Origin of the sequence: Bacillus sp. 7_6_55CFAA_CT2 (assembly GCF_000238655.1) — a bacterium.
Lineage (GTDB): Bacteria > Bacillota > Bacilli > Bacillales > Bacillaceae_G > Bacillus_A > Bacillus_A cereus.
Genome location: NZ_JH414709.1, coordinates 336,160 through 379,053, shown reverse-complemented (window position 1 = coordinate 379,053; position 42,894 = coordinate 336,160). Strand labels below are relative to the sequence as shown.

Sequence of the window (42,894 nt, the reverse complement as noted above, 5' to 3'; positions counted from 1 at the left end):
AGCTTACTATAAGCTGAATCCTTTTTTATTACTTATGTAATTGTGATGCGATAACTTCCTGTGTATGCTTCGTTAATTCTTTAATATCCATATTCGCATAATCTTCAGGTGTAATCGGCTTAGAAATTGTTACTGTTGCATGAGCTGGCTTCATACGATTTCCATTCGCTTCAAACATCTTATATGTACCATCTAACGTTACAGGTAAAATTGCTACACCTGACTTTACTGCAAGGTGGAAACTACCAGCCTTAAACTCTCCAACTTCGCCGCCCTTACTTCTCGTTCCTTCTGGGAAAATTACGATAGAATGTCCATTCTTTAATAGTTCGATTCCGTCTTTAATTGCTTTAAGAGATTGACGACGATCGCTACGATCCATAAATACACAATTCATAAGTTCCATCCAAGTTGGTACAACTGGGAACTTTTTAATCTCTGCTTTTGACACGAATCCAATTGGTTTATTTAAGTAACCTAGTAAAACAGGGATATCCATATTACTTTGGTGATTACTTACAACTAGTACCGGCTTGTCTTTCGGAACATTTTCAAGCCCTTTCACTTCTACTGTCCCTCCAGCTACACGTACCATTTTCTTACCAAACCAATTTGTCGTTTTGTACACAGCATTATCTTTTTCTTTTGGCGCCATCTTATTTACTTGTCTTTTAAGACGCCACATTCTCGGTGTAATCGCAATTACAATTAAAATTAAATAAAAGATTTTAAAAAACGTTTGAATCATACAGAACCCCCACCTATTATCATTCCGACCTTCATTATACTAGACAAACGAAGGAAAAAGAAGAAAAAAGTCCAAACAGCAAGTGTTTGGACTTTTTAAGCATTCTATATTAGAAACGTTTTGCTAATTCACGAGCATTAGCAATTGCTGCTTCTTTAATTTCTTGTGCTTTTTCAGGGTTTGCATTCATACCTTCAACTGCGATATATTCAGTATCATTTACACCGACAAATCCTAATACAGTCTTTAAGTGATTGCGACCGAAGTCTACAGCTGCGTATGCTCCTTCAGAATATACGCCACCTGTTGCTTGAATGTGAAGTGCTTTTTTACCTTCTAATAAGCCGACTGGACCATTTTCAGTATATTTGAATGTTTTACCTGCGATTGCTACGTTATCTAAGTATGCTTTTACTACTGGTGGATAGCTAAAGTTCCACATTGGAGTTACGAATACATAACGATCTGCATTCATAAATGTTTCTAAGTTTGTGTTCATTGCTGCTACTTTTTGTTGTTGAACTTCAGTTAAAGCTTCAAAGCCTTCACCTGCTGCAAATTTACCCCAAGCAGCAAATACATCTGCATCAATTGCTGGTACTGTAGTGTTGAATAAATCAATTGTTACAACTTCGTCTTGTGGATGTTCGTTTTTATAAGCTTCGATGAAAGCTTCCCCTACTGCCATTCCGAAAGAACCTTCTGCTGAATTTGGATTTGCTGTAATAAATAGTACTTTTGTCATTGTATTCTCTCCCTTTTTTCTCTTTATCTTTAATTCAAGATTTGTTTTTTAAAAGTTAATAACTTACCTTATGTAAGTATAATACAAAAAGTTTTAATCAATGTCAATAAAAAATAGCTACTTTTTTTTCGTAAGTTAATGATTTACTTTGTTTCCTTAAAATTTAGTATACAGATATTAAGAATTCTTTCGTATAAAAAGGCTACCTCTACAACTTATAGAGATAGCCTTCTATTACATATTATTTTTGAAATACATGTTTTACTTTTTCAGCTGGAATATTACTCCCGCCTCTACCTTTTACATCTTCAATCATCATTGTAATGACCATATCTGGTGAATTTAAATCAAATGCAGCGAACCAACCTAGTTCTTTTCCTTCGGCCTCTTTTGATACTTTTAATTCCGCTGTACCTGTTTTTCCAGCAAGAGTCATACCATCAATTTTAGCAATTTTCCCTGTACCATCTGGATCATTAATTACTTTCGTCATTGCAGTTTTTAATATATCCTGATTTCCTTTAGAAATTACATTTTCTTTCCAAGCTTTTGGTTGTTTATCTGTTTTAATAATATACGGTGACGGAATCGTTCCATCATTTACAATCGGCGCATACGTTAAAGCTAAATGAAGAGGAGTCATTAATACTTGTCCTTGTCCATATCCCGTATCTGCCATTTGAATTTCATTTTTAATGCCGTCATTTGCAATTTTAGAAGCAGGGAATCCATATTCAATTGGTAGTTTCTCATCGAATCCGAATTTTTTCGCTTCACTCATAAACTTGTCTTTTCCGATTTTTAAAGCTTCTTGTGCGAAGTAAATATTATCCGAGTATTTCATCGCCTTATCAAAATCAATCGGATTTGCATCTTTCACACGCGTTACATAGTAATTACCCCAAGAAGAATCTTTTGTCCATTTTAATCCTTCAATTTTCAACTCTTCTTTTGGATCAATCGTTTTCGTTTCAAGACCAATTGCAGCTGTAATAGGTTTAAATACAGAACCTGGTACCGACAATTGTGTAAAGCGATTTGTCATTGGTTTTTTCGGATCATTATTCCAAGCTTCGCGTTGTGCCTTCGATGTCCCTCGTGCAATTATATTAGGATCATATGCTGGACTACTTACTAGTGCAATTGTTTCTCCACTTTTCGGATTAATTGCTGCACTTGAACCAGCTTCGCCCTTCATTTCATTATACGTTTTTTCTTGAACAACACTATCAATAGTTAAAGTTACATTTTCTCCATCAACAGCATCTGTTTTTGCTAAATTTTTAATTTCTTTTCCTTGCGCATCTTCTACAAAGACACGGCCACCTTTTTTACCGCGTAACTTTTCCTCTAATACTTGCTCTAAACCAGCTTTACCAACTGGGTCATCAGCTTGATAGCCTTTCTTTTGTAGCGTTTTTAAATCTTCAGCATTTACCTTTCCAATATAACCAGTCAGATGAGCTGCCGCTTCTCCTAACGGATATGTACGAACATTTACAGGTTTTGTTGAAACACCTGGTAAATCAATGTACGTATTTTGTGTTGCCCCTTCAGGCAAAATTCCAATTGGTACGAGATACCCTGGTTTTACCCATTTAGCAGCTAATTTTTGATCAATTTCTTCTACAGACATATTTAATAACTTCGCTACTGTTTCTTTCGTTTGCGGAGCAGTATCGCCTAACTTTTCAGGAATCAATCCGATTTCAGAAGCTTTCCCATTCGTTGCAAGACCTTTTCCATTACGATCGTATATTTCACCACGTTTTGGCTGTGTTGTCTGCATACGCACTTTACTATCTTTCGTCATGCCAGGGAAAATAAAATCAGGAGTCCAATCTATTTTCCAAGATTCTTTATCTCCATCTTTTTCTTTCACCATTTTTGCTTCATGACCAAATGTGATTTTACCACCAACTGTATCCATGCTTACTTTAAAAGGAACAGGACCTTCATCTTTTTTATCTTCTTTTACTTCCCCTGTTTCTACCTTTAAGTCTTTCACTTCGATACCAGAATAAATTTTTTCATATTTCTCAGTAAACTCTTTCTTTGAAATATCTTTTTTTGCATTTTTTGATAGTTGATCATACATATCTGCAAATTTTTGTTTATTCCACGCTTTTACATATGTATCAAACGCTTCTTGTGGTTTTTCTTCTTTACCACATCCAACTAACATGAATGTTAAGCAAAGAAAAAGAATCCCCCCATATCTTTCTCAATCGATTCTCCTCCTCTTTCTATATTAGTGCTTTTGAAAATTTTAGCATTTTGACATGCTACCTATCATTATAGCACTATCGAATCTCATCTATAAACTTATATTGGTGAATACAAATAAAAAGATTGATGTGAATTCTCACATCAATCTTTTTTTTTTATTATTGTTGCTTCTCATATACATGGTAATAATACGTATACGGGTTTTTTTCATCCGTTAAACCTTTTTCTACAAAAATCTCTTTCCAATTTGTCATATCCATTTCTGGGAAGAATGTATCTCCTTCAAATGCATAATGGATTTTTGTTATATATAACTTGTCTACATAAGGTAAAAAGAGATCGTAAATTTGCGCTCCGCCAAAAATAAAAATCTCTTCTTCATTTTTACATAGTTCAAATACTTCTTCTACAGAATGAACAACTTCACAGCCTTCAACATGATACCCTTCATTACGAGTTACAATAATATTACGTCTTCCAGGCAGTGGTCTACCAATCGCTTCATAGTTCTTTCTTCCCATAATAAGCGGGTGGCCCATCGTTGTTTTCTTCACGTATTGTAATTCACTCGGTAAACGCCAAGGTAAATTATTATCTTTACCAATTACTCTATTTTCGTCCATCGCGACCATAAATGAAACAATCATTTTTTCATCTCCTCTACAATTATACTGCAACCGGTGCTTTAATTGCTGGATGCGGATCGTATCCTTCAATCTTTAAATCTTCCATTTCAAAATCAAACACAGATTTCACATCTGGATTTAATGTAAGTTTCGGGAATGGACGTGGTTCACGTGCCAATTGCTTTTCTACTTGTTCAAAATGATTTGTATAAATGTGTGCATCTCCAATTGTATGAACAAATTCTCCTACTTCAAGACCACATTCATGTGCAATTAAATGTGTTAGTAGTGAATAACTTGCGATGTTAAATGGAATTCCAAGGAATATGTCACCACTTCTTTGATATAGCTGACAAGAAAGTTTTCCGTCCGCTACATAAAATTGGAATAATGTATGACAAGGCGGTAATGCCATACTCGGTACGTCTTCAGGATTCCAAGCAGAAACGATTAAACGACGTGAGTCTGGTGTTTTTTTAATCATTTCAATTACATCTTTTAATTGATCAAGTGTCTCACCAGCTGTCGTTTTCCAAGCACGCCATTGTTTACCGTAAACGTCTCCTAAATAACCATATTTATTTGAGAACTCATCATCTTCTAAAACGTTCTTTTTAAACAATTCCATTTGCTCATCGTACTGTACTTTAAATTCTTCATCTTGTTGTGAGCGAAGACCAAAATCAGTCATGTCAGGACCAGTATACTCATCACTTTCTACCCAGCTCTTAAACGCCCATTCATTCCAAATGTTATTATTATGCTGCAATAAATAGCGAATATTTGTATCACCTTTCATAAACCAAAGTAGTTCACTTGCTACAAGGCGAAATGGTACTCTTTTTGTCGTTAATAAAGGAAATCCTTTGCTCAAATCAAAACGCATTTGATATCCAAATACAGATACCGTTCCTGTCCCTGTACGATCTTCTTTCTTCGTACCATGTTCCATTACATGGCGGCATAAATTTAAGTATTCATTTTCAGCATGTTTCATATGTAGGAAAACCTTCTTTCAATCGTATATGGAATTTATCATAACATGAAAAATGGTAAATTTAATAATCTTAATTAATAAAATTTCTTGCGCTAATTCTTACAAAATTATTAACTTTCCATATTTTAAAAGGTTTTCATTTTCTATTACCGAAAGTATAGTGCGGTAGATCAAAATTTATATTTGGAGGTTAGAAATATGTCTAAAATTGAAACACCTGTTATGACTTCTTTACAAACCACGGTTGAAAAAATGATGAAGGATTTAAATGTTCCTGGTGTTGCTGTCGCTGTTATAAAAGACGGTGAAGTTATTCTTTCAGAAGGTTTCGGCTATCGTAATATAGAAACAAAAGAGGCTGTTACACCGAATACTCGATTCGCAATCGGTTCCTCAACGAAAGCGTTTGGTACACTTTCATTAAGCTTGTTAGCACAGCAAAAAAAGTTTAATTGGGATGCTCCTGTCCCGTCTTATATACCTAACTTTACTTTATCTGAACTACTTGCTAGCTCACAAGTTACAGGACGGGATTTAGCTTCTCATCGAACTGGAGTGAGTCGTCATGAGGCTCTTTGGTACAGTTCTTCCTTATCTCGAAAAGATCTCGTTGAAAAAATAAAACATTTACCACTTGATGCACCGTTCCGGACTGCATTTCTATATAACAACTTAATGTATGCAACAATTAGCTACATTGTTGAAAACATTACAAATCAAACGTGGGAGCAATACACTACAGAACATATTTTAGAACCTTTAAATATGAGACATACAAACTTCTCTGTTAACGATTCACAAACTACAGATGATTACGCTTTACCTTACATTGAAAATGACGGTGAAATAAAAGCAGTTCCATTCCGTAACATCGATACAGTTGGCGCTGCTGGGTGTATTAATTCCACAATTGAAGATATGGCAAATTGGGTACTTCTCCACTTAAATGAAGGAAAATTTGGAGATCATGAATTAATCTCCTCTGAATTATTACAACAAATGTATACACCACACAATTCAATTCCAGACCAACCGGTTTTATCACTCCCTGAATCTCCATTAAATAGTTACGGTCTTGGTTGGTTTATTAGCGCTTATCGTGGTAAAAAAGTGATTCATCATGGCGGTAATATCGATGGATTTTCAGCGCTTGTTTCATTCATACCAACAGAAAACATAGGCCTTGTCATTTTAACGAATGCTGGAGGAACATTACTTCCTACTTATCTCGCTAATCAAATTTATGACGAACTACTTGAATTAGAATCCATTGATTGGCATAAACGTGCTGTAGAAGATACTAAAAAAATGAAGGAAATGATGAAAGAAGCAACTGAATCCCTCCCTGAACAAATTAAAGGGACTACACCTTCGCACAAGTTAGAGGATTATACTGGTACTTTTGAACATCCTGCATACGGAACATTACAAGTATACAAACGAGATGATTCGTTATATGTACAATTTATGGAAATGGATATTCAATTAGGGCATCATCATTACGACATCTTCTCCACAAAAGTTGACTTATTCCAAATGAAAATGAGCTTATTATTCGCTTATGAAATGAATGTAAGTGGTGAATTCCCATCCCTTCAGTTACATGTACCAGCTACATTAAGTACTCAGCCGCTTACATTTAAGAAAATTAAATAAGTATTTTGATGGTAAAAAATAAAGGTAGGTGCGAATCACACCTACCTTTTCTATGTCATATCAATCTTATCTGGTTGAAACCAAATTGGCTTCGATAACTCAAAGTTATTATGATCCTCTAAAACTATAGTAAGACGCTCTAACATATCATCTAACATATGCGGCGCTGCTAGTAATGTCCAGACAACTGAGGAGAAAACTGTCATGCCAACGTACACCGCATATAAATTCCAGAACTCCTCTGGTATTCTCCCATTAAAATATCCTTCTATTTGTCCGATTGAATACGGAATACTAATATCCCTTGCAAACAGTGCAATTTTTACGAAATCATGAATTGGGTCGCCCCAGTCGTAGCCATTAAAATCAACAACACCTACATATTTTCCATCCCGTACAATTATATTTTCTAAGTGAAAATCATCGTGTTGAAATCGATTCGGGCGGTTCTTTAAATATATTTCATTTTCTTCAATAAACTTTATGATTTTATCATCATTTTTTATGTTTATTCCGCATGTTTTGTATACCTCTACATATTTACTATATTTTTTCATAGCTCTTTCATACCATGGAAGTATATTATTAGGAGCTTCATATGTATGCATTTTTGCTAAATCTTTTCCTGCCTCTATACCAATATCATATTGTTCTTTTGGTGAATACGTAGGCAATAGCTTCTTCGCATCTTCCCCTTCTAAATATGAAAAAATACTATAGCATACACCTTCTTCTTCCAATATACCTATTTCAATTGGCCTTTGTGCCTGTACGTTACGTTTTACCATTTCATTTAAAATTTGAAACTCTATTTTCTTTCTTTCATACTCTTTTATATCGCCTGTCCGAAATAAATATTTTTCATTATTTGCATTCGTAATTATATATTTCTTATCAGGCGAAAAACCTTTAGAAATTTCTTCAATATTCGCTGCATCTTTTACTATTTGTATATTGCTTTGCCGTGCTGTAATTATCTTCATATCTATTCCCCTTACATTTCTGCATTTGGTGTATAGGCAACTTCTACAATAAATCCATTCGGATCGTAAAAATCAATCGTATAGTAACCTTCCGAATAATGATTCATTTCAATTGGACCACGTATTACCTTCACTTTCGTACTAGAAAGAAAATCTGCTACTTCATCAACTACTTCTCTATGAATAGCTTGATAACAAATATGTCTAGGCCCTAACGTCCTTACAATTTCCTCATCTACTTCTTTAAAGTATATTTCACTTTCTCCTGTGCTATATGCTACTTCATTTAACTTTCTCCACCCAATTATGGAAAACAACTTATTATAAAAAGAAATGGACTCCTCTAAATTTGCTACCCAAAATTCAATATGATGAATGCCTGCTCGCAGTGTATTCATATTAAGAATACGCTCCTTGTACTACTTGCACAATTTCCATCGGCTTATGAACCATGTAATCTGGTGCATCTTTTTTCACTGTTTCAATAACATCATATCCCCAAGATACCCAAATTACGTTCACTCCAGCCTTTTTACACGCTGCTACGTCTCGCTGTTCATCACCGACATATAACATATCTTTCTCTGTTATCTTTTTCGATTTTAAAAATCTTTTTATCATCTTGTCTTTACCGAACAAATTTTTAGAACAATACACTTCTTGTATATTTTCTATATCATTCTTTTGTAAAAACGCCCGAATATGCTCTTCTGAGTTCGATGATATGACTGCAATTCCGTAGCCTTTTTTATGTAGTTCATCTAATACTTCCTTCATCCCATGGAACAAAATAAGATCTTTTATAGCAGGTTGATACAATTTATAAAACTCCAGCGCTAATATCGGTAGTTTATACAGTGGTACATCGAGTTGTTTACATCTCTCCGCCATCGTTAACTTGCGTAAATACTCAATTTCTTCTTCTCTTACCGTTTTATATCCGTGCTTTTCAGCAATTTGATTATACATTGGTACAAATATATTTTGTGAATCTACTAATGTGCCATCAAAGTCAAAAACAATATATTTTTGCATTCCCATACTCCCTTTGCTTCTTTTTTCTAAACCTATGTTATTCAACAACATGGTTGTCTGTCCCTTCTATAAAAATAAAAAAGAACAAGATTTTCTTGTTCTTTTTAAGAAAGCCATTTCGGCGGTACATTCGTATTCCAATAAATATTTCCTAACTCATGATGTCCTGAGTATCCATCATCAAAACGATGATAATGGAAATTAAAATAATAACCATCTTGCGGTGGATGATCTCTTCTTACATGGAAACGCAATAAATCATTTCCTGATTTCGTATCGTAGACATGAAAAATCTTTTCATTATTCCCACCAGCTGGTTTTTGAGAAATCGCTAATGATTGTAGTGAATCTTCTGGTACATCACTAGCAAGCTCAGCAATTGCCTCTTCAATCTTTGGTAATATTACATCTTTAAATTCATCTTCAATTACTGGACCAATTTTAGTACCAAACTTTTGCATCGACTGCTTCTCTGCTTCTTGCATCGCATAAGTAATAAAAGTATCGGTGGTTAACCTGTCATTCGTTTCTTCATATGTATAGGACGTACTCTCCAAACTTTGTTGCCCAGCTGTGCTCGTAGGCTTGTCCGCAGCTTTGGCATTATCAAGCAATATGGAAGGAGGCGTCACTAAACCAAATGTAAATACGGTAATTAATGCGACTAAGGTTTTTCTAAACCAATTTGGCATTTATGTTCCCTCCCCTTTCACTCATTATTTTTTATATAACGGTGGTTTCTTCTATTATACAAAATGATTGTAATTTTTGCACTTTACAATTTTGTTAACGTTCACATATTTTTCACTTGAATATGAAATTGTAAGATTTCATACAATATTAATACCACGATATTGAGGAGGCACTTGAATGACTTTAGACGTCATGTATTCCGCCGCAAGCATACTCGTTTTAGTATATTTTATTTATCAATGTGTTACAGACTAGAAAAAGAGCCGTCAATGGCTCTTTTTTAATGGTAGAAATACAATCCATACAATTAATAAAATAAAAACAATGCCACTGATCACAGCTGGCAATAAATAAAACTGTGAAAGTATAACTATTACAATCAAGGAAAAGAATAACATATAACTATCTATATATCATTATAAAATATTTATTTTCATAGCAGGAAAAAACATTTTTTAACAGAATATTAAATGTTTGATTACATTTTATTGGAGTGGATAATATGTCTTTTCAAATTCGTGAAGCAACGATAGATGATATAGACGCACTTTGTTCTTTAACGAAAGAATTAAAAGGTTCCTCTATTTCCTATGAAGATATGAACAACCGATTACAATTCGTACAAATGAGTCCGTTTGATTTTTTATATGTTTACGAGGAAGAAGAAGCTATATTTGGATTACTTGGATTTCGTATACGTGAAAATTTAGAAGATGTAACACGTTATGGAGAGATTTCAATTATTAGCGTTGATTCTAACATACGACGGAAAGGCATTGGACAAGTGTTGATGGATTATGCCGAGCAATTAGCAAAGAAACATAATTGCATTGGCACATGGCTAGTTAGTGGAACAAAAAGAGTAGAAGCTCATCCTTTTTACAAAAAATTAGGATATGAAGTAAATGGCTACCGATTTGTAAAACATTTTTAAACTACTTATAAATTGAAGGGACTATAACTATGACAAACATTAAAGCAATTTTCATTGATCGTGACGGTACAATTGGTGGTGACACTACAATACATTATCCAGGATCTTTTTCATTATTTCCATTCACAAAAACATCCTTGCAAAAACTAAAAGCTAAAAATATAAAAATTTTCTCTTTCACAAATCAACCTGGTATCGCAGATGGAATTGCAACTGTAGCCGATTTTGTACAAGAATTAGAAGGCTTCGGTTTTGATGATATTTATGTATGTCCTCATAAACACGGTGATGGTTGTGAATGCCGTAAACCAAGTACAGGCATGCTGCTTAAAGCAGCAAAAAAACATGGACTTAATTTAACACAATGTGCTGTAGTTGGTGATCGCTGGACTGATATTGTTGCAGGAGCAAAAGTAAATGCGACTACGATTCTAGTCCGAACAGGCGCTGGGTATGATGCTTTGCATACGTACCGAGACAAATGGGCACATATTGAACCAAACTACATTGCAGATAACTTTGAAGATGCAACGAACTGGGTTTTAAATCAACTATAATACAAATGAAGTTTTTGATTCACTCGAAATAATTTAAAACATAGTTTAAATAGCCTTTTTGGCAAATAATTGTCTTCCACAAAACGGATCACCTCAAAAGGTAGCAAGTTCCCTTTTGATACGCAAACATTGCAATTCAAATTATATTTTTTATTAGTAACAGCAATTAACGTAAAGAAGGAATAGCTTAGTGGCTATCCCTTCTTTATTGACTTCTATTATTTACATTTGTTATTTGTTTTTATTGAGTATTCTCATCGTTTTTATACTCCAAAACATCCCCTGGCTGACACTCCAAAGCTTTACATATCGCTTCTAATGTTGAAAAACGAACCGCTTTTGCTTTCCCATTTTTCAAAATAGAAAGATTCGCCATCGTAATTCCAACCTTCTCCGAAAGCTCCGTTACACTCATTTTTCGTTTTGCTAACATGACGTCAATATTAATAATGATTGTCATATCCGCCACCTCAGACCGTCAAATCATTTTCTGATTTTATGTTAATTGCCTCTTGTAGAAGTCGTTGGAGGATAGCAGCAAAAACGGCGATAACGAGCGAAGCAAAAACGATAATGAGTCCCACTAGCCCAATAGGAGGGTCCATTTTTTTCGCTATAAAATGAAAAAGTGGCAAACTTAATACATACAAACCACTGATTGTAATTGCACAGCGCTTTATATTCTTTAACGCCTTTACTGATAATTCCGAGAACGCTGTGTTCTCATCAATGTACTGTAAAAGATTGAAAGCCTGATAAAGAGCAACGTAAAAAGGCACAGCTGCTCCGTACATCACAATGAAAACAAGATATTTCATCGGAGCAATATTAGGATACAAATTTGCTGCGAAATTCGCCATTTCCGGCACTAAAAATATGCATAAAGCAAGTACTGAAATTCCAGCAAGAAAAATAATTACTTTTAAGAACGTTGTTGAACTTCGTTTAAGATTCATTTACAATACCTCACTTATTTAATGGCAACATAATTTTATCACAACATTTATTGTTTAACAATAAATAAATATCGTTTTATTTTCGTCATATTTTTTAATTTAAGCAAAAATAAAAAAGAATTTCTCATTACAAAGAAATTCTTTTTCTTGAAAATGTCTCTTTCAACTTAATTTTTTAAAACGTTAATTCGTAATGGAAATAACGATTATCTCTCAAATAACCATTTTCAGCGTATAATCGTTGTGCTGATAAATTATCAATCTCCGTTTGCAGCTTTACACCTTTTGCTCCATTTTCTAATGCGTATTCTTTAGCAGCTTCTAATAATTTTTTACCTGTTCCGGCTCCACGCTTCGCCGCTTGTACAAATAAATCATTTAAAATCCATAATTCTTTCATTGAAATAGAAGAAAATGATGGATATAGTTGCGTGAACCCAATATATTCGCCGTCTTCAACTGCTACGAAAATAACAGACTCTTTTTTCTCAATTCTATTTCGTAAAAATACTTTTGCCCCTTCTAAATCAGAATCTTGCCTATAAAACATGCGATAGTTATTAAAAACTGATGCTAGTCCATCTAAATCTGCAATTGTTGCCTCATATATTCTCATTTTACTCCATTCCCCTTCCAATACTGTCTCATTATATCCGTTGCCCATTTAGGCTGGTGTATTTCTTCTGTCGGCATAAACTCTTTCATTATTGGTTTTATATCCAATATAGGAGTGCCATCAATAGCATCTAATCCCTCAACAATAATTGATTTACCTTCTCTTTTGATCACCTTTACAATTGTTACACCTATGCGATTTGGGCGATTTTTCCCGCGCTGTGCAAAAATACCTACTTCAGGATAATCCTTATTATTTCTAGGATGTCTAGCAAAATACTGAATTTGCTCGTCAGTTACTTTATGAAAATAAAAAACAACTTCAATATGAGAAAAATCTTCAACCCCTTGTATACTCTCTTCTGCATACATTTCAGTTAAAGTTATACGAGATCTTACTTCTCCCCACTCATCATCTTTTATTTCCTTTCTTTCATTATGTACAAATGCGATTGGTTGAACTGAAAACATACGCATTCCCCCTTAAATGTAACCACTTACATTATAAAATATTTTCTGAATGTTTTCCAGATATACGAATAAAGTTTACATAATATAATTATACTCTATCTAGAGCTACCTTGACTGCTTCAATTGCATGTATATGAGTTGTATCAAATATCGGGACAGATACGTTTTCTTGCTTTATTAATAACCCTATTTCTGTACAACCTAATATGATTCCCTGTGCTCCTTTTTGCACTAACTCTTCGATGACTCTTTTATAATATTCTCTAGATTGAGATACTATTTTTCCTAAACATAATTCTGTATATATTACTTTATTTATTTCTTTTCTATTTTTTTCTGATGGTACTATTACTTTTATATCATGCTCTTCAATACGTGACTTATAGAAATCTTGCTCCATTGTATATTTAGTTCCAAGCAGACCAACCTTTTGAATGTCTTTTCTTTTAATTTCTTTTGCAGTTGCATCAGCAATATGTAAGACTGGAATATCAATTTTGGCCTTTATTTTTCCAACTACCTTATGCATTGTATTTGTACAAATGATTATAAAGTCTGCTCCTCCCTTTTGTAATGAATATGCCGCATTCCCTAGAATTTCTCCAGCACCATCCCAATCTCCGCTAGACTGACATCGTTCAATCTCTTCAAAATCCACACTATTAATCAAACATTTTGCTGAATGTAGCCCTCCTAATCTCTCTTTTATTTCTTCATTAATAATTCGATAATATTCAGAAGTTGATTCCCAACTCATACCACCTATAAGACCTATCGTTTTCATATAAACACCTACCTAAACTTTTTTTATAAAACTAATAACAACGTTTTATTATGTATATTATACACAATAAAACAAGACTTTAAGTTTGGAATATAAAGTCTTGTTTTAACGTAATAATATAGAATAATTGTACTTTCATTTCCAAGGAAATTTTTATAGAATATTCTGAAATTAATAATCTGATATTTTTATAAATTCTTTATACTTATAATTAAAACACTCTCGATACAACTCTTTGATTTCATCATATGATGGAACACGTGGGTTATTAGCTGGGCTACCACTTTCAATTGCATCTGATGCCATTTTAGAGATAGCATTTTCAAATTCAATTTCATCGATACCGTATTCTTTTAAATTTGGAATACGAAGATCATAGCAAAGCTTTTTTATTTCCCCAATCGTATAGTCTGCTACTTCCTCATCAGAATTCGAATACAAATCCTTATTTAAGTTACGTCCAATTTTTGCTAACCTTTTCACTGCACTTGTTTTTGTAAACTCTAACACTGTAGGTAATAGTATGGCATTTGATATTCCATGCGGTACATGAAATAATGCTCCCACTGGCCTTGACATTCCATGAACTAATGTAACTGATGCATTCGAAAATGCAATTCCAGCTTGTAAGGAAGCAATCATCATCGCTTCTCTTGCCTCCATATTATGTCCATCTTCATATGCTATACGTAAATATTTCATAATACTTTCAATAGCTGAAAGAGCAAGTACATCTGTAAGTGGTTGTGAAAATTTAGAAATATAAGCTTCAATCGCATGACATAACGCATCTATTCCTGTTGCTGCCGTAATTTGTGGTGGTAACGAACTTGTCAAAACTGGATCTATAATTGCTACTTTCGGTATAAAACTAGGATGCTTCATCATCATTTTTACATCTGTTTTTTTATTCGTAATTACTGCTACACTTGTAACTTCCGAACCAGTACCAGAAGTTGTTGGAATTGCAATAAGTGGTAGTGGATTGTTTTCTATTTCAATATCCTTTTGGACATAATCCTCAACTTCTCCACCATTTGTATATAAAACCGCTACCGCTTTCGCAGCATCAATACAACTTCCACCACCAATACCGATAATAAAATCGCACTTTTCCTCTTTACAAAGAGATAACGCTTCTAATACGTGTATATTTGTAGGCTCAGCATCCACTTTATTATATGTGCTAACAGTAATACCTTTCTTATTTAGTTGTTGTATACACTTTTCAACATATCCTAATTTCTCCATAATTGTATCAGTAACTATAAAAGCTTTTTTCCCTAACTTTTTTGATTGTTCTCCCAGTTTTTCAAGCGAATTTCTTCCATATAATACCGACTTTGGCATACGAAACTCAGAAACCTCTTGCAAGTCCCCCACCCCTTCTTATCCTAATTAATATTTTATAATATAAATTATCGATTTGATGAATCTTTACGATTCAAATTTTTTAATAGAGTCCTGTTAAAGTATAGAATGCGATAACTAAAAATACAGCAACCGTTTTCAAAATTGTAATAGCAAATATATCTTTATATGACTGTTTATGTGTTAATCCTGTTACTGTAAGAATAGTAATAATAGCCCCGTTATGTGGTAGTGTATCCATTCCTCCTGATGCCATTGATACGATACGGTGCATAACTTCTAATGGAATATCAAATTGATTGGCCGCTGCAATAAATTTATCTCCCATTGCGCTTAATACTATTCCCATTCCTCCTGATGCCGAGCCTGTAATTCCAGCTAAAATATTCGTCGTTACTGCACCATTCACTAACGGATTTGTGAAAGTAGCAGAGATGCCATCTCTCATAATTGCGAAGCCTGGAAGTGCTGCAATGACACCACCGAATCCAAACTCAGCTCCTGTATTCATCGTTGCAAGTAGCGCTCCACCAATACTTGTATTCAATCCAGCTTGGAAACCTGTTACTACTCGCTTCCAATATAATAATAACGTTGTTAAGATCCCTATAATAAGTGCCAATTCTACAGACCAAATTCCTACCACTGCACTTAATTCTACTTTTCCAAATGCTTTCATACCAATTGCAGAAAAATCAAAACCGCTTGGATACCACTTTGGTATCATAATAGTAAACACTTTATTCATTACACCTACTAAAATAAGTGGTATAAATGCAATAAGTTGTTGTGCTCTTGTGATTTCAATGTTATTAATTAATGGCATATTTTTTTGTTCTACTTGCAAAGATGCTGCCATTTCAGTATTTCCATCATTAAAACCAAAATATCCTTCACCTGCTGCTTTTGCCTTCTTACGTCTACTCTCTAAATATAGTAAACCTAATGTAAGAACAAAAATTGCTCCTACAATCCCAAGTATCGGTGCAGCATAAATATCCGTTTTAAAAAATGTTGTAGGTATTACATTTTGAATTTGTGGTGATCCAGGTAGCGCATCCATTGTAAACGTTACTGCTCCAAGAACAATCGTTCCAGGGATTAAACGCTTTGGAATATTAGCTTGTCGAAACAACTTAGCTGCGAACGGATAAACAGCAAACACTACTACATACACACTAACACCACTATACGTTAAAATAGCCCCCATTAATACAATCGCTAATATAGTACGTTTTTCACCAACTAACTCAATAATTGTTTTTGCGATAGAATCTGCAATTCCTGACATTTCCACTACTTTTCCAAATATTGCTCCTAATAAAAACACAGGAAAATATAATTTTATAAATCCAACCATTTTCTCCATAAAGATATTAGAAAAGAAAGGTAATACATAACTAGGTTCTGTCAAAAATACTGCAAATAATGCAAATATCGGCGCGAATAAAATAACAGAAAAACCTCTGTATGCTACGAACATAAGTAAACTTAGTGCTAATAATATAATAACTAACTCCAATTTTACCCCTCCATTAAACAGAATATTCTAAATTTTATTGATAAATTTCTACTAAACTTTTAATTCTGACATCCCTCCTCTTATTCATACAAATTTTTATGCTAAAAATGTCTAATTATAATTATTCGATTACATATGAAAAATCCCTTTAAACAGAAACGAATTCATCGTCATACGTTATAAAGGGATTGCTAGAATCTATATTTACTGCTGTATTAAATTTTTCTCTACACAAAAATGATACAGTTCTTCAACATCTTTCACTATGTAGGTCGCACTAACTTCAGTCAGTTCTTTTTCACAGCCATAGCCATATAAAACACCAATTGAAGCAATTCCATTCTGATTCGCACCTATTATATCGTGCTTTCTATCACCAATCATTATCATTTCTTCTTTATTTAGTTCTTCATGTGTTTGTAAAATATGAGCAATTATTTCTTCTTTTTTTATTCTCGTACCATCTAAATTACTTCCAATGATGTCTTCGAAATAATTCGTTAATTGAAAATGCTCTATAACTTGTTTCGCAAATACAGTGGGCTTTGAAGTTGCTACGAATATGCGATTCCCTGAACTTTTTAATTGTTGCAAGAGCTTCAGAATCCCCTCGTATACATTATTTTCAAACAATCCACGCTGCTTTAAATACTCACGGAAGTAAAAAACAGCACGTTCAACCTCTCCTTCACTCATATTATATCTCTCTATGAATGATTGCTGAATAGGAGGACCTATAAATGAATCTAACTCACTTATATGTACTTCTTCAATTCCTACTTTTTTTAATGCATATAAAACCGAGTTTACAATCCCTTCTTTCGGATCCGTTAAAGTTCCATCTAAATCAAATAGAAATGTTTTATACATGCTTCATTCCTCCACTTAATTTGCTGTATAAATAAGTGCTAACATCTCTTCCACTTCTCCCTATTATACTATTATTATCTATTTTTTCGAAAAATCAATTTCCATATGTCACATACTTTCAGTTACAAAATACGATAGATATGATACAGTAAAAAAGTTACAATTATTTTAATAGAAACTGGTGAAACAAATGTCAATTACGTTAATTTTTATAATGGCTTTCACAATTGTGATCCACGCAGTTGAAACAAGCTCTTATAGTATTCGATTAGCTGGAGTACGTTTAAAAAAGATTGCGGTTGCCTTGTCTGTTGTAGGAATGGTGTTACTTATTTCAAGAACATCAAACTTACTACAAGCCTTTTTAATCGGTGGTATTGTCGATGAAGCAAAACTAGATTCTTCTATTAATTTAGAGCATATTATACGACTCGTACTATTATCGGCTTCTATCGGTACATTAATCGCGATCATTCTTTATCCAACTTTGACAAAATTATTTGGATATGTCATTCAAAACTTTGAAACAGACGGTTCTTTCATTCGAATGATGAAAACGAATAACATTCAAAAATTAAAGTACACAAAAAAATATGTCCGTTTTCCAAAGTTAGAAATGATTCATAGACTGCGTATCGGTGGTATTCCAAAGCGTATTATGCTTATTAACATGTTTGCTACTGCTATTTATACAGCAGGGGTACTTTCAGCCCTTTACGCTTCTTTTTTAAATCCAGATTATGCAACAAATGCAAGTACAGCTTCTGGCCTTGTAAATGGTTTCGCCACTATTTTATTAACTGTATTACTCGATCCACGCATTGCTCTTTTAACAGAACGTGCTCTACAATCAGAAAGCGGTGCTGAATCTATGAGTAAAATGTATGGTTGGCTAATGATTTCTAGACTTCTCGGCACATTATTAGCACAACTGCTATTTGTACCAGGTGCTTACTGGATTTTATGGATTATTGAACTGATGCATTAATTTACTAGAAAGGTGAATTTATCAATGAAGATCAAAACAGAGAAAGATATAATTCGCTTAATAGAAAACGACGAATGGATGATGAATGTATTACAAATGGCAAAATCACTAGAGCTACCTGATTGGTGGATTTGTGCCGGATTTGTTCGTTCTAAAATTTGGGATACTTTACATGACTATGAAGCGAAAACGGCTATGCCTGATGTTGATGTGATTTATTATGATAGTCTACATCAAGATGAGATATACGAACAATCATTAGAAACGAAATTAATGAATATTGATGCTACTATCCCTTGGTCTGTAAAAAATCAAGCTCGTATGCATGTAGTGAATAATATGCCACCATATTCTTCTTCTGTTAATGCTATTTCTAAATTCCCTGAAACAGCAACGGCTTTAGGAGTTACACTTGATGAACTAAACAACGTTATCTTAACAGCCCCATGGGGTATTGAAGATGTCCTTTCCTTACAAGTGAAACCAACAGCTCATTTTCTTGAATCGAAAGAACGATTACATATGTACAAAAACAGAGTTATAAAAAAGAATTGGCAAAGTAAGTGGCCTAACATCACAATCACATATCCAGAAATTTAGAAAGGGTGCCTCTCATTTATAGAAGCACCCTTTTCTTCATTTCAAAAAATGTATGACTGTTTCTGCAAATCTATCTGCTTCCTCATAATGAGGTGAATGACCGCTCTCTTCAAATACGATATACTTGCCGTTTCGGGCATCTTTATTAAATGTTTTAATTTGTTCTTCACACGTTACTACATCATGTTTTCCTACTATTAATAACATTAGATTTTGTACATCTTTTATTTTTGATAATAATGATGTATGACATGCTCCCTCTAATTTTAATCTATCAAAGTGAATTTTGGAGCGATTTGAAAATATTTCCCACTCTTCATCACTGTATAAACTCTCATCTGTCCTATCTTCCTTATTATTGTAAATCTCCATTCTTTTTTCTTCTAATTCAGCGCTTAATCTTATATAAGCTTCTAACAACTCTTCTGAACTAGCCTTGCTAGATGAATAAGCAAAGCACTCTTCTGCTACTTCTTCTTTTCCATACTTTTTTAATAAATGCCCTGTCTTTTGTAACAAAGCCCTACTTGTTAATGCAAAATCAAAAGTTGGTCCTTCAAATATTATTTTCTCTATTGAACTTGGATATATCGACGCATAAAGCAATGCTACATATCCACCGAAAGAGTGTCCAATTATAGACCACTTCTCAATTTGTAATACTTTTTTTAATTCCTCACAGTCTTCAATCAAATCATTTAATCCAAAAGCTTCGTCTTCAGTAATTTCTTCTGAGCGACAAACACCTCTTTGATCTATCATAATTACATATAGAGAATCTTTTAAACGTTCCGATTGATGAAATGAAAAATCATAACAACTTTCTCCTGGTCCACCATGCAAGTATAAGACTGGCTTATTTTTAGGATTTCCATGTGTTTCAACGTATAGCTTTTTCCCTCTAATATTCATATATTTCCCTGCTTCTATCAAATTTTTCTTTATGATCATCACCCCTTTTTTTACTGAGTATTATAACATTTAATGTTAAATAATCCCTATTACATTTAAGAAGACTATAATTATTGCAAGTGGTGCTACAAATCGAAGTAAAAATGCCCAATAAGTAAATACTTTCTTTCCATAATTTCCACCTACAAAAAACTCTGCTTCTAGTACCTTCTTCTCCATTTTGAATGAAACGAAAATACTAATAAATAGTGCTCCAAGTGGCATTAATATATTACTAGATAAGAAGTCTACTGCATCAAAAATATTCTTTCCGAAAATCGTAATATCACTCCATACTCCAAATGATAACGCTGATGGTATACCTACCAAGAAAATGCCGAAACCGATCAGCCATGATAATTTCGTTCTCTTTTCTTGTTCACCATTTGCTAATGCTGAAACAACAGTTTCTAGTAGAGAAAATGCTGATGTTAATGTCGCAAATGTAAATAGTGCAAGAAATACTGTTAAGAAAAATCCACCGAATGGGATTTGACTAAATACAGATGGTAATACGATAAATAGTAATCCAGGTCCTTCTGTTGGCTCCATTCCTAATGAAAATACGGCTGGAAAAATAGCAAGACCTGCAAATAATGAAACAAATAAATTTAATCCAACAATTGTTATTGCTGATTTTGGTAAACTTTCTTTTTTATTTAAATAGGAACTATACGTAACCATAATTGAAATCCCGATACTAATTGCAAAGAATGATTGCCCCATTGCGAACAAAATACTTTCCGAAGTAATCTTTGAGAAATCTGGTTGTAAGAAAAACTTCACACCTTTCATTGCATCATCAAGTGTTAACGAACGAATAATAAGAGCGACAAATAAAACGAACAATGCTGGCAACATATATTTACTTGCTTTTTCAATTCCGTTTTGTACACCCTTTGATACAACCCATATCGTAATGAACATAAAAGCGAAATGTCCCATAATAGCCCAAGCAGGATTCCCAATTGTTTCAGTAAATAATGTACCGTAATTTTGTCCTGGAGTAATCAGTTGTCCAGTTATTCCTCTGAATAAATAAATTAATACCCATCCACCTACAACACTATAAAACGAAAGTAGTATAAAACAAGTTCCAACACCAAGGCGTCCAATCCAATGCCATCCTGTATTTGGTGCGATGCTTTTAAATGCTCCAACTGCTTGTTTCTGCGTACTGCGTCCAATCATAAATTCAGCTATAAGTAGCGGTAGTCCAATTAAAACAGTAAATAATATAAATATTAAAAAGAACGCTCCTCCCCCACTCTTCCCAGCGATATAAGGGAACTTCCATATCGCACCAAGTCCAATTGCTGATCCGGCTGCCGCCATTATAAAACCTAATTTCGAAGTCCATTGCTCCGTCTGTTTCATCTCATTTTCCTCCTAATTAAATCTTTTTATATAAATAAATAAATTTTATAAACCTATTCAAATAAACCCTCCATTTCTTCTTCCATATAATAAAAAAATGGCCTAGCATCTCTATATAAAGAGACGCTAAGCCATTTACTTAACGCGGTACCACCCTTATTGATTCCATTATGAATCCACCTTAGTAGTAATCGTTTGATTACAAACCTAATATCGAAGGTTAACCGTTAAGATTTACTAAGAATGTAATTCCGTTCCACCTTACTGCTCCTAGGCGAGTTCAGGATGTCATTTGACTATGTCACACCAACCCATAGCTCTCTGTACAAATACATGACCTTACTACTCCTATTCAACACATTTTAATATTTAGAATATATTTTCTTTTGAAATTAATATGAAGTATATCTGTTATATTTGTAACTGTCAAGGGTATATTGATTTTTTTGTCGAAATGGTTCATATTTCAACTGACTTTTACTAAGCTTATTAGAAAAAGAAAGAGTCTATATTTTCACCTTTTTAAACGAACTATAAAAAAAGAATCTTCGCGATAATCGCGAAGATTCTTTTTACGGTATGAGACGAGTACAATCTCTCGGAAAAGCACTCACCTCTCGTACATTTGTTAATTCTAAAAGTTTATATACAACCCTTTCTAACCCAATTCCGAAACCTCCATGTGGTGGACAACCATATCGAAATGTATTTAAATAAGATTGAAATTTATCTGGGTGTAATCCTTTTTCTTTAAACGAAGCGAGTAACATTTCATAATTATGAATTCGCTGTGCCCCTGACGTTATTTCTAATCCTTTATATAATAAGTCGAATGAATCAGTAATAGCTGGATTCTCTTTATTCGGCATCGTATACATCGGTCTCGCTTTTTTCGGATAATGCGTAATAAAAACAAATTCACTATTATATATTTCCTTCACATATTTCCCTAGTAACTTTTCACCTTCTGTATCTAAATCCCCTACAGGAGATTCTTTACGATACTTACTTTTCAAAATTTCTTGTGCTTCTAACAATGTAATTTTAGGTATTTCAGTAATAACAGGTACTTCTATTTGTAATAGTTGTAGTTCTATTTCACATTTTTTCGCTACTTGTTGAAACATATATCGTAAAACATCCGTTTCTAGTTGCATCACTTCATAAAAATCATGAATAAAACCAAGCTCTACGTCTAACGATATATATTCATTCAAATGACGGGAAGAATTATGATGTTCCGCTCTATATACAGGTGCAATTTCAAAAACTCGTTCTAACCCACCTGCCACCATCATTTGCTTATAGAACTGTGGTGATTGTGCTAAATAAGCTTCTTTTTGGAAGTATGGAAGCTTAAAAACATTTGCTCCTCCTTCTGCCCCTTGCGAAACAATTTTCGGCGTAAATATTCGTGTGAAATCGTTCTCTATAAGAAATTCACTAAAGCTTTGAACGAGTGTAGATTTCACTTTAAAAATTGCTGCGGTTCGCTCATGCCTTAATGATATTACTCGCTCATTAAGTAGTTGATCTAAGCCAACTTGTAACTTCTTTTTATTTATTTCAAATGGAAGTGGCTCTGCACCGTTTATTACTTTCACTTCATGAGCAAGTACTTCAACACCCAATTCTGTTTTCGATGTCTCGACTATTTCACCAATTACGTGGACGACACTTTCTACATCAACTTTATATCCAGCCAATTCATTTTCTAATACACATTGAATTACTCCTGTTCTGTCTCGTAATAATAAAAAACTAACATTTCCAAGATGTCGAATCTTTTTTACCCATCCTTGAAGTAATACAACCTTTCCACTTTGCTTTGTACATTTTTTTGTGAGTGAACGCTTCATTATTGAATCCATTATTTTTCCCTCCAGTAATTTTATATTTATTTACGTTATTGTTGTCATCGTCATCATCCACGGTCACTCACCCCCTTTCAAAGAATACAAAAATCCGCCCCTATAAATAGGGACGGATTTTTTCCGCGGTACCACCCAAATTGTCATACTGACCATCTTAGCCCTGATAACGGTAGGTACCGTTTGCTTTTACTAATAATCACGTTCAAAGCAACACTCACAGGTGTCTTTCCATCATGCGGTATCGCAACCTTCCCAGCAACTGGCTGCTCTCTGTAGACCTTTGCACCATGTACTTTTCCTGATCATCACTTTTTATATTTACAGAGTATTCTAACTCCTTACCTTATAAAACGCAAGCTTTTTTTGAAACATTCTGGTTTTATAACTCCTAACTTCTTCTAAAGTGTGAAAAGTTAATTTTGTAATACATATTCTTATGTATTACATCCAAAATTACACCTTTAATATTTTCCAATTTTTACATAAAAACTAATTCATTTACGCATATTAATAAAAATTTTAAAGCGAGGTGTGTATATGCAAAAAGCAATTAGTTTCTTTCTCCTTTTGTTTTGCTTAATTGTAGTAAATGAAACGTATGCCTATTCACCAAAATCTTTACCAATCTCTCAAAACTCTGATCAATGGCAAGTGAATATTGATAAACCGAAAAAAACAAACAAGAATATGCTTCAAGCTAAAAAAGATGAATTTCAAACATATCATTTTTCAGTAAAGAATGTCGGGAATAGTGAAGTATATAATGTAAACGTCGAAGTATTCCGCAACGAACCAAATAAGAAAACGAAATATGAACTCTTTTCCCTAAAGGAAAGTCGTTTGGCAAGTGGAAAAACTGGATTTGAACACGCTAATTTACCCATTGCTACAAAAGCAGATGAAGTTGATGTTATTATTACATGGCAAGAACACCCATTCCGATCGATGCGAAATGGTCAAAAAGTTGAATCTAGAAAATTTAAAGAGCATTTTGTTTTTAAAGAAGCTAAAAAGTAAATGGGATACGGATATATTCACACTATCATTGATATAGCTTTATTTACTAGTACCAGTTCGTAAGCAAATTAAAAAGTCGTGGCTTATAAATGCCACGACTTTTTATATTAATTCGTACTAATACCTCTCGCTGCCCAAATGCGATCGATATCAGCAGCATGTTGTCCGCCATATAAAAGAGCATCCGCTTGCTTAATCGCTTTTGCTCCATCACTGAATTTAGAGTTTGGTGTTAATGACCAGTGCGATTGTAAAATAATTTTCGTTGCTACATCACGTCCAAATGCTTGTGCCATTTCATATTGGCCTTGTGCCCAAATTTCCCCATCATCATGTACCTCATTTGTAATATCTTTCGGATACACTTTATTCGTATCTAATCGGCGTAAGCACGTCGGATCTGAACTAGAATAAGCAGTCGCATCCCATTCTCCAACACATGCTTTACCATATCCAGTAGTCGATACTGCATCTTCATATGTAGCACCTAAGAAGTCGCCAAATCCTTCTCCCATCGCTCCACCTTCTGCTGAACTACCAAAGCCAGGAACTTGGTTATCTTGAATCGAATGCCCATACTCATGTGCGATAATACCAGCATCTTCTGCATCATCAACACCGCCAGTACCGAAAGTTAAAGCTTTTGTTGATGGAGAATAGAATGAGTTATCATCAGTTGTACCATTAACATTCACTTTTATCGAACGGTTATTAATATTTTTAAAACCTAGACTTTGAATGTAACGTTGCAATGTATCAATATGATAATATGACATTACATCTTCAAAGCTATCATTTGCACGTGTATAGTTGAATTGTAAGTTTGTAGATTTTGTTTTCGCTTTTGAAGAAATCGTTACATATTCTCCAATTAAAAATCCTGTTCCATCTAAACCTTTTAACGTAACAGTTTTTAATTGGTTCGTTAGAGCTGTTGAATCTGCATCGTTATTATCTTTTAAGCCTACTTTACTACCGCTAGATACGACTGGGTTAGGTAAAAATACTTTTCCTGACCCTTCAGCTTTTCGGTTTATATCAACCTTTTTAATTAACTTTCCATTTTCTGCATCAATAAATGTTTCCCATGCACCAAATGGATTATTAGAATGGACTACAACTTTATATACTGGACGAGCAATTCCTTCTTCAACAATATATCCGAACTCTTTATCTGTAGGAGCCCATAAATTTTGCTCACTTGCTTCTCCAACATACGCCATTGATTTTTGTATTGCATCTTTTTCACTAATTTTTGTCGTTACTTCCTTCACACCTGTAACAGGCTGATAATCAGAAACAGCGAGTACTCCCTTTCCCTCTCCGTTAAGCGTAACTGTTATTTGTTTTGAAAATACAGGTGCACCATTAACAACTTGTTGGAACCTAACATATGAAGCTACTGATGTTTCTGTTGTAGAAATATATTGCAAGTCTGAAAGATCTGTTTTCAATCCATACTGCGCAGCATTTTCTTTTAAATATTCAGTTGCTTTTTTCTGTGGCGAATAAGCTTCTAACTTTACTTGCTGTTGTTTTTCCAATGCCGAAACCGTAGAAATCGTCCCCATTACTAACGGCACGGTCATTGCCATTGCCACCATTTTTTTATTAAACATAGAACCACTCCCCCTAATAAAGTAGCTCAACCTTATCCCATTACCACTAGGCAATCATTCCCCGCAAAACGGATGGATAAAAATTGAATCTACGAGTAATTCTCTATGAACACTTCTATTACCTTTCCATTTAGGGTAAGTGAAATTTTCTCAATATTTATGTATGAATTGAACACAATACTGTAGAAATATATTTCTACGGTATTGTGTTCGGTACGCTATGAAAAAAGACAATTGCTAGTGGTCCTATCGAATGTATAGTCAAATAAATTCTAATCATACAAAAAAGGAAGTTGGAATCATTCCAACTTCCTTTTTTCTTTAATTAGCTGCACTTAATTTAATTCTAAGTTTTGTTTCACCTAAAGAAAGTTCATCGTCTTCGTTCGTTAAGTGACCAAATGTAAATTGTTTAACGAGTAAGTTTTCTTCCAATAAATCTTTATGGTTCGTTAACGTTCGCTGTAGTTCTTCTTCTGTATCAAGAATAATATCGACTCGTAAATTAACTGGTAAATTCAACTGTTTACGATATTCTTGAACCGCACGAATGAATTCACGCGCTACTCCTTCTTGTAACAATTCTTCCGTTACATTCGTATCTAACATAACCGTATATTGTCCGTTAGTTGTATTAGAGAATCCTGATTTTGCAACTTTCTCAACTAACACATCTTCAGCAGTTACAACTACTTCTTCTCCTGGTGTTGCTTCGTAAACTGCTCTTCCTGTTAATACAAAGTTTTGCACTTCTTCTTGTGATAATTGTTTTAGCCAACCATTCACTGCATTCACATTTTTACCGAACTTCGGCCCCGCTGTTTTAAAATTAAGCTTCAATTGATATGATGTGTATTTTGTTTCATCGAGTTCAACATGGAACGCTTTTACATTTAACTCATCCATAACGATATCACGATAAGATTCCCAATCCATATCATTCTCGTTATGCTCAAGTAATACAAGTTCTGCTAGCGGCTGTTTTACTTTTAAAGAATGCTGATTACGGTTACTTCTTCCAAGTTCAACAACTTGTAAAACAGCATCCATTTCCGCTTCTAATTTCGGCTGAAGTAGTGATTCATTTACAACTGGATAATCGGCTAAATGAACGCTGCTTCCTTCTAAATTCAGATGAATGTCTTCCGCGACAAATGGTGTAAATGGTGCAATTAATTTACTAATTGTTACAAGTACTTCATGAAGTGTCTCATACGCAGCTGCTTTCTCAGCGTTCATACCAGATTCCCAGAAACGATTACGTGAGCGTCTTACATACCAGTTACTCACTTCATCTACAAGTGTTGCAATTTCACGAGCTGCATTCGTAAATTGATAATCATCAAGTCCAGTTCTCACTTTTTTCGTTGTACTATGCAACCTTGATAATACCCATTCGTCTAATTTTGTAAGCTTTACATCATACGTTTCCTTCGGATTATACTCATCTAAATTTGCATATAAAACGTAGAAGCTATACACATTGACTAATGTATCTACAAATTTAGATTTCGCTTCCAGTACTGTTCTTTCAGAAAAACGCTTCGCATTCCACGGGGCACTATCAACAAGTAAAGCCCATCTTAGCGCATCTGCACCAAACTTATCTACTAAATCAACTGGGTCTAGTGCATTTCCTTTGCTTTTAGACATTTTCTGCCCTTCTTCATCTAAAACATGCCCTAGTGATAACACTCGTTTATACGGTACTTTTCCTGTATATAGTGCTGATACTGCTAATAAACTATAAAACCAGCCGCGTGTTTGATCAATTCCTTCTGCAATAACATCCGCTGGAAACTGCTCTTCAAATAACTCTTTATTTTCAAATGGGTAATGATATTGTGCAAATGGCATAGAACCACTATCAAACCAAACATCAATTACTTCTGGTGTACGATTCATTGTGCCTCCGCATTTCTCGCAGCAGACTTGCACTTCATCTACATACGGCTTATGCAATTCCAAATCTTCCGGTGTTTCTTTCGTACTATGCTTTCTTAATTCGGCAATGCTCTTCGGTGCGAACTGATGATTACAACTTTCACATTCCCACACGTTTAATGGTGTTCCCCAATATCTATTTCGGCTAATATTCCAGTCCACCATATTTTCTAAAAACTTACCAAAACGTCCATGTTTCATATGATCCGGATACCAAGTAACAGAATCATTATTTTGTAAAAATGTATCTTTAATTGCAGTTGTTCGGATTAACCAACTTTCTCCTGCATAATAAAGTAGTGGTGAATCACAACGCCAGCAATGCGGATAGCTATGTTCATATTTTTCTTTATGATACAGTAAACCTTCCTTCGCTAAATAACGAACGATATCCACGTCACAATCTTTTACAAATCTCCCTTTCAAAAATGGTACCGCTTCTGTATACTCACCTTTTTCATCTACAACGTGCAAGAATGACAATCCTTCACTTTGAACGACTCTATAATCGTCCTCTCCATATGCTGGAGCAATATGAACAAGTCCTGTACCACTATCTCCCGTTACAAAATCTGCTGCAATAACGCGGTAACCATTTGTAACTTCTTTCATCGGAAATGGCGCTGTATAAGATGTGTTTAATAATTCTTCGCCTTTATGAACAGATAATACTTCATAGTTCTCTTTTAATACTTCTTGTACACGTTCTTTCGCAACAATGTATACATGACTTTCTTGTTTTGCTTTAACGTATTCCATATTTGGATGGACAGCAAGCGCAACGTTTGCTGGAAGTGTCCAAGGTGTTGTGGTCCAACCTAAGAAATACTCATTTTCACTATCTTTCACTTTAAACTTCACAGTTGCACTTAAATCTTTTACTGTTTTATACCCTTGTGCAACCTCATGTGAGCTCAATGAGGTTTGGCAGCTTGGGCAGTATGGTGAAACTCTATGTCCTTTATATAACAATCCTTTTTCATGGATTGTCCCCAAAATATGCCATACACTTTCGATATATGGATTCTTTAAAGTTACATATGGATTATCCATATCTACCCAATAACCAATACTTTCAGTGAATTCACGCCACTGCTTCTCATATGTGAAAACACTCTCTTTACACTTTAGAATAAATGGTTCAATGCCATATTCTTCGATCTCATGTTTACCAGAAATACCAAGTTGCTTCTCAACGCCTAATTCTACAGGTAAACCATGTGTATCCCATCCCGCTTTTCTTAACACTTTATAACCAGCCATCGTTTTATATCTTGCTACTAAGTCTTTAATTGTTCGTCCAAGTGCATGACCTACATGCGGTAGTCCGTTCGCCGTTGGTGGTCCTTCATAAAATACGAAAGACTGTGCGCCTTCTCGATTCTGAATTGATTGTTCGAAAATATTTTGTTCGTTCCACTGTTTGCGAATTCGCATTTCTCTTCCTACAGCTGATTCTTTTACATCTACTTTTTCCATATACAATCACTCCTTTGAATATTTTAAAGCACACAAAAAACCCGTCCCTATAAAGTAGGGACGGGTTTACCCGCGATACCACCCTAATTCTATTAGCTTTTTCACTAATAGCACTTAGCAACGTACTATCATACGTGTTCTTTGTAACGGTAGACATCCGTCCGGGCTTACTTACTTTCAGCCTCAGCTCCTCGGAGATGATTTTCAAATAACGTCTGCACACCGGCTTTCAGCAATATACCGGCTCTCTGGAGAACAGCTCACTATTTTACTCTTTCTCGTCTTCAGATTTGTATACTTTGTTAAAAGTTATTTTATGCCATTTAGCAACTAATTGTCAACTAATTCAAAATATATCCTTATCTTTTTCCCCTATTCTTATACAATTACTTTTCAAATTCTCGCAATGCTGCTAAATTTTCATCATCCTCAATAAGTTCAACAAAGAATCCCGAGTCATCCTCACGAAGGACAATTTCAAGCTCTTCCTTCGCCTCTTCATTTCTATTTAACTGTGCTAAATAACAAGCACGATCATATCTTGCTAACAAATCACTCGCGTCAATTATTAATACTTCATTTGTTATTTTTTCCGCCTTTATCGTTTGGCCGACACCATGATATGAAGATGCTAAAGAAAGAAGAATTGCTGTTTCATTTGGATGATGTACAGAAGCATTTTCTAATACATGAATTGCCTCTTCAAACCTTTCTTGACTTTGATATATTTCTCCTAAAGCAAGAAATGCTCTACTTACAAACGGTGTTTGCTCTGTTAATTGTAAGATAATCTTTTCTGCTTTTCTTTCTTCCCCTGCTTTAAAGAATACTTGTGCTTGCAGAAGAAGAGTATCATAATCATCTGGTAGTTCTCGAACCATTTGTTTCGTTAATTCCAAAGCATCTCTTAACATATCTTCTTCCTCGCACTCAACGAAAAGATTTACAAGTTGCTTCGCTACGTCATAATCCCATTTATTTTCTAGTGACGTGTGCAGAATCTCTATTGCTTCTTTATTCATCTCTACATTCTCATAAAATAGCGCAAATCGCTGTGCTGCCATACTATTTTTCGGATTTAACTTTAAAGAGATTTCATATAAATCAATTATCATAGTAACCATTGAAATTTCTTTCGCACGATTTTTCATACGATAAAAAGCTCTCGTAATGATAGATCGTTTCGGCTGTTCATGCAGCTGGCGTTCAATCCATATTTCCGTAACCGCAGCTGCAGCATACATGAATGCTGCACTTCTTTCTGCTTTTTTCACCTTTAATGTATGAAGAAAATCTCGTATGTTAGACAATTTTTTATGTTGCTCTACTGCTTTTACATAAACATCAAATATACGTTCATTATCAAAATCTTTTTGTATTACTTTCATTGCAACTTCAAGTGCTTTTACTATTTCTTTTTTTCACTAATACTTTTGCATAATGATATAGTACTTCTATATGCTCACCATCTAATTGTAGCGCGTATTCAATCTGTGCTTGTTCTTTATCTGTTTCATTCATCGCTCCATACACATATGCAATCGCATCTAAACGCCATATTTCAGGTACTTCGTCCGCTAATTGTTCTAGTTCAATCAGCAATTCTTCCTGAAGGTTCATTTCTACTGAAAGCTGTGCCAAATATTCCATATTAATATGCAACGGCTCTTCTTTCATCGCCTGAACCATATGACTTTGTTCTTTAGAACGGTTTTCTTCTTTTTCGTATATTTCCGCAAGCTGTAAATGTACACCTACGAAATTCCCATCAAGCTCTAAACATGTTTCATACGCCTGCTTTGCTTCCGTCAATTGCCCTAATGCCATAAGTGTTTCGCCAATTCGGTAATACGGTAATGCCGTTTCCATTTGTTCTATCGCCTTATTATATCTTTTCATCGCTTGGCCGTACTGTCCAATAGATTCATATAAAATACCTGCATAACAACCGTACTCACTTACTTCATTTCTTTCTTTGTGTAACGTTCTTAAAAATGCTATACCTCGTTGTACAAATTCCGTTCCTTTAATTCGATTCACATATTCATCTAACGCACTTGCTACATTATAATCACTTTTCTTTATACCATTTTCTAACTTAGATAGCGCTACTTTAAATCCTTCTTCATTTCCACCAAGTTCAATTTCAGCATCCCATAAAACCATTCCTGCATTCATGAGGAAATCTTGGCTCTTTTCAATTTGCTTCTCAAGACCAAGAATATATTCTTTTGCTTCCTTATATTGTTCTCTTGCCATATAAACTTGTGTAAGTCCGAAGTGAGAATAAACATCCTCATCATTTTCTTCTAAAGCACGCTTATACAATACTTCTGCTTCTTCCAAGCTATCATTTTGAAAATGATAGTCACCTAATTTTACGTAAAGAGGTGCTTTATCATCACAATTCTCAATACCGTTTAATAAAATTTCTTTCGCACTTTCCTCATCCTTCAAATCAGATTCGTATATTTCCGAAAGTTTCGTATAAATGTAATGTGCATTACTATCCAAATGAATCGCTACTTTAAGCCCTTTTATTGCTAAATATAATTTCCCTAGTTGATGTGCACATCTCGCTCGTTCATACCATACATGCGCTTCATATTTATACTCTTTTAACAAGTCATTAAAGATTTCATATGCTTCTTCATATCTTTCTAAATCTATTAATATTAAACCGTGATTTGTTAAAGTGAACCTTTCAGGACTACGCTCTAACGCAACTTGAGAGTATTGCAATGCTTTTTCAGATTGATCAATATACATATAGGATAAAGCGAGAAAACTCCAAGCAATAGGCTGATCTGCGTCTAATTGTAACGATGAACGAAAGCTTGAAATCGCTTCTAGATAACTTTCCTGTTCAAACGCATATCTTCCGTTTATTAAATGATATAAAGCACGATTATTTTTCTTCTCAACGCTTGTCAGCATTTGCTCCGCTTTCTCTACTTCTTGAAGACGAATAAAACACTGTGCACCATGCAATTTAACAAAGTCCGAGTTCGGAAACTTTTCCATTAACTTATCGATACAATATAAAATAAATTCTTTATCTACTTCAACATCTAAGTGCTTTATCGTATATAACCACGTATTTGGATTATCACTCGTTTCTTTTAAAAATTGTACTAAGTTACTAATTCCCTCTTTGTCATGTTCATCTAAATGATCCGTAAGAGAAAAAATAGATTTAAAGTAACGATTTTCTTCTTCACTTAGAAACGCTAGTTGCTCCTTCTTTTCTTTCGGAACAAACGTGATTGCTAAACAGCCTGTATAACGATATTTTTCTTGTACTTTACTATATTCCACAAGAACTGGCTCTATAAAGTTTGGATCTTGAACATAGAAAGCTTGCAATGTATCATCATATCCAGATAGAACTTGTACGTGTGAAGCATGCTCAATATCTATACTTAATAAAACAGGAATTCCTTCGTCAATCAGTCTCTTATAATTCTCTTCATTCCCTTTAAAATAACGATATTCATAACCTAATTCTTCTAAATAAGAAACAGAATCTGAAAACTTCGATCCTGTCATATCAAAAATAAACTCTGCTATTTCATCTTGTGTACGTTTCTCTCCCCATATACGCAACATCATCTCTAAGCTTGTCGGAACACAATAATTATCCTTTTGTACAATAGGAACTATCGGCAAGTGCACCTTTTTTCCATCCGGATTTTTTTCTAAATTATGATATAAAGATTCTTTTAAACTCTTTTCTTCTTTTAATAGTTTTTGTAAATCTGCAAATTTATTCATTTTGTACAGTGCTTCTGCACGTAAATGTACAAAGTAAGTATTATAGGCATGATATGGCAGCTGAGTATTTATGTTATCTATTACCGCTAACATCTCTTCATATTGCTCTAAATCTAATAAATACTTTATCTTCTCAAAATGAAAATATGGTACTTGTGGGAATTTTACAATCGCATCATCGATTAACTGTATCGCGCGTTTTTGTTCTCCTTTATTCGCATACAATTGTGATAATAAATAGGTAGATAACTCTTCACAATCTTCATGCTGCATGCCAGCAATAAATTGTTCTTCCGCTTTCTCCCATTCACCTGTATGCATATAAACGTAGCCCCATTTATCAAACACTGCGCGCGCACTGTACTCCTCTGCTTTTTGCATATACATTAACGCTTCTTCGTTTCGTTTCATTTCTAAAAGACATCGTACTAACGTAAAATATGTTTTCGCTAAAAAATCTGCATCTATTTCTTCTTTACTTAACTCTTCTAAAGAAGATTTTAACAACTGCTCTGCTTCAAGAATTTTCCGCTCATCAATTAACTCATCACAATATAAAGAGAGCGTTCTCATATTTGGGAATTTTTTATAAGCGTAACGAATGAGGAATGAACTGTATTGGTGCATAAGCCCTTCATCAGTAAGGCGAATTAATATATCGAACTCCTTATGCGAAGGAATATTGGCAAGCCAATTCTTCACATAGGATAAAGTATTCGTTTCTTTTATATATGCAATTTCATTATTTATTTCCTGTAATCCATCTACAAATCTCTTGTCTTTTAAACAAGTTTCTAACTGCTTAAAATCTAGCATGCATTCACCTCGAATTTATATTTAAACTGCTACTTGCTTAGATTTTACACACCATATAGTATGTATTCAACTAAAATCTCTTATAATAGATGTTATTAATTAATATTATTCAAATTTATAACAAAATATAGTAAAAATGATTGTTTTTCTCCGTATTTTGTTTAATTATATGGAATAACGTAACATGCGGTTTTAATCTTGTAGAAGCTGAAATTAGTACATAAAATTATATCGGCGATAATTCAAATATATCAGCGATTCTTTCATTTTATCGGCGATTTTCAAATTATATCGACCGATTCTTAACATATATCAGCGATTATATGTCGAATATCGACTTATCGACATTAAACGACAAGCCTTATACATCATACCTTTTAACAAACTATGTCACCAAATGTAATTTTCATATTGGGAGCGTATACAAAAGAAGAATACACATGAAATATTTTAAAAAATCGTAGTTCAGCTTCATATTGAGCTAGCGCATTATCATATGTTAATCCTCTGGCTATTAAACGTTCTACAAATTGTTGCTTATCACCCGGATCACCTGCAATCCCCTCTTCTTTTAATGATTGATACAAATCGTTTTTATCATTGTGATGCATATTTGAATCTAAAAAGTTCACTTTATCGCTTACTCTACATTCAATATTTTTCACACCTAATTCACTTAAATATATCGGTATTTTCATGCCTATATTGCCATCTTTACCATTTCTTTGCGTATCACTTTCAAATAATTTCTGCAAAACACCTAGCTGAATAAATTCCGATTGTTTCTCCCCATCTAGTAAATAAGAAGCCATATTAGAAATCCAATGTGGTTCAAAACAGATTATTTTCCCGCCTCCTTTTATATACAAAACTAAAGTTCTCTATATAATAGCCGTATTCCTACACTTTTCTTAAAATTTCAAAGCAAAAAAGCTAGTGTATTTTTAATAATACACTAGCTTTTTATTTGGAAGAAAAATTTAACAAGTACAATCACAATCAAAACAATCCGTACAGTCTAAATCATCACAATCTGCTTTTCTCTTTCTTTTGTTTCTCTTAAGATAATAATACAGTAGCCCAAACAATAGTATACAAATAACAAAAGCTATTATTGCTTCTGTATACTTATTTTGAATCATAAAACCAATTCCACTTCCACCTGAAATAAAAATTAGAATTAAGTAAATCCAGAACATCTATGTAAATACCTCCATTACTATATATCTTAAGATAATATCCATATAACACTAGAGGAAATGAATAATCCCATACCATTACCGCTTAATACACCAGTAGTTATTCTTAGCAAATTTGAGCTACTTCTCCATTTCCACTTTTGGGTGAACCCATCGATAAGTAACGGAATTTGAGCGAAAAATGATAGTATGATTGCCAAAAGAAATGAAGGTGTCATATAAAAATAAATTGGAAACATTAAAATACCAATAAGCATGCCTGTACAACGCGCACATAAAGGTATGTACTTTTGTAGTTTAAAAAAACTCCTATCTAATCTTCTATGACAAGGAATTTGTAAAATAAAAGTTCGAATCAATATGAATCACCCTCTCTAAAAAGATTTTAATTGATTTTGCAAAAAAAATATATATCCAATAAAAAAACAAACCAGGTTTATACTAGACCCAGTTTGTCAGTTTACTACTATGTTACATCTCCTCAGGTGCCTCCACCCCAAGTAAACGTAATCCTTCTTTTAATACAACCGTCACAGCATAAACCAATGCGAGTCTGCTGTCTTTTTCTTCGCTCTCTTCTAATATACGAACATTACCGTAATATTTATTGAATGATTGTGCTACATCTAATATATATTTCGAAATAATAGATGGCTCATTTTTATTGAAAGCTGCTTCAATTACTTGAGGGAATTTATTAAGTAATTTTACGACACTCCAGCTATAATCATCTTTTAAAGCAAACGTACATGTTTCAAATTCTACACTTTCTTTTCTTAAAATAGAGCAAGCACGTGCATGTGTGTACTGTACGTAAGGTCCTGTTTCTCCTTCAAATTTCAGCATATTTTCTAATGAGAATTCGATATTATGCATACGCTCATTTTTTAAATCGTGGAAGATGACTGCACCAACACCGACTTGCTTTGCTACTACTTCTTTTTGTTTTAAGTTTGGATTTTTCTCTTCAATATTCTGTTTTGCAAGTTCGATTGCTTCTTCGAGTACTTCTTCAAGTAAAATAACTCTTCCTTTACGTGTCGACATTTTCTTACCATCTTTTAAAATGAAGCCAAACGGTACGTGTTCCATACCATCAACCCAAGTATAGCCAAGTTTTTTTAATACGGTGAAAAATTGATTGAAATGTAAGCTTTGTTCTGGACCAACAACATATAGCGCTTTATCAAACCCATAAGTGTTTTGACGATATAAAGCTGCCGTTAAGTCACGCGTTGCATAAATCGTCGCACCATCTGATTTTCTAATTAAACAAGGCGGCATTCCTTCTTCTTCTAAATTAACGACTAATGCACCTTCTGATTCTTCAAGCAACTCATGTTCTTCTAAAATCCCAATAAAATCTTCCATTAAATTATTATAAAATGCTTCTCCCTGAAAATTAGTAAATTCTACGCCGAGAAGTTCATAAATGCGAGAAAATTCTTTAAGGGACTCATGACGGAACCAATTCCAAAGCTCTACCGCTTCTTCATCACCTTCTTCTAATTTCTTAAACCAAGCACGTCCTTCTTCTTCTAGTTCTTCGTCGTCTTTTACCTCTTCATGGAATTGGACATATAACTTAAATAGCTCACGTATTGGATCTTCTTTAACTACTGCTTCATTTCCCCATTTTTTATAAGCCGTAATTAACTTTCCAAACTGTGTTCCCCAATCTCCTATATAATTAATCCCTACAACTTCATAGCCACATTTTTCAGCGATATGTTTCAGCGAATTTCCTATCATTGTAGAACGTAAATGCCCCATCGAAAAAGGTTTCGCGATATTAGGAGAGGAATAATCAATTACTACTGTTTTTTCACAGCCAAAGTGGTTTTGACCGAACTCTTCTTTCTCCGCTAAAACTGTTTTTAATACTGCATCACTTACAGTTTCACGATTGAAAAATACATTTACATAAGGACCAACGGCTTCTACTTTCGTAAAAAACGGATCATTGAATTTCTCAGCAACTTCCTTTGCGATAAGAGCTGGTGCTTTTTTATATTGCTTCGCTAATGAAAAGCATGGGAACGCTGCATCTCCAAATTCATCTTGTTTCGGTGTTTCAATTAAATCTAAAATTTGTTTTTGCGTTAATTCATTCGTGAAAATATTAGATAAACTTTCCACAAACTGCATTTTATAATCCATGATACAACCTCCTTATTTTTTAAAACACAAAAAACTCGTCTCTAAAAAAGAGACGAGTTTTAACCCGTGGTACCACCCTTGTTGTTCGTTACGAACCACTTTCCCGTTTATAACGAGGACAGGGGGCCTCGGCTTTCTCTACTATTCGTTCAAGAAGCATCTCCGAAGTGCGCTTCATCTTTTTCTTCCGTACTAGGCTCACACCATCCCTAGCTCGCTTTCCTTCTAAAAAAGACTACTCTCTTCATCACAGACAGTATATTTAATTAATTATTGCTTATTATACATCTTTTCAAACAATTAGCAAGGGTCAATTACACCAAAGTGAAACTTAGCACTTTTTCTTTTGTATACATAAAAATTGTGTTTTTCAAATCTAGAACTACGAAAATGATCTTTTAAAACGACACGTTTTCTCGCCACTCGTTTTGCCTCCGCAATTGTTTCATCAGTAATATCATGATACAAAGCGAAGTGTTTTAATCCTTTAATTCCGTCGGATTCTATGACAGTTTCTTCAAACATCGGATCAAGGTAAACGACATCGTAACTATTGTCTTCACATTGCGCTAAAAATGAAAAATGCTCCGTTTGCTTTACTTGAATTCTTTGCATTGCTTCATCAATTTCAAAAACGGATGAAGACCATGTTTTCAAACCATTTTCCATAATATAAGCCATATACTCATTGCCTTCAAGTCCTGTTACTTTTCCGCTTTCACCAACAACATAACTAGCTACAATACTATCTGATGCCATCCCGAGCGTACAATCTAACACTGTCATTCCTCTCTCTAATTGCGTGGCTTGTACAAACGGATCGTGTTCTCCACGCATTAACCTTTTCACACGAAACATCGCTGAGTTCGGATGAAAGAAAAACGATTCTTCCGTACCTTTCGGATAAATAGCTAATCGGTTCTTCCCTACGACAAGCACATCTTGTTCATACTGCTCATGCAGCTTATGTACTGGTATGTCATTACGTTTAACGAATGAACGATTTAATTCTGCGGCTACCTGCTTTGCATAATCTGTCATTTCTTTATTCGTTCTTCCTGCTGTTGTTACGATCATTGTTTCACCTCTATATAAAGAAAAGAGGGAGATTTACTCTCCCCCTTCTTTAGCAATTCTTTTCGAAAGCTTGTTCTAAGTTCGTAATAATTTCGTCCATAGTTGCACCTTCAATTTCATGACGGTGAATGAAGTGAACAACTTCTTTTCCTTTTAATAATGCCATAGATGGTGAAGATGGAGGAATTTCTCCGAAGTATTCACGCATTTTTGCAGTAGCATCTTTATCTTGACCTGCGAATACAGTTACAAGATGATCAGGTTGTTTTTCAGCACGAACAACCGCTTGACCTGCTGATGGACGTGCTAAACCAGCTGCACAACCACAAACAGAGTTTACAACTACTAAAGTTGTACCTGATGTATTTTCCATAAATTCTGTTACAGCTTCTTCTGTAGTTAGCTCTTCAAACCCAGAACGCACTAACTCTTGGCGCATTGGGATTACCATTTGGCGCATGTATTCTTCATAAGCATTTGACATCTTGTAATCTCTCCTTCAACTTTCATTCCAAATTCATCATATCACGCTCTATTAATAGGTGCAAAAGAAAGATAACGATGATTTCATTTTTTTGTAGGGATTTCACAAACCCCACCGCGGCAATGCCCCACTGGAACAAGTTTTCTATTGTTAGCGATATAATCGTATACTTTACTTCCAAAACCAAGTACGATAGATAACTTTATAAAAGGAACGGCAAACCAATAAGATGGAACGGCCTTTGCTAATACATGTATGCTATGAATGCCGTCATACCACTTATTATTTTTAAAAATATACAATCTTTGTTCCATCTTACTTTGTAGTTCTTGAGAAAGCTCATACTTCTCAACTACATCTTCATCTCGAAATGAAACAAATTTCATCTTACCCTTTTTATCTAATTTTTTCGTACGTTCTGCAACCGCCGTACACATCGGACACCAACTATCATAGAAAACAATCATATATTATTCCCCTTTACGAGACTCCGTCATTTGTTTCCATACAGAACCTTTTGCTTCTTCTCCGCCTTCAATACGTTCTAATGCTAGACGTGCTTGCATCGCTACTTCAAACTCTGGATCATCTTGCGCTGCTTTTAATGCTGGAATCGCACTTTCATCTCCAAGTTCAAATAAGAACATAGCTGCACGCCAGCGTACTAATTTACTTGGATCTTTCAGAGATTTAATCATAACGAACATCGCTGCCGGATCACCTACATCTGATAAACAATCTCCTGCAGTACGACGAACACTTACAGAGCGATCTAATAAAGCTTTATATAATAACGGTAATACTTCATCACCTTTTACCATACCTAAATACGCTGTTGCTAAACGGCGTATTGAAACTTTTTCATCATCTAACGCCATCTTCAACACTGGAATATCTTCTTCAGTAGGATCCATTTGTTCTAATGCTGCAAAACGGTTTTTCCAGTCAGAATCTTTCATCATCTCTTCTGTTACTTTATATGGCTCACGCTTTTGGATCGTTACTTCAACAGCACCTGCTTGATTTAATAATTCTTTAACCGTTTCATTTACACGTTCTTCTGAATAAGCAGCAACAATCTCTTCTACTACTTCTTTCCCGATTTCTTCAAAGTTACCGTAACGTGTACTTTGTTCCACCCATTTACGCTCTTTTACAACATTTGGTGCAGACATTTGCACTTTCATAATTGATTCTTTAAAACGATCAGGTAAACCAACACGTTCTTCCGTCGTTCCATCTGTTAACTTTACTTGCATTGGAATTGTAAAGAACATTTGAACAAACACTTTCACTTCTCCAAAATGAGCAAGTTGTTGTTCTTCACTTTCTTCCACTACTTCTTCGCCGAAAACAGCACGAACTTGTTGTAATAAAACTTTCCAGTCATACTTCGCATTTCGCTCCACTGCTAAAAAGTCGGCTACATGATATACACCTTTAATGCCTTCAATTTTCAAAATTTCTTGCACTTGCATTGGTGCTTGTTCTTTATTTTCATTTGTATAATTATTACGCGCTCCTGATGGTAATACTTCATTCAAAATAACTTTCATTGTATTTGGACTTGGCGTCGGTTCAATTGCTTTAATCTTCACGTAAAAAACTCTCCTTTATTGCATGTTCTTAGCTGTATTGTAACATGTTATCACTCTATACTCCTACTCGGATGCTTAATTTTACTACTTTCTTCCCCCTACCATACTATTTCATTCTTTTTACATTTTAAATTAGGAACGGGATTTTAAAAGCTTTCGTTTCCGATGATTTTTATTTTTTATCCATTTCTTGAGGCATCGCCATTATTTTTGAAAAAAACACGCTAAGCAAAAAATATAATAAGCTATCCATATGGATAGCTTATTTACATAATTTTCGTTATTGGAAGACAACTATTTTTATAAATACAAAAGGCAGAAAAGTATATAGATTCTACAAAATATTTTGATTGTGATACATTTACAGAATCTCTTATTTTATAATTAATGTCTTATTATTTTTGGGAGGGAATTCGATGAAAAAGTTTGTTTTGATATTTGGGCCACAAGCAGTTGGGAAAATGACAGTTGGACAAGAACTAGCAAAGATGACTGATTTAAAATTATTTCATAACCATATGACAATTGATTTATTGGAGCCATTGTATGGATTCTCTTCGGAAATGTGGCGATTAACCCATCTTTTCCGAAAGGAAATATTTCAATCATTTTCAAAGAGTGAACATTATGGAATGATTTTTACATACGTATGGGCGTTTAATGAAAAGAAAGATTGGGATGATGTTGAAAGTATATGTAATATTTTTCGTTCCCAAGGGGTTGATATTTATTTTGTTGAATTAGAAGCTGATGTAGAAGAAAGACTTCAACGAAATAAAACACCTCATCGACTTGAACATAAGCCAACGAAAAGAAAGATTGAACAATCTGAACAAAATTTATTAAGCACATTTGAAAATTTTAGATTAAATTCAAGAGAAGGGGAAATTACAGAGAAAAATTATATAAGGATCAATAATACGAATTTAAATGCTACAGAAGTAGCTGAAATTATAAAGAAAGAATTTCAACTATAGTTTTTTTTTAACAAATTAAACAGTTCGGATTTTATGAATATCGTATACATTTCTAATTAACATAACGTCCTATTATCGGTAGCAACAAAAAGGAGGATTCCTTACTCTCAGAAGGAATCCCTTTTTTTATTTTCTATCACTCGATTCATCTTTTTATACATTCCTATCCTGTGATGGGTTTTATGGTTCTCGTTTGTTACTGGATTAGCCAAAAAACGTTATAAAATTTTGTATACTCTTTACTTGTTTTTTCAAAAAAGCTGGCGGTATCCCCCTCTTTAAGTTTATTAAAATACTTTCCACAATTTTTTCCGAAGCTATTACTTAAAATCACCTTTTATTACGATGCCCCCTCCCGCCTTCTCTCCAAAAAGGTAATACTCTCAATCACAACTTCAGTTCTATATATTCTCTTGCCTTGTTCATCATCGTAATTACTAGTCTGAATACGCCCTGTAATCCCAACGAGCGACCCCTTCTTACAATATTCAGCTACATTCTCAGCCGATTTGCGCCAAACGACACAATTAATAAAATCGACTTGTTGTTCACCTAAACTATTTCGAAATCCTCTATTTACCGCAACACATATTCGTGCATAAGCGACGCCTTGTTTTGTGTAGTATAATTCTGGCTCCTTTGTCAATCTACCGATTAATACAACTCGATTCATCATAAGTTATACCACCTCACATGTTTTTCTTCATTGTAAGGAGAAATGTTTGAATGGTAAAAAGCACAAAATGATATATCCGTAAGTAGAAAGTATTATTTGGGACCTTACAAAACAAAAAAAGAAACCATACATAGTTCAAACATGTATAGTTTCAAAATTTATTACACTTCAGTACAAGATATGTAATATCCTCCGCGAGCCATCTTTATTTCAGCACGGTACATTACATTTTCTAAGTAGAAAGTAATCGGTTTAACTTTACTCTCAAATTTTAGTCTTTCATTGCATTCAGCCGCATATCTCTCTATTGCTGAAGTAATGACTTTTGATGATGGATACGTTAAAGCATCATCTAGTTCTATGAAAAAACTTTTAGAAAATAGCTTTTTCATAATCCCTTTCTTCTCTTTCATCATATTCCATCCCCCCTTAACTCAAGTTACCAATATCCATATTATACCATAAAATCAATTTATCTTTAAAAATAAAAAA

General features: G+C 34.1%; 37 protein-coding genes, 4 pseudogenes and 4 other annotated features. Of the genes and pseudogenes, 7 read left to right on the top strand and 34 right to left on the bottom strand.

Annotated elements, in window-relative coordinates; translation table 11 throughout:
• Positions 1 to 28: 28 nt before the first annotated feature.
• From HMPREF1014_RS11050 to HMPREF1014_RS11030, 5 genes and pseudogenes are all read right to left on the bottom strand, one after another.
• The gene (locus tag HMPREF1014_RS11050) at positions 29 to 748 is read right to left on the bottom strand and encodes a lysophospholipid acyltransferase family protein (RefSeq protein WP_000616572.1); all 720 of its coding nucleotides are present in this window, start codon (positions 746 to 748) and stop codon (positions 29 to 31) included.
• A 109-nt stretch (positions 749 to 857) separates the two neighbouring features.
• A complete protein-coding gene (locus tag HMPREF1014_RS11045; RefSeq protein ID WP_000170025.1) occupies positions 858 to 1,493 on the bottom strand; it encodes an FMN-dependent NADH-azoreductase in 636 nt (211 codons plus the stop codon).
• Positions 1,494 to 1,734: 241 nt separating this feature from the next.
• Positions 1,735 to 3,721 (bottom strand): annotated as a pseudogene (gene pbpC, locus HMPREF1014_RS11040) (penicillin-binding protein 3).
• A gap of 159 nt (positions 3,722 to 3,880) precedes the next feature.
• Positions 3,881 to 4,369, bottom strand: coding sequence for a dihydrofolate reductase (locus HMPREF1014_RS11035; protein WP_000637207.1), 489 nt, complete (start codon positions 4,367 to 4,369; stop codon positions 3,881 to 3,883).
• 19 nt (positions 4,370 to 4,388) lie between these two features.
• Positions 4,389 to 5,345 (bottom strand): thymidylate synthase, encoded by a 957-nt coding sequence (locus tag HMPREF1014_RS11030; protein ID WP_000679608.1) that lies wholly within the window; start codon positions 5,343 to 5,345, stop codon positions 4,389 to 4,391.
• A gap of 198 nt (positions 5,346 to 5,543) precedes the next feature.
• Between HMPREF1014_RS11030 and HMPREF1014_RS11025 the strand changes: the two genes are divergently transcribed.
• Positions 5,544 to 7,001 carry a serine hydrolase gene (locus tag HMPREF1014_RS11025; RefSeq protein ID WP_000034348.1) on the top strand — a complete coding sequence of 486 codons (1,458 nt, stop codon included), beginning with the start codon at positions 5,544 to 5,546 and terminating at the stop codon, positions 6,999 to 7,001.
• Between the two features lie 50 nt (positions 7,002 to 7,051).
• On the opposite strand, the gene HMPREF1014_RS11020 is transcribed toward HMPREF1014_RS11025, so the two are convergent.
• The 5 genes and pseudogenes from HMPREF1014_RS11020 to HMPREF1014_RS32080 form a co-directional block, all read right to left on the bottom strand.
• Positions 7,052 to 7,984: an aminoglycoside phosphotransferase family protein gene (locus HMPREF1014_RS11020; protein ID WP_000692081.1), complete on the bottom strand. Its 933-nt coding sequence runs from the start codon at positions 7,982 to 7,984 to the stop codon at positions 7,052 to 7,054.
• 11 nt (positions 7,985 to 7,995) lie between these two features.
• A complete protein-coding gene (locus HMPREF1014_RS11015) occupies positions 7,996 to 8,382 on the bottom strand; it encodes a VOC family protein (protein ID WP_001094668.1) in 387 nt (128 codons plus the stop codon).
• Between the two features lies 1 nt (position 8,383).
• Complete coding sequence (locus HMPREF1014_RS11010; protein WP_043307439.1) at positions 8,384 to 9,019, bottom strand: HAD family hydrolase; 636 nt, start codon at positions 9,017 to 9,019, stop codon at positions 8,384 to 8,386.
• Between the two features lie 104 nt (positions 9,020 to 9,123).
• Complete coding sequence (locus HMPREF1014_RS11005) at positions 9,124 to 9,711, bottom strand: YpjP family protein (protein WP_001134421.1); 588 nt, start codon at positions 9,709 to 9,711, stop codon at positions 9,124 to 9,126.
• Between the two features lie 267 nt (positions 9,712 to 9,978).
• Positions 9,979 to 10,089: pseudogene (locus HMPREF1014_RS32080) on the bottom strand (ABC transporter permease); the annotation flags it as partial.
• A gap of 125 nt (positions 10,090 to 10,214) precedes the next feature.
• On the opposite strand from HMPREF1014_RS32080, the gene HMPREF1014_RS11000 reads away from it, so the two are divergent.
• Positions 10,215 to 10,646, top strand: coding sequence for a GNAT family N-acetyltransferase (locus HMPREF1014_RS11000; protein ID WP_000009776.1), 432 nt, complete (start codon positions 10,215 to 10,217; stop codon positions 10,644 to 10,646).
• A gap of 29 nt (positions 10,647 to 10,675) precedes the next feature.
• Entirely contained in the window at positions 10,676 to 11,203 is a 528-nt protein-coding gene (locus tag HMPREF1014_RS10995; RefSeq protein WP_000181772.1) for an HAD-IIIA family hydrolase, read from the top strand.
• 241 nt (positions 11,204 to 11,444) lie between these two features.
• On the opposite strand, the gene HMPREF1014_RS10990 is transcribed toward HMPREF1014_RS10995, so the two are convergent.
• From HMPREF1014_RS10990 to HMPREF1014_RS10955, 8 genes are all read right to left on the bottom strand, one after another.
• Positions 11,445 to 11,663: a helix-turn-helix domain-containing protein gene (locus HMPREF1014_RS10990; RefSeq protein WP_000152535.1), complete on the bottom strand. Its 219-nt coding sequence runs from the start codon at positions 11,661 to 11,663 to the stop codon at positions 11,445 to 11,447.
• A gap of 10 nt (positions 11,664 to 11,673) precedes the next feature.
• Positions 11,674 to 12,159 carry a DUF2975 domain-containing protein gene (locus HMPREF1014_RS10985; RefSeq protein ID WP_001050149.1) on the bottom strand — a complete coding sequence of 162 codons (486 nt, stop codon included), beginning with the start codon at positions 12,157 to 12,159 and terminating at the stop codon, positions 11,674 to 11,676.
• Positions 12,160 to 12,334: 175 nt separating this feature from the next.
• Positions 12,335 to 12,775 carry a GNAT family N-acetyltransferase gene (locus HMPREF1014_RS10980; protein WP_001223866.1) on the bottom strand — a complete coding sequence of 147 codons (441 nt, stop codon included), beginning with the start codon at positions 12,773 to 12,775 and terminating at the stop codon, positions 12,335 to 12,337.
• Entirely contained in the window at positions 12,772 to 13,245 is a 474-nt protein-coding gene (locus tag HMPREF1014_RS10975) for an SAM-dependent methyltransferase (protein WP_000493255.1), read from the bottom strand. Before HMPREF1014_RS10975 ends, HMPREF1014_RS10980 begins: the two co-directional genes overlap by 4 nt.
• Before the next feature lie 88 nt (positions 13,246 to 13,333).
• Positions 13,334 to 14,029 carry an aspartate/glutamate racemase family protein gene (locus HMPREF1014_RS10970; protein ID WP_000848569.1) on the bottom strand — a complete coding sequence of 232 codons (696 nt, stop codon included), beginning with the start codon at positions 14,027 to 14,029 and terminating at the stop codon, positions 13,334 to 13,336.
• 171 nt (positions 14,030 to 14,200) lie between these two features.
• Positions 14,201 to 15,403, bottom strand: coding sequence for an iron-containing alcohol dehydrogenase (locus tag HMPREF1014_RS10965; protein ID WP_001158661.1), 1,203 nt, complete (start codon positions 15,401 to 15,403; stop codon positions 14,201 to 14,203).
• A gap of 79 nt (positions 15,404 to 15,482) precedes the next feature.
• Complete coding sequence (locus tag HMPREF1014_RS10960; RefSeq protein ID WP_000424327.1) at positions 15,483 to 16,922, bottom strand: GntP family permease; 1,440 nt, start codon at positions 16,920 to 16,922, stop codon at positions 15,483 to 15,485.
• Between the two features lie 204 nt (positions 16,923 to 17,126).
• Positions 17,127 to 17,792 (bottom strand): HAD family hydrolase, encoded by a 666-nt coding sequence (locus tag HMPREF1014_RS10955; RefSeq protein WP_000278478.1) that lies wholly within the window; start codon positions 17,790 to 17,792, stop codon positions 17,127 to 17,129.
• Between the two features lie 190 nt (positions 17,793 to 17,982).
• Here HMPREF1014_RS10955 and HMPREF1014_RS10950 point away from each other — a divergent pair, with 190 nt between their 5' ends.
• The gene (locus HMPREF1014_RS10950) at positions 17,983 to 18,780 is read left to right on the top strand and encodes a lipid II flippase Amj family protein (protein ID WP_000028915.1); all 798 of its coding nucleotides are present in this window, start codon (positions 17,983 to 17,985) and stop codon (positions 18,778 to 18,780) included.
• A gap of 24 nt (positions 18,781 to 18,804) precedes the next feature.
• Positions 18,805 to 19,380 (top strand): nucleotidyltransferase family protein, encoded by a 576-nt coding sequence (locus HMPREF1014_RS10945; protein ID WP_000695359.1) that lies wholly within the window; start codon positions 18,805 to 18,807, stop codon positions 19,378 to 19,380.
• A gap of 36 nt (positions 19,381 to 19,416) precedes the next feature.
• Here the strand turns inward: HMPREF1014_RS10945 and HMPREF1014_RS10940 are convergent, their stop codons facing one another.
• The 3 genes from HMPREF1014_RS10940 to aspS all read right to left on the bottom strand — a co-directional run bounded on the left by HMPREF1014_RS10940 (position 19,417) and on the right by aspS (position 23,579).
• Complete coding sequence (locus HMPREF1014_RS10940) at positions 19,417 to 20,292, bottom strand: alpha/beta fold hydrolase (RefSeq protein WP_009326897.1); 876 nt, start codon at positions 20,290 to 20,292, stop codon at positions 19,417 to 19,419.
• A 75-nt stretch (positions 20,293 to 20,367) separates the two neighbouring features.
• Positions 20,368 to 21,708: a sodium-dependent transporter gene (locus HMPREF1014_RS10935; protein WP_000814538.1), complete on the bottom strand. Its 1,341-nt coding sequence runs from the start codon at positions 21,706 to 21,708 to the stop codon at positions 20,368 to 20,370.
• A 116-nt stretch (positions 21,709 to 21,824) separates the two neighbouring features.
• Positions 21,825 to 22,073: a binding site (T-box leader), on the bottom strand.
• A 207-nt stretch (positions 22,074 to 22,280) separates the two neighbouring features.
• Positions 22,281 to 23,579, bottom strand: coding sequence for an aspartate--tRNA(Asn) ligase (aspS, locus tag HMPREF1014_RS10930; RefSeq protein ID WP_000377350.1), 1,299 nt, complete (start codon positions 23,577 to 23,579; stop codon positions 22,281 to 22,283).
• Positions 23,580 to 23,684: 105 nt separating this feature from the next.
• Positions 23,685 to 23,897, bottom strand: a binding site (T-box leader).
• 222 nt (positions 23,898 to 24,119) lie between these two features.
• Between aspS and HMPREF1014_RS10925 the strand changes: the two genes are divergently transcribed.
• Positions 24,120 to 24,599, top strand: a complete 480-nt coding sequence (locus tag HMPREF1014_RS10925; RefSeq protein ID WP_001167908.1) for a YozF family protein — start codon at positions 24,120 to 24,122, stop codon at positions 24,597 to 24,599.
• 107 nt (positions 24,600 to 24,706) lie between these two features.
• On the opposite strand, the gene HMPREF1014_RS10920 is transcribed toward HMPREF1014_RS10925, so the two are convergent.
• The 11 genes and pseudogenes from HMPREF1014_RS10920 to HMPREF1014_RS10870 all read right to left on the bottom strand — a co-directional run bounded on the left by HMPREF1014_RS10920 (position 24,707) and on the right by HMPREF1014_RS10870 (position 40,749).
• The gene (locus HMPREF1014_RS10920; protein ID WP_000482274.1) at positions 24,707 to 26,218 is read right to left on the bottom strand and encodes a M36 family metallopeptidase; all 1,512 of its coding nucleotides are present in this window, start codon (positions 26,216 to 26,218) and stop codon (positions 24,707 to 24,709) included.
• Between the two features lie 321 nt (positions 26,219 to 26,539).
• Positions 26,540 to 29,641 carry an isoleucine--tRNA ligase gene (ileS, locus tag HMPREF1014_RS10915; RefSeq protein ID WP_000416528.1) on the bottom strand — a complete coding sequence of 1,034 codons (3,102 nt, stop codon included), beginning with the start codon at positions 29,639 to 29,641 and terminating at the stop codon, positions 26,540 to 26,542.
• 53 nt (positions 29,642 to 29,694) lie between these two features.
• Positions 29,695 to 29,935 (bottom strand) — a binding site (T-box leader).
• Positions 29,936 to 30,027: 92 nt separating this feature from the next.
• Positions 30,028 to 34,231 (bottom strand): annotated as a pseudogene (locus HMPREF1014_RS10910) (tetratricopeptide repeat protein).
• Positions 34,232 to 34,608: 377 nt separating this feature from the next.
• Positions 34,609 to 35,094 (bottom strand): annotated as a pseudogene (locus tag HMPREF1014_RS10905) (class I SAM-dependent methyltransferase); the annotation flags it as partial.
• A 117-nt stretch (positions 35,095 to 35,211) separates the two neighbouring features.
• Positions 35,212 to 35,430 carry a hypothetical protein gene (locus tag HMPREF1014_RS10900; RefSeq protein ID WP_000498601.1) on the bottom strand — a complete coding sequence of 73 codons (219 nt, stop codon included), beginning with the start codon at positions 35,428 to 35,430 and terminating at the stop codon, positions 35,212 to 35,214.
• 29 nt (positions 35,431 to 35,459) lie between these two features.
• Positions 35,460 to 35,789 carry a DUF2085 domain-containing protein gene (locus HMPREF1014_RS10895; protein ID WP_000621475.1) on the bottom strand — a complete coding sequence of 110 codons (330 nt, stop codon included), beginning with the start codon at positions 35,787 to 35,789 and terminating at the stop codon, positions 35,460 to 35,462.
• A gap of 112 nt (positions 35,790 to 35,901) precedes the next feature.
• Positions 35,902 to 37,590 carry an arginine--tRNA ligase gene (gene argS, locus HMPREF1014_RS10890; protein WP_000384928.1) on the bottom strand — a complete coding sequence of 563 codons (1,689 nt, stop codon included), beginning with the start codon at positions 37,588 to 37,590 and terminating at the stop codon, positions 35,902 to 35,904.
• A 45-nt stretch (positions 37,591 to 37,635) separates the two neighbouring features.
• Positions 37,636 to 37,850 (bottom strand) — a binding site (T-box leader).
• Between the two features lie 40 nt (positions 37,851 to 37,890).
• Positions 37,891 to 38,667: a class I SAM-dependent methyltransferase gene (locus tag HMPREF1014_RS10885; RefSeq protein ID WP_000637448.1), complete on the bottom strand. Its 777-nt coding sequence runs from the start codon at positions 38,665 to 38,667 to the stop codon at positions 37,891 to 37,893.
• Between the two features lie 49 nt (positions 38,668 to 38,716).
• Positions 38,717 to 39,151 (bottom strand): BrxA/BrxB family bacilliredoxin, encoded by a 435-nt coding sequence (locus HMPREF1014_RS10880; RefSeq protein ID WP_000063706.1) that lies wholly within the window; start codon positions 39,149 to 39,151, stop codon positions 38,717 to 38,719.
• 83 nt (positions 39,152 to 39,234) lie between these two features.
• A complete protein-coding gene (locus tag HMPREF1014_RS10875; RefSeq protein ID WP_000634873.1) occupies positions 39,235 to 39,618 on the bottom strand; it encodes a thiol-disulfide oxidoreductase DCC family protein in 384 nt (127 codons plus the stop codon).
• Between the two features lie 3 nt (positions 39,619 to 39,621).
• Positions 39,622 to 40,749, bottom strand: a complete 1,128-nt coding sequence (locus tag HMPREF1014_RS10870; RefSeq protein ID WP_000692580.1) for a conserved virulence factor C family protein — start codon at positions 40,747 to 40,749, stop codon at positions 39,622 to 39,624.
• 416 nt (positions 40,750 to 41,165) lie between these two features.
• On the opposite strand from HMPREF1014_RS10870, the gene HMPREF1014_RS10865 reads away from it, so the two are divergent.
• Positions 41,166 to 41,726 carry an AAA family ATPase gene (locus HMPREF1014_RS10865; protein WP_000714950.1) on the top strand — a complete coding sequence of 187 codons (561 nt, stop codon included), beginning with the start codon at positions 41,166 to 41,168 and terminating at the stop codon, positions 41,724 to 41,726.
• A 340-nt stretch (positions 41,727 to 42,066) separates the two neighbouring features.
• Here HMPREF1014_RS10865 and HMPREF1014_RS10860 read toward each other — a convergent pair whose 3' ends face one another.
• Positions 42,067 to 42,402 carry a single-stranded DNA-binding protein gene (locus HMPREF1014_RS10860; protein ID WP_000982014.1) on the bottom strand — a complete coding sequence of 112 codons (336 nt, stop codon included), beginning with the start codon at positions 42,400 to 42,402 and terminating at the stop codon, positions 42,067 to 42,069.
• Between the two features lie 161 nt (positions 42,403 to 42,563).
• Positions 42,564 to 42,818, bottom strand: a complete 255-nt coding sequence (locus tag HMPREF1014_RS10855) for a DUF4318 domain-containing protein (protein WP_000975130.1) — start codon at positions 42,816 to 42,818, stop codon at positions 42,564 to 42,566.
• Positions 42,819 to 42,894: the final 76 nt, after the last annotated feature.

Excerpts from the sequence above, each read along its gene's own strand:
- HMPREF1014_RS11050 (WP_000616572.1), bottom strand. The coding sequence starts at position 748 with ATGATTCAAACGTTTTTTAAAATCTTTTATTTAATTTTAATTGTAATT.
- HMPREF1014_RS11045 (WP_000170025.1), bottom strand. The coding sequence starts at position 1,493 with ATGACAAAAGTACTATTTATTACAGCAAATCCAAATTCAGCAGAAGGT.
- HMPREF1014_RS11035 (WP_000637207.1), bottom strand. The coding sequence starts at position 4,369 with ATGATTGTTTCATTTATGGTCGCGATGGACGAAAATAGAGTAATTGGT.
- HMPREF1014_RS11030 (WP_000679608.1), bottom strand. The coding sequence starts at position 5,345 with ATGAAACATGCTGAAAATGAATACTTAAATTTATGCCGCCATGTAATG.
- HMPREF1014_RS11025 (WP_000034348.1), top strand. The coding sequence starts at position 5,544 with ATGTCTAAAATTGAAACACCTGTTATGACTTCTTTACAAACCACGGTT.
- HMPREF1014_RS11020 (WP_000692081.1), bottom strand. The coding sequence starts at position 7,984 with ATGAAGATAATTACAGCACGGCAAAGCAATATACAAATAGTAAAAGAT.
- HMPREF1014_RS11015 (WP_001094668.1), bottom strand. The coding sequence starts at position 8,382 with ATGAATACACTGCGAGCAGGCATTCATCATATTGAATTTTGGGTAGCA.
- HMPREF1014_RS11010 (WP_043307439.1), bottom strand. The coding sequence starts at position 9,019 with ATGCAAAAATATATTGTTTTTGACTTTGATGGCACATTAGTAGATTCA.
- HMPREF1014_RS11005 (WP_001134421.1), bottom strand. The coding sequence starts at position 9,711 with ATGCCAAATTGGTTTAGAAAAACCTTAGTCGCATTAATTACCGTATTT.
- HMPREF1014_RS11000 (WP_000009776.1), top strand. The coding sequence starts at position 10,215 with ATGTCTTTTCAAATTCGTGAAGCAACGATAGATGATATAGACGCACTT.
- HMPREF1014_RS10995 (WP_000181772.1), top strand. The coding sequence starts at position 10,676 with ATGACAAACATTAAAGCAATTTTCATTGATCGTGACGGTACAATTGGT.
- HMPREF1014_RS10990 (WP_000152535.1), bottom strand. The coding sequence starts at position 11,663 with ATGACAATCATTATTAATATTGACGTCATGTTAGCAAAACGAAAAATG.
- HMPREF1014_RS10985 (WP_001050149.1), bottom strand. The coding sequence starts at position 12,159 with ATGAATCTTAAACGAAGTTCAACAACGTTCTTAAAAGTAATTATTTTT.
- HMPREF1014_RS10980 (WP_001223866.1), bottom strand. The coding sequence starts at position 12,775 with ATGAGAATATATGAGGCAACAATTGCAGATTTAGATGGACTAGCATCA.
- HMPREF1014_RS10975 (WP_000493255.1), bottom strand. The coding sequence starts at position 13,245 with ATGTTTTCAGTTCAACCAATCGCATTTGTACATAATGAAAGAAAGGAA.
- HMPREF1014_RS10970 (WP_000848569.1), bottom strand. The coding sequence starts at position 14,029 with ATGAAAACGATAGGTCTTATAGGTGGTATGAGTTGGGAATCAACTTCT.
- HMPREF1014_RS10955 (WP_000278478.1), bottom strand. The coding sequence starts at position 17,792 with ATGTATAAAACATTTCTATTTGATTTAGATGGAACTTTAACGGATCCG.
- HMPREF1014_RS10950 (WP_000028915.1), top strand. The coding sequence starts at position 17,983 with ATGTCAATTACGTTAATTTTTATAATGGCTTTCACAATTGTGATCCAC.
- HMPREF1014_RS10945 (WP_000695359.1), top strand. The coding sequence starts at position 18,805 with ATGAAGATCAAAACAGAGAAAGATATAATTCGCTTAATAGAAAACGAC.
- HMPREF1014_RS10940 (WP_009326897.1), bottom strand. The coding sequence starts at position 20,292 with ATGAATATTAGAGGGAAAAAGCTATACGTTGAAACACATGGAAATCCT.
- HMPREF1014_RS10935 (WP_000814538.1), bottom strand. The coding sequence starts at position 21,708 with ATGAAACAGACGGAGCAATGGACTTCGAAATTAGGTTTTATAATGGCG.
- aspS (WP_000377350.1), bottom strand. The coding sequence starts at position 23,579 with ATGGATTCAATAATGAAGCGTTCACTCACAAAAAAATGTACAAAGCAA.
- HMPREF1014_RS10925 (WP_001167908.1), top strand. The coding sequence starts at position 24,120 with ATGCAAAAAGCAATTAGTTTCTTTCTCCTTTTGTTTTGCTTAATTGTA.
- HMPREF1014_RS10920 (WP_000482274.1), bottom strand. The coding sequence starts at position 26,218 with ATGTTTAATAAAAAAATGGTGGCAATGGCAATGACCGTGCCGTTAGTA.
- ileS (WP_000416528.1), bottom strand. The coding sequence starts at position 29,641 with ATGGAAAAAGTAGATGTAAAAGAATCAGCTGTAGGAAGAGAAATGCGA.
- HMPREF1014_RS10900 (WP_000498601.1), bottom strand. The coding sequence starts at position 35,430 with ATGTTCTGGATTTACTTAATTCTAATTTTTATTTCAGGTGGAAGTGGA.
- argS (WP_000384928.1), bottom strand. The coding sequence starts at position 37,590 with ATGGATTATAAAATGCAGTTTGTGGAAAGTTTATCTAATATTTTCACG.
- HMPREF1014_RS10885 (WP_000637448.1), bottom strand. The coding sequence starts at position 38,667 with ATGATCGTAACAACAGCAGGAAGAACGAATAAAGAAATGACAGATTAT.
- HMPREF1014_RS10880 (WP_000063706.1), bottom strand. The coding sequence starts at position 39,151 with ATGTCAAATGCTTATGAAGAATACATGCGCCAAATGGTAATCCCAATG.
- HMPREF1014_RS10875 (WP_000634873.1), bottom strand. The coding sequence starts at position 39,618 with ATGATTGTTTTCTATGATAGTTGGTGTCCGATGTGTACGGCGGTTGCA.
- HMPREF1014_RS10865 (WP_000714950.1), top strand. The coding sequence starts at position 41,166 with ATGAAAAAGTTTGTTTTGATATTTGGGCCACAAGCAGTTGGGAAAATG.
- HMPREF1014_RS10860 (WP_000982014.1), bottom strand. The coding sequence starts at position 42,402 with ATGATGAATCGAGTTGTATTAATCGGTAGATTGACAAAGGAGCCAGAA.
- HMPREF1014_RS10855 (WP_000975130.1), bottom strand. The coding sequence starts at position 42,818 with ATGATGAAAGAGAAGAAAGGGATTATGAAAAAGCTATTTTCTAAAAGT.